This is a genomic window from Streptomyces sp. NPDC002499 (genome assembly GCF_053595415.1).
Genome location: NZ_JBSFXO010000009.1, coordinates 228,478 through 284,767 on the forward strand (window position 1 = coordinate 228,478; position 56,290 = coordinate 284,767).

Annotated in this window: 52 protein-coding genes and 1 pseudogene (2 of these 53 running past the window's edge); 24 read left to right on the top strand and 29 right to left on the bottom strand. The window is 71.4% G+C overall.

Annotation, left to right across the window (positions count from 1 at the left end; all coding sequences use genetic code 11):
- A protein-coding gene (locus tag ACWD5F_RS26305; protein WP_451257887.1) for a sensor histidine kinase crosses the window boundary here: on the bottom strand, positions 1-620 show its 5' portion. It extends 616 nt beyond the left edge of the window; 620 of the gene's 1,236 nt are visible here — the first part of the coding sequence; its start codon is at positions 618-620; its stop codon lies off the left edge, out of view.
- A 165-nt stretch (positions 621-785) separates the two neighbouring features.
- On the opposite strand from ACWD5F_RS26305, the gene ACWD5F_RS26310 reads away from it, so the two are divergent.
- Complete coding sequence (locus ACWD5F_RS26310) at positions 786-1,589, top strand: class I SAM-dependent methyltransferase (protein ID WP_451257889.1); 804 nt, start codon at positions 786-788, stop codon at positions 1,587-1,589.
- Here the strand turns inward: ACWD5F_RS26310 and ACWD5F_RS26315 are convergent.
- Positions 1,559-2,509 (bottom strand): endonuclease/exonuclease/phosphatase family protein, encoded by a 951-nt coding sequence (locus ACWD5F_RS26315; RefSeq protein ID WP_451257891.1) that lies wholly within the window; start codon positions 2,507-2,509, stop codon positions 1,559-1,561. The genes ACWD5F_RS26310 and ACWD5F_RS26315 overlap by 31 nt on opposite strands.
- 136 nt (positions 2,510-2,645) lie before the next feature.
- Between ACWD5F_RS26315 and ACWD5F_RS26320 the strand changes: the two genes are divergently transcribed.
- The 4 genes from ACWD5F_RS26320 (at position 2,646) to ACWD5F_RS26335 (ending at position 6,427) form a co-directional block, all read left to right on the top strand.
- Positions 2,646-3,998: an amidohydrolase gene (locus tag ACWD5F_RS26320; protein WP_451257893.1), complete on the top strand. Its 1,353-nt coding sequence runs from the start codon at positions 2,646-2,648 to the stop codon at positions 3,996-3,998.
- A 76-nt stretch (positions 3,999-4,074) separates the two neighbouring features.
- Positions 4,075-5,274 carry a cytochrome P450 family protein gene (locus ACWD5F_RS26325; RefSeq protein ID WP_451257895.1) on the top strand — a complete coding sequence of 400 codons (1,200 nt, stop codon included), beginning with the start codon at positions 4,075-4,077 and terminating at the stop codon, positions 5,272-5,274.
- Between the two features lie 99 nt (positions 5,275-5,373).
- Positions 5,374-6,063, top strand: coding sequence for a DUF899 domain-containing protein (locus ACWD5F_RS26330; protein ID WP_451257897.1), 690 nt, complete (start codon positions 5,374-5,376; stop codon positions 6,061-6,063).
- 175 nt (positions 6,064-6,238) lie between these two features.
- Positions 6,239-6,427, top strand: a complete 189-nt coding sequence (locus ACWD5F_RS26335) for a hypothetical protein (protein WP_124004402.1) — start codon at positions 6,239-6,241, stop codon at positions 6,425-6,427.
- Positions 6,428-6,429: 2 nt separating this feature from the next.
- On the opposite strand, the gene ACWD5F_RS26340 is transcribed toward ACWD5F_RS26335, so the two are convergent.
- The 3 genes and pseudogenes from ACWD5F_RS26340 to ACWD5F_RS26350 all read right to left on the bottom strand — a co-directional run.
- Positions 6,430-8,409 carry an ABC transporter ATP-binding protein gene (locus tag ACWD5F_RS26340; protein WP_451257899.1) on the bottom strand — a complete coding sequence of 660 codons (1,980 nt, stop codon included), beginning with the start codon at positions 8,407-8,409 and terminating at the stop codon, positions 6,430-6,432.
- A 227-nt stretch (positions 8,410-8,636) separates the two neighbouring features.
- On the bottom strand, positions 8,637-9,074 hold the full coding sequence (locus tag ACWD5F_RS26345; RefSeq protein ID WP_401727236.1) for a hypothetical protein: 438 nt from the start codon (positions 9,072-9,074) through the stop codon (positions 8,637-8,639).
- Positions 9,075-9,655: 581 nt separating this feature from the next.
- A pseudogene (locus tag ACWD5F_RS26350) lies at positions 9,656-10,279 on the bottom strand (ATP-binding protein); the annotation flags it as partial.
- A gap of 227 nt (positions 10,280-10,506) precedes the next feature.
- Here ACWD5F_RS26350 and ACWD5F_RS26355 point away from each other — a divergent pair.
- Positions 10,507-11,367, top strand: a complete 861-nt coding sequence (locus tag ACWD5F_RS26355; RefSeq protein ID WP_450354737.1) for a helix-turn-helix domain-containing protein — start codon at positions 10,507-10,509, stop codon at positions 11,365-11,367.
- Positions 11,368-11,622 carry a DUF397 domain-containing protein gene (locus ACWD5F_RS26360; protein WP_124004405.1) on the top strand — a complete coding sequence of 85 codons (255 nt, stop codon included), beginning with the start codon at positions 11,368-11,370 and terminating at the stop codon, positions 11,620-11,622.
- A 129-nt stretch (positions 11,623-11,751) separates the two neighbouring features.
- Here ACWD5F_RS26360 and ACWD5F_RS26365 read toward each other — a convergent pair whose 3' ends face one another.
- The 4 genes from ACWD5F_RS26365 to pdxR all read right to left on the bottom strand — a co-directional run bounded on the left by ACWD5F_RS26365 (position 11,752) and on the right by pdxR (position 17,696).
- On the bottom strand, positions 11,752-12,456 hold the full coding sequence (locus ACWD5F_RS26365) for a protein-tyrosine phosphatase family protein (RefSeq protein WP_451257902.1): 705 nt from the start codon (positions 12,454-12,456) through the stop codon (positions 11,752-11,754).
- 131 nt (positions 12,457-12,587) lie between these two features.
- The gene (locus tag ACWD5F_RS26370; RefSeq protein ID WP_451257904.1) at positions 12,588-13,505 is read right to left on the bottom strand and encodes a hypothetical protein; all 918 of its coding nucleotides are present in this window, start codon (positions 13,503-13,505) and stop codon (positions 12,588-12,590) included.
- Positions 13,502-15,832, bottom strand: coding sequence for a PEP/pyruvate-binding domain-containing protein (locus tag ACWD5F_RS26375; RefSeq protein WP_451257906.1), 2,331 nt, complete (start codon positions 15,830-15,832; stop codon positions 13,502-13,504). The genes ACWD5F_RS26370 and ACWD5F_RS26375 overlap by 4 nt, the downstream gene beginning before the upstream one ends.
- A gap of 388 nt (positions 15,833-16,220) precedes the next feature.
- A complete protein-coding gene (gene pdxR, locus ACWD5F_RS26380; protein ID WP_451257908.1) occupies positions 16,221-17,696 on the bottom strand; it encodes a MocR-like pyridoxine biosynthesis transcription factor PdxR in 1,476 nt (491 codons plus the stop codon).
- A gap of 46 nt (positions 17,697-17,742) precedes the next feature.
- On the opposite strand from pdxR, the gene ACWD5F_RS26385 reads away from it, so the two are divergent.
- The gene (locus ACWD5F_RS26385; protein ID WP_451257910.1) at positions 17,743-18,234 is read left to right on the top strand and encodes a carboxymuconolactone decarboxylase family protein; all 492 of its coding nucleotides are present in this window, start codon (positions 17,743-17,745) and stop codon (positions 18,232-18,234) included.
- A 105-nt stretch (positions 18,235-18,339) separates the two neighbouring features.
- Here ACWD5F_RS26385 and ACWD5F_RS26390 read toward each other — a convergent pair whose 3' ends face one another.
- The 3 genes from ACWD5F_RS26390 to ACWD5F_RS26400 form a co-directional block, all read right to left on the bottom strand.
- The gene (locus tag ACWD5F_RS26390; protein WP_451257912.1) at positions 18,340-19,827 is read right to left on the bottom strand and encodes a glutamate synthase subunit beta; all 1,488 of its coding nucleotides are present in this window, start codon (positions 19,825-19,827) and stop codon (positions 18,340-18,342) included.
- 167 nt (positions 19,828-19,994) lie between these two features.
- Positions 19,995-20,474, bottom strand: a complete 480-nt coding sequence (locus ACWD5F_RS26395) for an anthrone oxygenase family protein (RefSeq protein WP_451257914.1) — start codon at positions 20,472-20,474, stop codon at positions 19,995-19,997.
- 264 nt (positions 20,475-20,738) lie between these two features.
- A complete protein-coding gene (locus ACWD5F_RS26400; protein ID WP_451257916.1) occupies positions 20,739-21,431 on the bottom strand; it encodes a DUF2293 domain-containing protein in 693 nt (230 codons plus the stop codon).
- Positions 21,432-21,533: 102 nt separating this feature from the next.
- Here ACWD5F_RS26400 and ACWD5F_RS26405 point away from each other — a divergent pair, with 102 nt between their 5' ends.
- The 3 genes from ACWD5F_RS26405 to ACWD5F_RS26415 all read left to right on the top strand — a co-directional run bounded on the left by ACWD5F_RS26405 (position 21,534) and on the right by ACWD5F_RS26415 (position 23,258).
- On the top strand, positions 21,534-22,175 hold the full coding sequence (locus tag ACWD5F_RS26405) for a nucleoside/nucleotide kinase family protein (RefSeq protein WP_401727435.1): 642 nt from the start codon (positions 21,534-21,536) through the stop codon (positions 22,173-22,175).
- An 88-nt stretch (positions 22,176-22,263) separates the two neighbouring features.
- Positions 22,264-22,659 carry a PPOX class F420-dependent oxidoreductase gene (locus tag ACWD5F_RS26410; RefSeq protein ID WP_451257918.1) on the top strand — a complete coding sequence of 132 codons (396 nt, stop codon included), beginning with the start codon at positions 22,264-22,266 and terminating at the stop codon, positions 22,657-22,659.
- A 170-nt stretch (positions 22,660-22,829) separates the two neighbouring features.
- A complete protein-coding gene (locus ACWD5F_RS26415; RefSeq protein WP_124004415.1) occupies positions 22,830-23,258 on the top strand; it encodes a CBS domain-containing protein in 429 nt (142 codons plus the stop codon).
- 113 nt (positions 23,259-23,371) lie between these two features.
- On the opposite strand, the gene ACWD5F_RS26420 is transcribed toward ACWD5F_RS26415, so the two are convergent.
- Positions 23,372-24,499 (bottom strand): magnesium and cobalt transport protein CorA, encoded by a 1,128-nt coding sequence (locus ACWD5F_RS26420; RefSeq protein ID WP_401727224.1) that lies wholly within the window; start codon positions 24,497-24,499, stop codon positions 23,372-23,374.
- 212 nt (positions 24,500-24,711) lie between these two features.
- Between ACWD5F_RS26420 and ACWD5F_RS26425 the strand changes: the two genes are divergently transcribed.
- Positions 24,712-25,506, top strand: a complete 795-nt coding sequence (locus tag ACWD5F_RS26425; protein WP_451257920.1) for a methyltransferase domain-containing protein — start codon at positions 24,712-24,714, stop codon at positions 25,504-25,506.
- A gap of 231 nt (positions 25,507-25,737) precedes the next feature.
- On the opposite strand, the gene ACWD5F_RS26430 is transcribed toward ACWD5F_RS26425, so the two are convergent.
- The gene (locus ACWD5F_RS26430; RefSeq protein ID WP_451257922.1) at positions 25,738-26,664 is read right to left on the bottom strand and encodes a carbohydrate kinase family protein; all 927 of its coding nucleotides are present in this window, start codon (positions 26,662-26,664) and stop codon (positions 25,738-25,740) included.
- Positions 26,661-27,569: a pseudouridine-5'-phosphate glycosidase gene (locus ACWD5F_RS26435; protein WP_451258282.1), complete on the bottom strand. Its 909-nt coding sequence runs from the start codon at positions 27,567-27,569 to the stop codon at positions 26,661-26,663. The genes ACWD5F_RS26430 and ACWD5F_RS26435 overlap by 4 nt, the downstream gene beginning before the upstream one ends.
- Positions 27,570-27,668: 99 nt before the next feature.
- On the opposite strand from ACWD5F_RS26435, the gene ACWD5F_RS26440 reads away from it, so the two are divergent.
- Entirely contained in the window at positions 27,669-28,097 is a 429-nt protein-coding gene (locus tag ACWD5F_RS26440) for a VOC family protein (RefSeq protein ID WP_451257924.1), read from the top strand.
- Positions 28,098-28,202: 105 nt separating this feature from the next.
- On the opposite strand, the gene fdhA is transcribed toward ACWD5F_RS26440, so the two are convergent.
- The 3 genes from fdhA to ACWD5F_RS26455 all read right to left on the bottom strand — a co-directional run bounded on the left by fdhA (position 28,203) and on the right by ACWD5F_RS26455 (position 31,128).
- Positions 28,203-29,429: a formaldehyde dehydrogenase, glutathione-independent gene (gene fdhA, locus ACWD5F_RS26445; RefSeq protein WP_401727219.1), complete on the bottom strand. Its 1,227-nt coding sequence runs from the start codon at positions 29,427-29,429 to the stop codon at positions 28,203-28,205.
- Between the two features lie 187 nt (positions 29,430-29,616).
- Positions 29,617-30,171, bottom strand: a complete 555-nt coding sequence (locus ACWD5F_RS26450; protein WP_451257926.1) for a methylated-DNA--[protein]-cysteine S-methyltransferase — start codon at positions 30,169-30,171, stop codon at positions 29,617-29,619.
- An 81-nt stretch (positions 30,172-30,252) separates the two neighbouring features.
- Positions 30,253-31,128, bottom strand: coding sequence for a glycerophosphodiester phosphodiesterase (locus ACWD5F_RS26455; RefSeq protein ID WP_451257928.1), 876 nt, complete (start codon positions 31,126-31,128; stop codon positions 30,253-30,255).
- A gap of 279 nt (positions 31,129-31,407) precedes the next feature.
- On the opposite strand from ACWD5F_RS26455, the gene ACWD5F_RS26460 reads away from it, so the two are divergent.
- From ACWD5F_RS26460 to ACWD5F_RS26490, 7 genes are all read left to right on the top strand, one after another.
- Positions 31,408-32,277 carry an MHYT domain-containing protein gene (locus tag ACWD5F_RS26460; RefSeq protein ID WP_451257930.1) on the top strand — a complete coding sequence of 290 codons (870 nt, stop codon included), beginning with the start codon at positions 31,408-31,410 and terminating at the stop codon, positions 32,275-32,277.
- Between the two features lie 40 nt (positions 32,278-32,317).
- Positions 32,318-34,453 (top strand): excinuclease ABC subunit UvrB, encoded by a 2,136-nt coding sequence (gene uvrB / locus ACWD5F_RS26465; protein ID WP_451257932.1) that lies wholly within the window; start codon positions 32,318-32,320, stop codon positions 34,451-34,453.
- A 149-nt stretch (positions 34,454-34,602) separates the two neighbouring features.
- A complete protein-coding gene (locus ACWD5F_RS26470) occupies positions 34,603-35,181 on the top strand; it encodes a TerD family protein (protein WP_124004425.1) in 579 nt (192 codons plus the stop codon).
- 67 nt (positions 35,182-35,248) lie between these two features.
- Entirely contained in the window at positions 35,249-37,276 is a 2,028-nt protein-coding gene (locus ACWD5F_RS26475; RefSeq protein ID WP_451257934.1) for a TerD family protein, read from the top strand.
- A gap of 223 nt (positions 37,277-37,499) precedes the next feature.
- On the top strand, positions 37,500-38,501 hold the full coding sequence (locus tag ACWD5F_RS26480; protein ID WP_451257936.1) for a TerC/Alx family metal homeostasis membrane protein: 1,002 nt from the start codon (positions 37,500-37,502) through the stop codon (positions 38,499-38,501).
- A 125-nt stretch (positions 38,502-38,626) separates the two neighbouring features.
- Positions 38,627-38,941, top strand: coding sequence for a hypothetical protein (locus tag ACWD5F_RS26485; RefSeq protein ID WP_401727212.1), 315 nt, complete (start codon positions 38,627-38,629; stop codon positions 38,939-38,941).
- Between the two features lie 81 nt (positions 38,942-39,022).
- Entirely contained in the window at positions 39,023-40,123 is a 1,101-nt protein-coding gene (locus ACWD5F_RS26490) for a calcium:proton antiporter (RefSeq protein ID WP_401727211.1), read from the top strand.
- Here ACWD5F_RS26490 and ACWD5F_RS26495 read toward each other — a convergent pair.
- Together ACWD5F_RS26495 and ACWD5F_RS26500 are read right to left on the bottom strand one after the other, a co-directional pair.
- Positions 40,113-41,417, bottom strand: coding sequence for an MFS transporter (locus ACWD5F_RS26495; RefSeq protein ID WP_401727210.1), 1,305 nt, complete (start codon positions 41,415-41,417; stop codon positions 40,113-40,115). The two genes, ACWD5F_RS26490 and ACWD5F_RS26495, sit on opposite strands and share 11 nt — an antisense overlap.
- 62 nt (positions 41,418-41,479) lie before the next feature.
- Positions 41,480-42,526 (bottom strand): S66 family peptidase, encoded by a 1,047-nt coding sequence (locus ACWD5F_RS26500; protein WP_451257939.1) that lies wholly within the window; start codon positions 42,524-42,526, stop codon positions 41,480-41,482.
- An 84-nt stretch (positions 42,527-42,610) separates the two neighbouring features.
- Between ACWD5F_RS26500 and aroQ the strand changes: the two genes are divergently transcribed.
- A complete protein-coding gene (gene aroQ / locus ACWD5F_RS26505; protein ID WP_401727208.1) occupies positions 42,611-43,084 on the top strand; it encodes a type II 3-dehydroquinate dehydratase in 474 nt (157 codons plus the stop codon).
- Positions 43,085-43,181: 97 nt separating this feature from the next.
- Here the strand turns inward: aroQ and ACWD5F_RS26510 are convergent, their stop codons facing one another.
- The 5 genes from ACWD5F_RS26510 to ACWD5F_RS26530 form a co-directional block, all read right to left on the bottom strand.
- The gene (locus ACWD5F_RS26510; protein WP_451257941.1) at positions 43,182-43,946 is read right to left on the bottom strand and encodes an amino acid ABC transporter ATP-binding protein; all 765 of its coding nucleotides are present in this window, start codon (positions 43,944-43,946) and stop codon (positions 43,182-43,184) included.
- Entirely contained in the window at positions 43,943-44,860 is a 918-nt protein-coding gene (locus tag ACWD5F_RS26515; protein WP_451257943.1) for an amino acid ABC transporter permease, read from the bottom strand. The genes ACWD5F_RS26510 and ACWD5F_RS26515 overlap by 4 nt, the downstream gene beginning before the upstream one ends.
- Positions 44,857-45,741, bottom strand: a complete 885-nt coding sequence (locus ACWD5F_RS26520) for an ABC transporter substrate-binding protein (protein WP_451257945.1) — start codon at positions 45,739-45,741, stop codon at positions 44,857-44,859. The genes ACWD5F_RS26515 and ACWD5F_RS26520 overlap by 4 nt, the downstream gene beginning before the upstream one ends.
- A 372-nt stretch (positions 45,742-46,113) precedes the next feature.
- The gene (locus ACWD5F_RS26525) at positions 46,114-46,770 is read right to left on the bottom strand and encodes an MBL fold metallo-hydrolase (RefSeq protein WP_451257947.1); all 657 of its coding nucleotides are present in this window, start codon (positions 46,768-46,770) and stop codon (positions 46,114-46,116) included.
- A gap of 67 nt (positions 46,771-46,837) precedes the next feature.
- Positions 46,838-47,524 carry a maleylpyruvate isomerase family mycothiol-dependent enzyme gene (locus ACWD5F_RS26530; RefSeq protein WP_451257949.1) on the bottom strand — a complete coding sequence of 229 codons (687 nt, stop codon included), beginning with the start codon at positions 47,522-47,524 and terminating at the stop codon, positions 46,838-46,840.
- Positions 47,525-47,747: 223 nt separating this feature from the next.
- Here ACWD5F_RS26530 and uvrA point away from each other — a divergent pair, with 223 nt between their 5' ends.
- A complete protein-coding gene (uvrA, locus tag ACWD5F_RS26535) occupies positions 47,748-50,780 on the top strand; it encodes an excinuclease ABC subunit UvrA (RefSeq protein WP_451257951.1) in 3,033 nt (1,010 codons plus the stop codon).
- Between the two features lie 129 nt (positions 50,781-50,909).
- On the opposite strand, the gene ACWD5F_RS26540 is transcribed toward uvrA, so the two are convergent.
- The 4 genes from ACWD5F_RS26540 to ACWD5F_RS26555 all read right to left on the bottom strand — a co-directional run bounded on the left by ACWD5F_RS26540 (position 50,910) and on the right by ACWD5F_RS26555 (position 54,607).
- The gene (locus ACWD5F_RS26540; protein WP_451257952.1) at positions 50,910-51,821 is read right to left on the bottom strand and encodes a carbohydrate kinase family protein; all 912 of its coding nucleotides are present in this window, start codon (positions 51,819-51,821) and stop codon (positions 50,910-50,912) included.
- Complete coding sequence (locus ACWD5F_RS26545; protein ID WP_451257954.1) at positions 51,818-52,912, bottom strand: LacI family DNA-binding transcriptional regulator; 1,095 nt, start codon at positions 52,910-52,912, stop codon at positions 51,818-51,820. The genes ACWD5F_RS26540 and ACWD5F_RS26545 overlap by 4 nt, the downstream gene beginning before the upstream one ends.
- 149 nt (positions 52,913-53,061) lie before the next feature.
- The gene (locus tag ACWD5F_RS26550) at positions 53,062-54,018 is read right to left on the bottom strand and encodes a hypothetical protein (protein ID WP_401729581.1); all 957 of its coding nucleotides are present in this window, start codon (positions 54,016-54,018) and stop codon (positions 53,062-53,064) included.
- Between the two features lie 214 nt (positions 54,019-54,232).
- Positions 54,233-54,607, bottom strand: a complete 375-nt coding sequence (locus tag ACWD5F_RS26555) for a response regulator (protein WP_451257957.1) — start codon at positions 54,605-54,607, stop codon at positions 54,233-54,235.
- A 205-nt stretch (positions 54,608-54,812) separates the two neighbouring features.
- Here ACWD5F_RS26555 and ACWD5F_RS26560 point away from each other — a divergent pair, with 205 nt between their 5' ends.
- Both ACWD5F_RS26560 and ACWD5F_RS26565 read left to right on the top strand, forming a co-directional pair.
- Positions 54,813-56,192: an ABC transporter substrate-binding protein gene (locus ACWD5F_RS26560; RefSeq protein WP_451257959.1), complete on the top strand. Its 1,380-nt coding sequence runs from the start codon at positions 54,813-54,815 to the stop codon at positions 56,190-56,192.
- A protein-coding gene (locus ACWD5F_RS26565; RefSeq protein WP_451257961.1) for an ABC transporter substrate-binding protein crosses the window boundary here: on the top strand, positions 56,189-56,290 show its 5' portion. Its footprint extends 1,284 nt past the window's final position; the window shows 102 of its 1,386 coding nt (coding positions 1-102); it begins with the start codon at positions 56,189-56,191; the stop codon falls past the right edge of the window. Before ACWD5F_RS26560 ends, ACWD5F_RS26565 begins: the two co-directional genes overlap by 4 nt.

Genomic DNA, 56,290 nt, shown 5'->3' on the forward strand with positions numbered 1-56,290 from the left:
TGGGCGAGCGTGTCGTGGATCTCGGTGGACAGCCGCTGCCGTTCGGCCAGCACGCCGGCCCGCCGCTCGGTGGCGGCGAGGTCGCGACGGGTGCGGACCAGGTCGTCGATCAGGACTCGTTGGCGTACCGACTGCCGTTGCAGATGGACCAGTACGGCGGTGGCGACCGCGGCGACGGCCGGCGGGGCCACGACCATGTTCGGGTTGAGCGTGCCGTGCGCGACACGGATCTCGGAGGCGACGACCAACGCGGTGAGCACGGCGGCCAGCGGCACCGCGATCCGTGGCGGCAGCGTGTGCACCCCGACGAACAGCAACGGCATCGCGCACCACGTGGCGCTCGGCGCCACGACCACGAGGACGGCCCACACCGCCGACACCGTGCCCAGCCAGACCAGATGACGGGCGGTCGGTGCCGCGCCGGGGCGGGGCGCCGGGGTGAGGACGCGACCGAGGACATAGAGGAGGAAGAAGGCGGCGAAGAGGGTCACGACCCAACCGGTGTGCGCTCCGCCTCCGTCGCGCATCAGGAAGCGGACGAACGAGGAGCCGAGCAGCAGGAAGAACGCCGCGTGCACGGTCGCGACCAGCCAGCGCTCGTCCGGATCGGTGTGTTCCATCCTCCGTGTCTAACGCGCGCGGCGAGGCGGCGCATCAACCGATCGGCTGACATCGGGTTCGTCCGAAGGGGCCGCGGACCAGCGACTGTCGGCCGAGCCAGGTGCCGTGTCCGCGCCCCGAGGCTGGCAACAGCACGCACCGCCACCTCGAAAGGCACCCGCCCCATGGCCGCCAAGAACCTCACCGCCAACCGCGCCGCCCTCGGCCACCGCATCGCCTACGCCCTGCGCCACCCCGACCGGGTGCCCCGCCATCTGGCCCGCGCCGCCCGGGACGTGTGGCTCGGCCACCGCCACCCCGACCACGTCTCCTACTACCGCGCCGTGATGCGCTCCGACACCCGTACCGACCCCGACAACGCGGTCGGCAGCCGTAACCGCGAACGCTGGCTGGCGCTCGGCGCGATGCAGTTCGACTACCTCGTCGGCCACGGTCTGCGCCCCGACCATCGCATGCTGGAGATCGGCTGCGGCAATCTGCGCGGCGGCTGGCGTTTCATCCGGCATCTGGAGCCCGGCCACTACTACGGCATCGACATCTCGCCGGACATCCTCGTCGCCGCGCAGGACACGGTCGTGGAGATGGGTCTCCAGCAGCGGCTCCCCACCCTGACGCCCGTCCACGACCTCACCTTGGGCTTCCTGCCCGACGCCCACTTCGACGTCGTCCACGCGCACAGCGTCTTCTCGCACTCCCCGCTGCCCGTCATCGAGGAGTGCCTGGCCAACGTGGGGCGGGTGTTGGCGCCGGGGGGCTGGTTCGACTTCACCTTCGACCGTACGGAGGGGGAGGAACACCAGGTCCTGCGGGAGGACTTCTACTACCGCACCGAGACGCTCCTCGCCCTCGCGGCCCGACACGGCCTGAGCGCACGCTTCATGACGGACTGGGAGGAACTCCCGCACGGTCAGTCGAAGATCCGCGTCACCGTACCGAGTCAGCCCACCCGCATCCACACCGGCGCGTGATCCGACCCCGGCGCACCCCGCCGCTCCGCTGGATCCGGCCCCACCGACGGCAGCCGCAGCGTGCCCTCGCCCGGTATGCCCGTGCCCGCCGCCGTCACCCGGTGGACCAGGCGGTGGCTGACCAGGATGTGGTCGATCAGTTCGCGGCGGCCGGAGTTGACACGGGAGTAGCGCTGGTCGGCGGGGATCAACGGGGCCACGTCCCACAGTCGGAGCGCGTCGCCCTGGTCCGGGCGGTCGTAGCCCGCCGTGCCGATCTCCGAGCCGGGCGGGCCGAGCAGGATCTGGGTGGTCGCCGCCTGTACCTCGTCGTTCAGGTCGCCCAGTACGGCGACGTCCCGCTCGCGGCCGTCGCCGGACAGGAGTGTGTCGGCGAGGGCGCGCAGGGTGGTGGCCTCGGCCGCGCGGCGGTAGAGGGCGTAGGCGCCGTAGCGGGCGCGTTCGCCCTCGTCGTGGGGGAAGAAACGGTTGCCCGGGTAGGACAGCAGCTTCGACTTGAGGTGGGCGACGGCCACCCGCAGCGGGCCGGCCTCGGTGACCGTCTCCACCGCGAGGAAGCCCCGGCCGGCCGCTCCGACCTGCGCGCCCGAGTCGTCCTCCTGCACGGGACGCAGTTTCGCCGGGAAGACGTTCGTGTCGGCGAGTTCCTCCAGCGGGGTGCGGCTGAGGAAGCCGACCCGGATGCCGCGCCCGTCCGGATGCTCCGAGAGCGCGGTGTGCCAGGTGCCGCCCAGCAGGCCGGTCAGGTCCTCCAGCGCCTCGGGATCGCCGACCTCCTGCACGCCGAGCAGCCCCGGGTCCAGGGCGGTGAGCACGGCGGCGAGGGCGGCGAGCTTCGTGTCGTAGGCGGCCTTGTCCTTGGGTCCTGAGGGGCCGCCGGGGCGGTAGAGGTTCTCCAGGTTCCACGTGCCGAGAAGCATGCCGGGCCTCTTTCCGGAGCCGTCGGGCGGGCTGTGGTGAGGCCAGGGTCCCCGCCCGGGCGAATCCTGGACAGGGCCGTGACGGGATGCGCGGTTCGGCTCACACGCGCCGACGACCTCGTCGTACGTTGGCGGGATGACCGAGTCTCCCGCTGATCTCATCATCACCGGATGCACCGTCCTCACGCACGACGATCAAGAACGGATCGGGTTCGAGGAGGACGCGGCCCTCGTCGTACGGGACGGGCTCGTCGAGTCCGTCACCACCGCCGCCGCGGTCGAAGGGACGCCGGCCGTCGAGCGCATCGACGCCCGTGGGCAGGTGGCCATGCCCGGGCTGACCAACTGCCACACCCACGCGCCGATGGTCGCGCTGCGCGGGGTCGCGGAGGACTTGCCGACCGAGGAGTGGTTCAACGACGTCGTCTGGCCGATCGAGTCCAACCTCACCGAGAAAGACGTCGAGTTGGGGGCACGGCTCGCCTGTGCCGAGATGATCCGGGCCGGTGTCACCTGCTTCGCGGACCACTACTTCGCCATGGACGCGGTGGCCGCCGTGGTCGAGGAGTGCGGGCTGCGGGCCCACCTGGGGGAGGCGTACTTCTCCTCCCAGGGACCTCAAGGCCGGGAGAAATCACTGGAGTTCGCGCTACGACACCGGGGCGGCGCCGGCGGTCGCATCACCACCGCCCTCGCCCCGCACGCCCCCTACACCGTCGACGACGCCGACCTCGCCGCCACCGCCGAACTCGCCCGCGCACACGGCCTGCCCGTCCACCTCCACGCCGCCGAGAACCGCGACCAGACCGAGGCCAGTCTCGCCCGCCACGGCGTCACCCCCATCGAGATCCTGGCCCGCACCGGCATCCTCGACGTGGACGTCCTCATCGCCCACGGCACCGGCATCCTCGACCGCGACCTGCCGGTACTGGAACGGGCGGGCGGCCGTACGGCGGTGGCCACCGCACCCCGCGGCTACCTCAAGTTCGGCTGGCCCACGACCACTCCGGTCCGCGCCCTGCACGACCTCGGCATCCCCGTCGGACTCGCCACGGACGGCGCCGCCTCCAACAACTCTCTGGACGTATGGGAGTCGATGGCGCTCACCGCCCTCATCCAGAAGTCCACCACCGGCGACCCCCGCTGGCTGACCGCCCGTCAGGCCCTGCACCACGCGACGCTCCAGAGCGCCCGCGCGGTCGGCCTCGGCGACACCGTCGGCACCCTCGCCCCGGGCCGCCGCGCCGATCTCGTCCTCGTCGACCTCACCGGACCGCACACCCAGCCCGTCCACGACCTCGCCGCCACCCTCGTGCACAGCGCCCGCTCCTCCGACGTCCGCACCACGATCGTCGACGGCCGGATCCTGATGCGCGACCGGCAGCTCCTCACTCTCGATGTCCCGTCGGTGGTACGGGAGTTGGGGGAGCGGCTGCCCGCCCTGCTGGACCGCGGACACGGCCGGCGCATCCAGGACTACGACACCTGACACGTCCTGACACGGCACCTGAGGCATCGCCGATCCGATGGCCGAGGCGCCCGTGCGGTCCGCATAGGCTGGCCCCATGGACGACCTCGCCGAAGGCCTTCTCGACCAGCCCCACGACGCGTACCGGCTGCTGCGCGACACCTCGCCCGTGCACCGCATCGCGGGTCCGGACGGCACGCCCGCCTGGCTGGTCACACGGTACGAGGACGTGCGGGCGGCGCTGGCCGATCCGCGCCTCTCGCTGGACAAGAGGCATGCCACGGCGGGCACTTACAAGGGACTGTCACTGCCACCGGCGCTCGACGCCAACCTGCTGAACATGGACCCGCCCGACCACACCCGGGTCCGCCGGCTGGTCAGTCGGGCCTTCACGCCCCGCCGGATCGAGCAACTGCGCACGCCCATCAGGGAAACCGCCGACCGCCTCCTCGACGCCCTGGGCCCGCACGGCACCGCCGACCTGGTCGCCGCCTACTGCGCGCCGCTGCCCATCACCGTCATCTGCGACCTGCTCGGCGTCCCGGACACCCACCGCCTCGACTTCCGTATCTGGACCGACGCCCTGATCGCACCGGACCCGGCCCGGCCCGAGGCGGCCAAGCAGGCGGTGGTGGCGCTGCTCGGCTACCTCACCCAACTCCTCGCGGACAAGCGCCGGGAGCCCGCCGACGACCTGCTCTCCGACCTGATCGCGGTGCGCGAGGAGGGCGACCGGCTCAGCGAGGACGAGCTGATGTCCCTCGCCTTCCTCATCCTCTTCGCCGGGTACGAGAACACCGTGCAGCTCATCGGCAACGCGGTGCTCGCGCTGCTCCAACACCCCGACCAGCTCGCCGAGTTGCGCAAGGACCCGGCCCTGCTGCCGGGCGCGGTCGAGGAGTTCGCCCGCTACGAGGGTCCCGCCCTGTTCGGCATCCGGCGCTTCCCGGTCGAGGACGTGACCATCGGGGACGTCACCATCCCGGCGGGTGAGACCGTCTGGGTCTCCCTGGCCGCCGCCGACCGCGATCCCGACCGCTTCCCGGACCCCGACCGCCTCGACCTCGGCCGTGACGCCTCCGGCCATCTCGCCCTCGGCCACGGCATCCACTACTGCCTGGGCGCGCCCCTGGCCCGCGCCGAGACCGAGATCGCCCTGGCCGCCCTCCTGGAACGCTTCCCCGAACTCGCCCTCGCGGAAGGGCAACCGACCTGGCGCCGCTCGCTGCGCGCCCGCGGGCTCACGGCGCTGCCGGTGACGTACTCCCGAACTCCCGGATCGCCGGGGCTTTCCTGACCCGGCGAGACCTGGCGAGAAAATCTTCTGCTGCACCGATGAGTTCCGTCCCTCCCCTCGGTCACCTCTGCGGAACGGACCGTTGCAACTGGAGGGGCCATGTCGCTTCCCGAGATCGTCTCGCGTGAACAGTGGCGCGCGGCGCGCGAGGAACTGCTGGTCAAGGAGAAGGCGGCCACCCGCGCGCGGGACGCGCTGAACGCCGAGCGGCGCGGGCTGCCGATGGTCGAGATCGACAAGGAGTACGTCTTCGAGGGCGGCGACGGGAAGGCCGCGCTGGCCGATCTGTTCGAGGGACGGCCCCAACTCGCCGTATACCACTTCATGTTCGCGCCCGAGTGGGACGCCGGCTGCCGCAGTTGCTCGGGGTTCCTCGACCAGGTCGGGCACTTGGCGCATCTGAAGGCGCGGGGCACGACGTTCGCGGCGGTCTCCCGGGCGCCGTACACGAAGATCCTGCCGTTCAAGGCGCGGATGGGGTGGGCGCTGCCCTGGTACTCGGCGTGCGGCGGCGACTTCAACCACGACTTCGAGGCGACCCTGGAGGAGAACGGGGAGCTCGTCGACCGGCCCGGGATCAGCTGCTTCCTGCGGGACGGCGGGCGCGTCTTCCACACGTACTCGACGTACGCGCGCGGACTCGACGGCCTCGGCTCGACCACGAGCTTCCTGGACCTGACCGCGCTGGGCCGGCAGGAGGAGTGGGAACGGCCCGCGGGGCGGGCCTCGGCGCTCGGGGCGCCGGCCGGCAGTGAACGCGTCCGGTTTCACGACGAGTACGAGGACTGACACATTCCGTATGGCCGATGATCGATTGATGATCGGTTCGTGACGGGACCCTCACACTCCGCAGTGCCCGTGTGTCGACTACGTCTCAGAACCGCAACTTGGCGAGGCGTTCACCCCTGGTTCGGCGTTAACTCCTACAGGAACTCCCGCAAGACGACGTTTCTGGAGGTGCAGGATGGTGAACGGGCGCACAGTGCTCGAGCGCTTTCCCGCGGGCGGGCCGCGGGGTTCGTGGCCGGCCGAGGAGTTCGCGCAGGCGCGACGCATGGAAGGGCTGCAGGCGGAGGTCGTGATGGACCTCGCGACGGACACGTTCCTGGTGGTCGTGCGCGGCGGCGAGAGTGCCGTGGACGCGCTGGCCTGACGTCAGCCTCCTTTCCGGACGGACGAGACGGACTGAACAGACTGGACAGACTGGACAGGGACGGGCGCGGTGAACTGCTCCGCCTGGAGCCGGTACAGCTCGGCGTAGATGCCACCGCCCGCCAGTAACTCCTCGGGAGTGCCGGACTCCGCGAGCCGGCCCTGGTCCAGGACGTGCACCAGGTCCGCGTGGCGCACGGACGCCAGCCGGTGGGTGATGAGGACGACGGTCTGGCCGGTCGAGGCGAGGGCGCGGATCTTCTCGAAGACCTCCAGCTCGGCCCGTGCGTCCAGGGCCGCCGTCGGCTCGTCCACGATCAGGATGCGGCCGCGCCGGTAGGCCGCCCGCGCGATGCCGAGCCGCTGCCACTGGCCGCCGGACAGTTCGTGGCCGCCGCTGAAGTTGCGGGCCAGCAGGGTGTCCAGGCCGCGCGGCAGGTCCGCGACCACGTCCTCGGCGCCCGCCTCGGTGAGCGAGGTGGCCAGGTGCTCCTCGGTGAGGGGCGCGGCGGAGCGGCCGATGGCGACGTTGACGCGGGCCGTGAACGGCCAGCGCTTGAAGTCCTGGGCCAGCATCGCGACCCGGTCGGCGAGCGCGTGCCGGTCCGCGGTCGCCGCGTCCACGCCGTCCCACAGGATCCGGCCCCGGTCCGGGGTGTACAGGCCCGCGAGCAGCTTGACCAGGGTGGTCTTGCCGGAGCCGTTCTCGCCGACCAGCGCGACGATCCGGCCCAGCGGCAGGGTGAGGGTGACGTCGTCGAGGGCGGGGCGGGTGGACTCGCCCGGGTAGTTGAAGGTGACGTTCTCGAAGCGGATCTCCGCCGGGTCCTCGGGCAGCGGATCGCCGCCGATCGGGATCGCCCGTTCGGCGGCCTCGACGTAGAGCTTCTGCAGATCGCCGACGAACAGGGCTTCCTCGTGGAGCGCGTTGACCTCCAGGACGAGACTGTCCAGGCTCGACGAACCGGTCCGGATCGCGATCACCGCCGTACCCGCCACCGACAGCGCCATCGTCCCGGACAGCAGCAGCCCGCCGAGTGTCGTGTACGTCGCCATGGTCGCCAGGCCCGTCCAGACCGCGGCGATCAGCCCGGTGCGCGCCGCCAGCCGGGCCAGTCGCGCCTGTTCGGCCTCGGCCGTCTCCGACATGGCGCGGAAGTGGCGCAGCAGGAAGGGGCCGACGCCGTGCACGCGGATCTCGGGCGCGGCCTCCGGTTCGGTGAGCAACCCGCTGATCAGATGTCCTGCACGGGCGTGCTGGACCCAGGTGTGGAAGGACTCGTAGCGCCGTCGGGCATTCGTCAGCGCGCTCCACGCGCTCGGCAGGGTCATCGTCGCGAGCAGCGGGAGCAGGGCGGGGTGCAGCACGGTCAGGACGCTCGCCGCGGCGATGAGCGAGATGCCCGCGTTCACGACCCGGGTGGCGTACGAGATCATCCGGCGGGCCGAGCCGGCGCCGTACTGGGCGGTGTCCAGCAGTTTGTGGAAGGCGTGGTCCTCGATCGCGGCCAGCTCCACGGCCGCCGCGCGCTCCAGATACAGCTCGGTCGCCACTCGCTCCACCTTGGGTTCCAGGCGCCCGGTGGCGTAGGTCGACGCGGCGCGCAGCAGAGCGCCGAAGAGGGTGACGGCGGCCATCGCGATCAGGGCGGGGGCCGCGTCGCGCAGCCGGTCGGCGATCGGGCCGCCGGCGATGAGCCGGCCCAGCACGCTGTTGACGGCGAGCAGGCCCACCGCCTGGGCCACGCCCCGGCTCACCTCCGCGCCCATCACGATCCGGGCGGCGCGCCGGTCGGCCTGCCAGGCCAGCCGGAAGCTCGACCCCATCAGGGCCGGCAGCCGTGTCACCATCGCCCGGAAGTTCAGCTCCAGGAACGCCTCGCGGTACTGGTTCCAGCCCATGTCGTACCGCAGTGGTCCGCCGAAGAGCAGCCGCTCCGACTCGGAGACCTCGGGATCACCCTTGTCCTGCTTCTTGGCCAACGCCCTGTTCCCCCGATCCGCCGAGCCCCGCCGATGAAGGGCAACTATCGCGGGACGGGGATGGGCAGGGGAGGGCGCGGGACAAGAGGGGACCGGTGCGCGGGCGTACGCCCTGCGAGGTGCCCGGGGTTCCTTCGGCTTCCCCGAGCGAAGCCGAAGGAACCACCGGCGAGACCTTCCGGCGGAGCGGCCCCCTGTGCCACCCGCCCGGCCTCCTCAGCGGTACGTCAGGCGCTGACCGGCCGTGACCAGGTCGGCGTGGTCCCCGTGACCCGGCACAGGGCCAGGTACAGGGGGATCGGCGGGGTGTACGGGAGTGTGCCGTCCGGCTTGTGGATCAGGCCGGGGACCGCCGGGGCGTCCGGAACTACCGCCCCGGCGGTGTATTGCGCGGGCGCCGGCCACTCCAGGGCGTAATCGGAGTCGGACGGCACGAGCCACCACCAGTGCGCCTCGTCGGCGTAGACGCACCCCACTCGTGGCAGCCGTGGCAGCACCAGCGGACCGAACTCGGCCGGCGCCGCCACCGCGTCGCAGCCGAGGGGAGCCGTCATGCCGACGGGCAGCGGCAGTCGCCGCGATCCGGCCGGCACGCTCAGCCCCCGCTGGACACGGACCAGCGTGTCCAGGCTCAGTACCCGGCCGCCGCCGGGTGTCCCGCTCACTGCCGCCCTCGATCCCGGCCGGAACCGTCGGTCGGAGGAACCCCCACGTCACTCGTCCCTCCGACCCGCGGGGCCCCCACGCCCCAGGTTCCCTGAGTCGGACCGCCGACCCGAGGAGCCCCCACACCCCACGACTCCGGAGCCTGACCTCCGAGCCGAGGAGTTCCCACATCCCACGGTTCCGAGGTCTGACCCCCGGGCCGCGGAGTTCCCACACTCCACGACTCCGGAGCCTGACCTCCGGGCCGAGGAGTTCCCACGCCCCACGATTCCGGAGACTGGCCCCCGGGCCGAGGAGTTCCCACACCCCACGACTCCGGAGCCTGACCTCCGGGTCGTGGGGTCCCCATGCCCCACGACTGGCGAGCCTCTCCGCCGAGTGGCGGGACCCCCCTGGATCCCGCCTCCCGACCGTGCTCATGGAGCTGTGTCTGCGGGGTGTCGGTGCCGCTCCCGGGCTCACCGGCGCGCTCGCCGTCGGGTCGAAGGGCCCCCACGCCCCCCGGTCCGTCGGCCCGCTCGTCGGAGGACGGGGCCCGGACGTCCGCCGAGCCCCCCGTTCCGCCGAGCGGCAGCGTGTGGTGGCCTTCCGGCTCGCCCTCCTCGTCCGGACCGTCCGCGGGACCGGGCTTGGGGCGGGCGCCCCAGCCGAGGTCGTTGCAGGGGCCGCAGTCGTGGCGGGGGGAGTCGGCCTTGCGGGGGAGCTCGGCCCAGACCAGCAGGCCGGGGCCGTGTTCCTGGGCGCCCCAGGCGTGACAGAGGCCGTCTATGAGAAGCAATCCCCTCCCGTGCTCCTCCTCGGGCCGGACCGGAGACGGGTGTGGCTCACCCGGCGCGCAGCCCTCGTCACGCACGGCTATACGCACCAGGTCGGCACCGTCGTGCAGCTCGCAGACTATGAGGCTGCTCGCGGTGTGCACGATGGCGTTGGTGACCAGTTCGGAGATCACCAGGACCGCCGTGTCGCAGATGTCCTCGCACACCGACCAGCCGGTCAACCGGGCCCTGGCCAGGCGTCTCGCCTGGGCGGGGGAACCCGGATGGGCGGCCAGCTCGAAACGGAACCGGCGCTCGGCAGCGGCGGCCCCGTGGGGCGCTGCTCCCGCGGCGGCACCGAGGCCGAGGGGGCCTGCGGCGGCGTCTGTTCCTAAGGGCGCGGACGGAATCACGCTTGCCACTATCGCCCCGCCGTGAACACTTGGCAAGTGTCACTCTGAAAAATGCAGAGTGCGGTGTGACGGTGTGGACGGTCGTGGCACACTGCTCAACAGCACGTTGAGCGGCGCCAGTTGGGATCACCGGAGATCCGTACATATCCGTACAGATCTTCGAATAGGTCTTCGAATGGCGCCGCAGGGCTGTCAGCATGCTTCTGGCGTCGGCCGGACCCGTCCGCGCCCGGCCGATCAAGGGACTCAGTGGAGGTGGAGCCGTGAGCGAACCGCGGTCCGCGCCGACGGTCGGCCAGGTCGTCCTCGGTCGCCGCCTGCTGGACCTGCGGGAACGTGCCGGACTCAAGCGCGAGGAGGCCGCCCGCGTCCTGCGCGTCGCCCCCGCCACCGTCCGCCGCATGGAGATGGCCGAGGTCTCGCTCAAGATCCCGTACCTCCAGCTGCTCCTGAAGTCCTACGGCGTCTCCGACGAGGAGGCCCAGACCTTCGTCCTGCTGGCCGAGGAGGCCAACAAACCCGGCTGGTGGCAGCGGTTCCACGACATCATGCCGGGCTGGTTCTCGATGTACGTCAGCCTGGAGGGCGCGGCCGGCCTGATCCGCTCCTACGACCCGCACTTCCTGCCCGGACTCCTCCAGACCGAGGACTACGCACGCGGAGTGCTCACGTCGGGCGCCATAGGCCAGACCCAGCCCGAGGACATAGAGCGCCACGTCGCCCTGCGCATACAACGCCAGGATCTGCTCACCCGTCCCGACGCGCCCCGATTCTGGGCCGTCTTCGACGAGACCGCGCTGCGCCGCCACGTCGGCGGCCCGGAGGTGATGCGTGCACAGATCGACAAGCTGCTCGACGCCACGAAGCTGCCCAATGTGACGCTGCAGGTCGCGCCCTTCTCCAACGGGCCGCACCCCGGCACGTTCGGGCCCTTCGTGCTGTTCCGATTTGCCATGTCAGAACTGCCGGACATGGTCTACAGCGAGTACCTGACCGGCGCCGTCTACCTGGACGCGCGCGCAGAGGTGGCGACCCATCTCGAGGTCATGGACCGCATGGCGGCGCAGGCCGCTACGGCACATCGCACGAAGGAGATCCTCCGGGATTTCCGCAAGGAGCTGTGAATGGATCGCATCAAGCCGCGCAAGCAGGTCTACAACGGCATGCCCGCGCGGGAGCTGGGAAGCGAGGGCTGGCACAAGCCGTGGAGCGGCGGGAACGGCGGCAACTGCCTGGAGGCGATGAAGCTCGCCGACGGCCGGATCGCCGTCCGCCAGTCCACCGACCCGGACGGACCGGCGCTGATCTACACCACCGACGAGATGACCGCCTTCATCGAGGGCGCCAAGGCGGGTGAGGCCGACTTCCTGCTGTCCTGAGACCGGTTTCCCGGCTCATTGATTTTCGCCGCTGTCCCACCGACAACCCCCCACCAACCCCCCGCAGGTACCGCAAGTCCCTTGGTTCGACACTGAGTTGATCACTAATCGCTGCATCATGTTATGGAGTCAGAACCACGACAGCATCCGTCGTGGCGCGTCCACCAGCCGGCTGACGGCGACCACCGGGAACGGCGGTTGTTCCAGCCGGCCCGTCCCTAGGCTGAGCGCGTAGTAGATCTGCTCGATCGACGGCGGTCCGACCGCGAGATTGCGCCGGACCGCCTCCTCGGGCGACCGCTCCCCGGTCCGTACGAGATAGGCGGCCGCCATCGTCCCCGTACGGCCGACCCCCGCACCGCAGTGCACGAACACCCGCCCGGGCGCCTGCGCGACCACGTCCAGCAACCGCCGCACCTGCTCGGGCCTCGGCGTCTGACCGTCACGAACCGGCAGCCGTACGACATCCAGCCCGGCCTTGCCCGGTTCGGCGAGCTGGGCCGCGCTCAGGTCCTCCGCGCGCAGATCGACGACCGTGGTGAATCCCGTCCCCGCGAGCTCCCGGTACCCGGCGGGCGACGGCGCCGCGCCCCGCCACAACTTCCCCTCGGTGTCCACGGGTTGGAAGTGGTGGATGCCCTGCACCGTACGGGTCCCGGGCGGCGGCGGAGTCTCCGACCGCACCCAGTACGACAGCGCCAGCACGCCGAGCGCACCGGCCGCCCACAGGACGACGTAACCGAGCACCACCGCGAGCAGGATCCGCAGCGCGCGACGCAGCGGACGGGCCCGGGGCAGGGCGGGTCGGGGCGGGGGAGCGAGGGCGACAGCCATGGGCGACCCGGGGGGCTAGGGGACGGGGGCGCTTTGGCATCGTAACCCGAGTGGGTGATGGGTGAGTTGTCCGTGTACGTACGGGTGTGCGGGGTGGGGTGAGGGAGGTGAGGTGAGGGAGGTGGGGCGACTCAGTCGTCGTCCGCGTCCGCGTCTCCGATGCCGACCACCGTGAGGTGGGCGCGGTCGAGGGTCGTGTCCTCAAGGCAGCCGCGCAGCCGCATCCGGTCGTGCTCGGTGAGCGCGGGCCGCACCACCCCGGCGTACACGCCGTCCCCCAGGTCGCCCAGGGTCGCGTGGTTCAGCGGCACGGAGGTGGCGTCCCGGCAGCGCTCCCACACCTGCTGCGCGGCGAGCGTCCGGCGCTCCGCCGTCATGCCGCTGCCGCGCATGTCGACCTGGAGCAGTACGGAGGTCGCCTCGTTGTCGTTCTCGTGCTGCTCCCGGGTCTGGGTGAGGTCGGCGAGCCCGACGACGAGCCCGGCGAGCAGGGCCGCCCCGACCACGGCGACGGCGGCCACGCGCGCGGTGTAGCCCTTGGAGCGCCGGCCGCCCAGCGCGGGCCGGTCCTCCAGCTCGCCCGCCGTGGCCGGATCCGGTGCGGTCAGGACGGTGAGCCGGCCCGCGAGCCGCCGTTCCGCCGGACGGCCGGTCGCGGACGCGATCCGCTGCACCACCCAGGCGAGCCCGGACAGGAGCACGCCGGTGACCATGAGGACGGGCACGAAGACGTACGTCCGGTCGGCGGTGTCCTCCAGCCAGCGGAACCGGGCGCTCTCCCGCTCGACCGGCCCCTGCCGCAGCCGTACCAGCACGTCCTCTTGACGGTTCGTCAACTCCCGTTGCTGTTCGGCACTTTCCTTGACCCGCTCCTCGATCCGGGCCAACCGCCCCAGCAGCACGATGCCGAGCAGCATCACCTCGACGACCAGCAGCAGGATCCCGCACAGGATGGCCCGCTGCCACTGCCAGCGGTACAGGTACACGACGAGATAGGTCCCGGCCCCGGCGGCGGCGAGGCTCCCGAAGAGGTACGCGATCCGTCTCATCGTCCGTCTCCCGTCCGCACGCCCTCAGTCGGTCCGTCCTCGGTCCGTCCGTCCCCGGTCCGTACGTCACCGGTGGTGCCGTCCACGGAGACCCGCGACCCCGGCGGGAAGCGCCGTACCGCGTCGGCCGCGCCCACGACGGCGGGCAGCCTGAACTCCCGTGCCAGTACCGCGAGATGGGAGAGCGGGCTGCCGGTCTGCGCGACCAGACCGGCGAGTTGGGGCAGCAGCGGGGCCAGGGCGGGATCGAGGGTGCGGACGACGAGCACGGCGTCCGGCGGGCGCGGTCCGGTCCCGTCCCAGACCGTCCCGACGACCCGCCCGCCGGACACGCCCCTGCCGTCGCCGGCGCCGGCGGTGCGCTCGGCGACCACCGCACCCTCCGCCAGCCGGAAGGCATCCGGCAACGGCGGCGACTCGGCCTGCGGCACGCGCGCGTGGAGATCGCCGGGCAGCGGGTCGCCGTCGAGCAGGGCGGCCAGTTCCGGCCAGCGCAGCAGCCCTACGCGCTCCGGGGTCAGCCCCGACCGCCGGGCGACCTCCCGGACCAGCCGTACCTGCAACTCCTGAACCCACCGGACGCGGAGGCGGAGGGCTTCGCGGGGCGGGAGGGAGGGCGTGGGGGAGAGAGGGGAGACAGGGGAGAGGGCGACCAGAGCGGGGCCGGGGCTGGGAGCAGGGTCGGGGACAGGGGCGAGAGAGGGCGTGGGCAGCGAGGCCAACGGGGTCGGCGTGGCCGCCGGCGGCACCTGACTCGGACGCGGGTCGAGGCCGGCGGCCGTGTTCGAGGCATCCCCCTGGGGCAGGCGCCCGCCTCCCCGGAGGGTCGGCGCGGTGAGGGCGAGGATCGTCGGGGACGCCGTGGACGCCTGGTCGTCCGGGATGCCTCTGGCGCGGGTCTCCGCGAGGGCGGTCAGCGCGGCGCCCGCCGCGGTACGGGTCGTCGGTGCTTCGTGGTCGTGAAGGAGGGCGCCCGCGAGGGCCTCCTGGGCGTGCAGGGAGACCAGTACCGCGCGGGTCCAGCGGAGTTCGGCGGCCAGGTCGGGGGCGGGGAGTCCGGTGGGCGCCGGGATCTGGGCGAGGTGGCGGTCGACGTCGGCGACGAGGTCCGCGGCGAGACCGGGGAGCGCGGCCGTGAGGCGGCCCACCCGCCAGGCCGCGCCGAGCCGCCGCGCTCCCGGCGCGGGGTTGAGCAGCGCGAGCCACCGGTGCCTGGGCGCGGTCGCCCCGAGCAGCCGCAGGTCGGCCGCGGCCCACCCGCCGACGGTGGTGACCACCGGCACCGTCCGCAGCAGCCGGCGCGACGCGCTGCCCGTGATGTCGAGCGCGGCGGTCAGCCCACGGGTCATGGGCGTGACCCACAAGTCCTGCTCCAACGGCTGGAGTTGCTCCGGCAGCGTCTCCGCCACGGGCCCGGGCCCGAGCAACCGGGCGCCACGCGGCGGCCGTACCGCCATCGCGGTGATGGGCCGGCTCTGGAACAGCCACAGCCGGTCGGCCCGTTCGCCGTCCGCGCCCCTGCTCCTGCGCCCGTCCCCGCCCTCGCTCCCGCCCCCGGCGAACCCGAACTCGATGTCCTGCGGACCCCCGAAGACCTGCCGGGCGCGGCGCGCGAGCCGCGCCAACTGCCGTAGCTCGGCGGCCGTCAGCAGTGCGTCGGCGGTCGGCGGCTCGGTACGCAGCAGCCGCCCTCGCCGGCTCAACCAGTAGTTGGTTCCCGCCTGTTCACCGCTGACCAGGGTGTCCGGCCCACCGCGCACCGCACTCACCAGCATCCGGTCCGCGCGCCCCTCCACGGGATCGGCGCCGAACATCACCCCGCCCACACGAGCCGCCAGCATCGGCTGCACGAGCACCGCCATGGGCGCGGTGGACCCGTCGGGCCGATGCGCCGAATCGAGTACGGTCCGCACGGCCGTACGGAAGGCAGACCAGTCGCGTACGTCGAGCACGGAGTCGAACTGGCCCGCCAGGGACGACTCCTGGGTGTCCTCCTGCGGCGACGAGGACCGTACGACCAGGGGCAGCGCACCGGAGTCGGAGATGTCCTGCCAGGCCCGACGCAGGGCGACCGTGTCGCCGTCCGCGCCCTCGGGGATCACGAACCCGGGGAGCACGGGCAGTCCGGCCCGCGCCGCACGCGCGAGGTTCGCCGCCTTGGAACCGGCGAGTCGGGGCAAGGCGGCGACGGGGTGATCGAGCGGGACGGCGGCCGGGCGGAACGCCCCGTCCGCAGCACGCGTGTCGATCCGCTCCAGGGCCACCTCGCCCCGGGGTCCGTCCCCGTCGCGCGCGCCCTCGCCATGACGTTCGTCGAGCGTCGTCATCAACACCCTCCAGGACCGACCGCCAACAGGGGGGACGCGCGGGGGTGGCCCTGCGCCTGACGACGGAACGAAGGATGGGGGCGGGCCGGCGGCCGGACCGTTCCGGGCCCGACGACAACTCGCCTCCTACGCCGATGCTCCCACCGCCGTTGCGATTCCAGTCGCCCGCAGGCCACCTTCCGGCCGCCCGACGGCGGATTTCGTGACCCGGGAGGAGAGCGGGCCCGGGCGGCTCGTCCGCAGGTAGTACACGCGGTCTCCTCCGGAGGTGCGAGCGGCAGGCGTACGGCTTCTCATCCGGCCGTACGGGAATATCCCGGGGTACCTCGTCCCGCCAGGTGGAGGCGCCGGCAACGCGCCGACGGCCGGGCCGTCGGCTCGCTTCGGTTCATCCGCCGGCCGGGGCCTCCGTCGCCTCCCCCGGTGGCAGCACCCCGCACAGCGCCTCCAACGCCGCCCCGTACGCGTGCTCCGACGGTGTCGCGTACCCCACGACCAGGCCGTCCCGGGCCGGCATGTCCGTGTCCGGGTGGCGGAAGCCGGCGAGGCCGTCGAGGGCGACGCCCTGCCAGGTGGCGGCCTTGAGGGCGGAGCGTTCCGTGCCGGGAGGCAGGCGCAGCACCGCGTGCAGGCCCGCCGCGACCCCGGTGACCTCGATGTGCGGGGCGTGCGCGGCGAGCGCCGCGACGAGGCGGTCGCGTCGGCTCCGGTACCGCTGCCGCATCCGCCGCACATGACGGTCGTACGACCCCGACGACACGAAGTCGGCCAGGCTCAGCTGGTCGAGGACGCTCGCCCACGCCTCGCGCTCGCCCTTGGCCGCGAGCACGCTCTCGACGTACCGCTTCGGCAGCACCATCCACCCCAGGCGCAGCGCCGGCGACAGACTCTTGCTGACCGAGCCGAGCAGGATCACCCGCTCCGGGTCGAGCCCCTGGAGCGCCCCGACGGGCTTGCGGTCGTAGCGGAACTCCCCGTCGTAGTCGTCCTCCAGAACCACCCCACCACGCGCGCGTGCCCAGTCGATCACCGCGGCCCGCCGCTCCGCGTGCAGCGGACCGCCGGTCGGGAACTGGTGCGCGGGCGTCAGCAGCACCGCCCGCTCCCGCCCCAACCCCTCGACGCACGCGCCGTGTTCATCGATCGGCAGCGGTACGGTCCGCACCCCCGCCGCCCCGAGCAGCGCCCGGTGGAAGCCGAGCCCGTACGCCTCCACGGCCAGCGGCCCGCGCAGCACCCCGCCGCCACCCTGGCCGAACAGCAGCCGCAGCCCGTGCGCGAAGCCGGAACAGATCACGATCCGCTCGGGTGCGGTCCGCACGCCACGCACGCGTGCCAGGTACTCCGTGAGCGCCTCCCGCAGTTCGATCCGCCCGGCCGGATCACCGGGCCCGAACACCTCGTTCGGCGCCTGCTGGACGGCCCGCCGGTACGACGCGAGCCAGGCCGCACGCGGGAACGCCGACGCGTCGGGCGTTCCCTGCCGCAGGTCGTGTCGGGGCGCACGCGCGCGTGGAGGTGCCGTGACAGGGCCGTTCCCGGCGTGTCGCGACGGCCGCGCCCGCTGATCGCTCCGCAAGGGCCGGGCCCGCTCGGCGACCCGGGTGCCCGAGCCCTGCCGCGCGGTCAGCCACCCCTCCGCCACGAGCTCCGCGTACGCGTCCGCCACCGTGTTGCGGGCGACCCCGAGATCCGCGGCGAGCGAGCGGTACGGCGGCAGCCGGGTGCCGGGGGCGAGCCGACCGTCGCGCACGGCCGCGCGCAGCGCGTCGATGAGGGCGGCCCGTCGACCGCCGCTTCCGGACAGCTCCAGATGCAGATCGGCCCCGATCCGCTCCGCGGAATTGACCCACGATCTCGCCATGGAAATGCACCCTACAGGGGGTCTTTACGGCTCGTAGATTTGTCACATGACGACGAACACGAACACGAACGCCCAGGTCACCGACACCGCACCTCGCATCGACCTCGCGAAGTCGGCCCCGAAGGTCTTCCGCGCCCTCATCGGCTTCGACGCCGCCGCCCGCGAGGGCCTCGACCCGGCCCTGGTCGAGCTGATCCAGATCCGCGCCTCGCACCTCAACCACTGCGCGTACTGCCTCCACATGCACACCAACGACGCCCGCAAGGCCGGCGAGAGCGAGGACCGGCTGCACATGGTCCCCGTCTGGCGCGAGGCCCGGCACTTCTTCACCGAGCGCGAGCAGGCCGCCCTCGCCCTCACGGAGGCGGTGACCCTGGTGGCCGACGCCGGCGTCCCGGACCGCGTCTACGCGCAGGCCGCCGCCCACTTCGACGAGCAGGAACTGGCCCACGTGCTCTCCCTGATCCTCACGATCAACACGTGGAACCGGGTGGCGCTGTCGACGGCGAAGGTGGCGGGCACGGATACGCGCCGCTGAGGGCGGCTTGGCGTGTGAGGGCGGCCTGGTGTGTGAGGTCGAGGCCCGGTGTGAGAGTGCGGCCCGGTGCGAGGGTGCGGCCCGGTGGGAGGTTGAGGCTCCGCCTCACACCGTCATCGGCCGGTCGTACGGCCCGATCGGCGCCGGCAGCCGCGAACTGCCCGTCAGATGGCGGTCGACGGCCGCCGCCACCGCCCGCCCCTCCGCGATCGCCCACACGATCAGCGACTGCCCGCGCGCCGCGTCCCCGGCGGCGAACACCCCGGGGACGTTCGTGGCGAAGCCGGCGTCCCGCGTGATCGTCCCGCGCGGATCCATCGCAAGCCCCAACTGGTCGACGAGCCCGTCCGCCCGGTCGGGCCCGGAGAAACCGAGCGCGAGCAGCACGAGGTCGGCGGGCAGGGTCCGCCCGCTGTCCGCCACCGGCCGCCGCTGCGCGTCCACCTCGACGAGGTGCAGCGACCGCACATGCCCGCTCCCGTCGCCGGTGAAGCGGAGCGTGGACGCCGCGAACAGCCGCGCGTCCGCGTCCGCCGCCGGTGCCGTCCCCAGATCCCCGGCCTCCTCGTGCGCGGCCGACAGCCGGTAGATCCTCGGGTACGTAGGCCAGGGCTCGGCGTCCTCGTCGCGCTCGGCGTCCGGCTGGGCGTAGATGTCCAACTGGCTGACGGACGCGGCCCCTTCACGCACCGCGGTACCCAGACAGTCGGCCCCCGTGTCACCGCCCCCGACGATGACGACGTGCTTCCCGGCGGCCGACATCGGGGACTCGGCCAAGTCCCCCTGGCACACCCGGTTGGCCAGCGGCAGATACTCCATCGCCTGCTGGATCCCGGCCAACTCCCGCCCCGGCACCGGCAGTTCCCGCCACGCGGTCGCTCCCGTCGCGATCACCACGGCGTCGTACCGCGCCCGCAGCTCCGCCGCCCCCACATCCCGCCCGACCGCCGTCGACGTACGGAACTTCGTCCCCTCGGCCCGCATCTGCTCGATCCGCCGTTCCAGATGCCGTTTCTCCATCTTGAACTCCGGGATGCCGTACCGCATCAGCCCGCCGAGCCGGTCGTCCTTCTCGTACACCGCGACCGTGTGCCCCGCCCGGGTCAACTGCTGCGCCGCGGCCAGACCGGTCGGCCCCGACCCGATCACCGCGACCGTCCGCCCGGACAACCGGTCCGGCGGCCGGGGCGGCGTGAGGCCCAGCTCCCAGGCCTGGTCGGCGATGGCGACCTCGACGTTCTTGATGGTGACCGCGGGCTGGTTGATGGCGAGCACGCACCCCGCCTCGCACGGCGCCGGGCACAACCGCCCGGTGAACTCGGGGAAGTTGTTCGTCGCGTGCAGCCGGTCCGCCGCCGCCCGCCAGTCGTCCCGGCTCACCAGGTCGTTCCACTCGGGGATCAGATTGCCGAGCGGACAGGCGTCGTGGCAGAACGGGATCCCGCAGTCCATGCAGCGGTCCGCCTGCTTGTCGATGATGGGCAGCAGCGCCCCCGGGACGTACACCTCGTCCCAGTCCCGGACCCGCTCCTCGACCGGCCGCCGGGGCCAGTCTCTGCGAGGCGTGGTCATGAATCCCTTGGGATCGGCCATGGCCGTCTTCCTTGCGTCCGCATGCGACAGGCCGTGCGTCATCGGGCGGCACTCTTTCGGCCACGATACGGCCCATCGGCCACCTGCGCAGAGTGGACGGACCGCGCTTTCCGCCCCCTCCGCACAGCCTTCTCCCAGGCCCCCGCCCAAAAGCTCTCAGCGCCCTCTCAGGTGAGCGCCAGCACGTACGCCACCGCCGCGCCGGACGAGGCGATCGTGCGCACGGTGTTCCACATCGTCCACTCGCGCACGTACGTCGGCCAGTACGCCGCCGCCTCCGGGGTGCCCGGCTCCAGCTTGAGCAGGGCGTCGTTGCGGGGCACGTTCGCCACCATGGTCACCCCGAACGTGCCGAACAGATACAGCGCGCTGCCGACCAGCAGCTCCACCGTCCCCTCGTCCGGCCACAGCACGAACGTCACCACCGCGATCACCGCGCACAGCACCGCCGACCCGAGGAACACGAGCATGAACGGCGGCTGCACCGCGCACACGTTGATCGAGTTCATAGCGGCCACGCCCTGCGCCTTCGGCAAGGCGGCCAGCGCCCTCATCACAAACGTGGAGAAGCCACAGAAGACCCCGGCGACCAGCCCGGTCCCGAGCACCCCCAGCACCACCAGCACGAAGTACGGTCCATCGATCATCCGAACATCAACTCCCCGTATCGGCCGAGCCCCCGCCCGGCACCTCCCACCACCCCTACAAGTGAAGCCCCACACCTCCCCATCGACCATGCCCGAAGACCTCGCGAACATAAGCGAGCGTCCACTCGGCTTTGCCTGTCCGGTGCCCACCTCATCCGACCCCCCCGGGGGGGGCCTCCCCCTCCCCCCCACCCCACCCCACCCCGCCCCGCCTCTCCGCCGCCAGTTCGCGGCCGCCCCCCGCCCGGAGGCACGTCGGCATCGTCAGCCGACCGCCTCCTCCGCCCGCCACCCCCGCAGCACCCCGTCCACCGCCGCCCCGATCCGCCGGCGCGCCTCGTGTCGTGGCACCCCGCTCATCAGCAACTGGTCGTACGGCGTGTCCACGTGTCGTACGGACGCCACGACCGCCGACATCACCGCTCCCTCGGACAATGCCCGCCCCGCCGCGCTGCGGCCCACGCGCCCGCTGCCCCGCGCCGACGCGTGGCCGGCGATCTCCCGCGCCCGCTCCGCCGGGCACCCGGGAAACAGCCGCCGTATCTCCGCCGCGAACGCCTCGGCGAACCGTTCGTCCTCGGCCGACCGCCGCCGCGCGTCCCGTGTCCGGCGCCGCCGTCTTGCCTCCGCGTCCGCCAGGCACCGTTCCTCGGCCCGGGCGAGCCCCGCCTCCTCGACCAGGACGCCCTGCCGTTCGTACCGGCTCCTGCGCCGGTTGAACCGCACCACGACCGCCGAAAGACCGCTCTCCTCCCGCGACCGGCGCGTCAGCGCGGTGTCGCCGCGCGGCAGGAACACCAGATGCCCGAGGTCGGCACAGTCCAGACACCTCGGCGTCCCCTCTTCCAGCATCAGCAGCGCCAACGGCCCCGCCTGACACTCCGCGCAGTGCCGTCTCCTGAGCGGCTGGATGACGAGAAGTCCGGTGCGGTGCGGGGGAGTTGCGAGACGCGCCATACGTATGTCATTCCCACGGACCGGCCGGCGACCCCGCCCCGCGGGCCCGTGCCCCGGACTCCGGCCGTGGGGCAGCGCACCCCACCCGGCGACTGGCGCATCATGGGCCGTGTGCGACTCGAAGCGATCACCTGGGACCGGCTCGGCGACCTCCTCGCCGAGCGCCTGCTCGACCTGAAGCCGGCCGACGGCAGCCCCTGGCCGCGTATCGCCTTCGACGGCGCCCCGGCGGCCCGGCCGGGAGAACTCGCCGCACGCGTGGGACAGGCGCTGCGCATCCACGGCCGCCCCTCGCTGACCGTCGGCACGGAGGGCTTCCTGCGTCCGGCCTCGCTGCGCCTGGAGTACGGCCGTCACGACGTGGACGCCTACTACGACGGCTGGTTCGACACCGGCGCCCTGTGGCGCGAGGTCTTCGGCCCCCTCGAACCCGGCGGTGACGGACGCGTCCTGCCCGACCTCTGGGACCCGGTCACCGACCGCGCCACCCGCAGCCCCCACGTCCAACTCCCGCCCGGCGGCTTCCTGTTGCTCCACGGCCCCCTCCTGCTGCGCCACTGGTTCCCCTTCGACCTGACCGTCCACGTCCTCCTCACCCCCGGCGCCCTGCGCCGCCGCACCCCCGAAGCCGACCACTGGACCCTCCCCGCCTACGACCGCTACACCGACGAGACCGACCCCGCCACCACCGCCGACGTCCTGGTCCGCGCCGACGACCCACGCCATCCGGCATGGAGTGGGTGAGTCGATGAGTCGGCGAATTGTTGAGTCTTTGAGCGGATGATCGCTCTAATCGCTTTTCAATGCACGTGCATGTAATTACCCTGACGCCATGACGATCTCCTTCAACGAACCGGTCCGCGCCCTCCTCGACGGCAAGAACTTCGCCGGTGTCGCCACCCTCGGCCCCGACGGCGCCCCGCAGAACTCCGTGGTCTGGATCAAGCGCGAGGGCGACACCGTCCTCTTCTCCTCCACCGACGGGCGTCAGAAGGTGCGCAACCTCCGCCGCGACCCCCGTGTCAGCCTCTCGGTCTTCGACCTCGCCGACCCCTACACCTCGGTCGAGATCCGCGGCACCGCCGAGATCCTCCCGGACCCGGACAAGCGCCTCCCCTACGAGCTCTCGCACAAGTACCTCGGTATCGACCCGCCCGGCGAGAAGGACGACGAGGTCCGCGTGATCATCCGCATCGTCCCGCGGAAGATCGTGGGCTTCTCGGCCTGAGCGCCACCGTGCGCCCGCCCGCGCGCCTGACCGCACGCCCGCCCGGTTCGGCCCCGCCGTTACCGCCCGGTTCCGGGTGCGTCCGTCCCGCCGCGCGGCGAGAATGTAGGGCGCCGGGACCAGCGGTGCTCCCCGCGCCGCGCCGGCCGCCCGGCATCAGGAGGTACTCCATGACCACCGCCGGAGACATCATGCACCGGGGCGCCCAGTGGATCCCCGCCCACGAGACGCTGGACCGCGCGGCCCAGCTGATGCGTGAGCTGAACGTCGGAGCCCTGCCCATCAGCGACGCGAACGAACGGCTCTGCGGCATCCTCACCGACCGGGACATCGTCGTCGGCTGTGTGGCCATGGGCCACGACCCGGCCAAGATCACCGCCGGTGAGATGGCCCAGGGCACCCCCCGCTGGATCGACTCGGGCGCCGACGTGGGCGACGTGCTCGAGGAGATGCAGAGCCACCAGATCCGCCGGCTCCCCGTCATCGAGAACAAGCGTCTGGTCGGCATGATCAGCGAGGCCGACCTCGCCCAGCATCTGACGGAGGAGCAGATCGCCTCCTGGGCGGAGAGCGTCTACGCCAGGACCGGTCCCCGCTGACCGGACCGTGGCCGCCGGCGGGTACCGCTGACGGTGCCCGCCGACCCTCTCCGTCGACCGTCCCCGCTGTCCCTCGCTGTCCGTCCCCGCTGTTCCCGCGGTGACCGCGCGCCTCAGAGCCAGCCGTTGCGCCGGAAGCCGCGGTACAGCACCAGGCACGACACGGATATCACGCCTATGACCAGGGGGTATCCGAACCTCCAGTGCAGCTCCGGCATGTGGTCGAAGTTCATGCCGTACACCCCGCAGACCATCGTCGGGACCGCGATCACCGCGGCCCAGGCGGTGATCTTGCGCATGTCCTCGTTCTGCGCGACCGTGACCTGCGCGAGGTGGGCCTGGAGGATCGAGTTGAGCAGCTCGTCGAAGGAGGCGATCTGCTCCTTCGCCCGCATGAGGTGGTCGAAGACGTCCCTGAAGTAGGCCTGTATCTCCGGGTCGACCACCCGGATCGGCCGGGTGGCGAGATCCTCGATCGGACGGGCGAGCGGCACCACCGCCCGCTTCAGCTCCAGCAGTTCACGCTTCATCTGGTAGATCCGCCCGGGGTCGGCCCGTGCGCCGTTCTCCGCGAACACGTCCGTCTCGACCTGGTCGATGTCCGCCTGGACCGAGTCCGTGACGCTCAGATAGTCGTCGACCACGTGGTCCGCGATCGCGTGCAGCACCGCCGCCGGGCCCTTGGCGAGCTGCTGCGGGCTGGACTCCAGCTCCTCGCGCAGCGGGCCCAGCGAGCCGTGCCGGCCGTGCCGCACGGTGATCACGAAGTCCTCGCCGACGAAGACCATGATCTCGCCGGTGTCCACCACCTCGCTCGTCGCCGTCAGCTTCTCGTGCTCGACGTAACAGACCGTCTTGAACACCGCGAACAGCGTCTCGCCGTAGCGCTCCAGCTTCGGGCGCTGATGGGCCTCGACCGCGTCCTCGACGGCCAGCGGGTGCAGGTCGAAGAGCTCGGCGATACCGGCGAACTCCCGGTCCGTCGGCTCGTGCAGCCCGAGCCACACGAATCCGTCGCGGTGCTTGCGCACCTGCTGCACCGTGTCGACCAGATCGCTGCCGCCGGGCACCCGCTCGCCGTCCCGGTAGGTCACGCAGTTCACCACGGAGGAGCCCAGCGGAGACCGGGCATGGTGGCTCAGGTCGACGCGGGGGCGCCGCCTGGCCAGCCGTGCCACCTTGCGGAGACCACCGACCCTGCCGAGGCTCGTGACCTTCCGCAGATTCCCTGCCATGGACATTTGGATCTCCTTGCGTGGATCTCCCCGGAACTGACGCACGGAACAACGGCCCGCGCCGTGTTCCTCCGCCTTGGTCGGCCAGTTTGCCAGGTCGGCGTGAGCGGCGGGTAAGCCTGTGGAAACAGAATGTTCCGCTTTGTTCCCGCCTGTGGACGAAGGGTTTGCACGCGTCGTCCGCTTCCGGCGAGCCGGGCAACTGGGATGATCGCGGCATGACGCGAACCGAGGGGTATCTCCTCACCAACCGGCAGTCCGAGGCCCAGGAGCGCTTCGACGCCTTCGCCACCCTCTTCGACCCCACGACCTTCCGCCACCTCGAGCGGTTCGGCATCGGACCCGGCTGGCGCTGCTGGGAGGTCGGTGCCGGCGGCACCTCCGTGGTGTCCTGGCTGGCGAAGAAGGTCGGCCCCACCGGCAAGGTCGTCGCGACCGACATCGACACCTCCCGGCTGACCCCGGCCGCCCGTCCGCCGGTGGCGGTCCGCGTCCACGACGTCGGCGCCGAGGAACCCCCGGGGGAGGGCTTCGACCTGGTGCACGCCAGGCTCGTCCTGGTCCATGTGCCGGACCGGGAACGGGCGTTGCACTCGATGATCAAGGCCCTGCGCCCCGGCGGACACCTCCTGATCGAGGACGCCGACCCCGCCCTCCAGCCCCTGACCAGCCCCGACGAGCACGGTCCCGAGGAACAGCTCGCCAATCGGCTGCGGCAGGGCTTCCGCGAACTCCTCGCCGAGCGGGGCGCCGACCTCTCCTACGGCCGCACACTCCCGCGGCTGCTCCGCGAGGCCGGACTGCGCCGCGTCGAGGCCGACGCCTACTTCCCGCTCACCTCACCGGCCTGTACGGCCCTGGAATCCGCGACGGTCCGCCAGATCCGCGAGCAACTCGTCACCGCCGGCATCGCCACCGACGAGGACATCGACCGCCACCTCGCCAATGTCGCGGTCGGCGACATGGACCTGGCCACGGCCCCGATGATCTCGGCGTGGGGGCGCAAGGCGTAGGAAGGGGAGGGGAGTTGGGCGGTCGGGGGATCCGCCCGCACCCTCACCGCCTGGGCTCCGCCGGTCCTGGCCGCACTGCCTGGGCCTCGTCAGTCCCGGCTGCCCTGCCTTGGCTTCGCCTGTCTTGACCGCGCTGCCTCGGCTCCGCCAGTCTCGACCGCGCCGCCTCAGCTCCGCCAGCCCTGGCCTCGCCGGCCCCCGCCCGGCTCCTCAGCTCCGCCGGCCCCCACCTCACCCGCTTGCCCTCTCCCGCCCCGGCGGTCGCCCGCCCACGCGCTCGACCGCCAGCGCCCCCGCCCGGCACCCCTCGCGCGCCGCGTCCTCGGGCTCGGCGCCCGTGAGCAGCGTGGCGAGGAAGGCGCCGGTGAAGGCGTCTCCCGCCCCCGTGGTGTCCCGGGGTGTGGCCGGCGTCGCGGGGACCTGGGCGCGCACCGCTCCGGAGCGGGCGACCAACGCGCCCTCCGCGCCCTGCTTGGCGATCACCAGCGGGGCGTACCGGCTCAGTTTCGCCGCCGCGTCGGCCGGATCGGGCAACCCCGTGAGCAGGCAGGCCTCGTCACGGCTGGGCAGCAGGACGTCCACCCCAGCGACGAGTTCGAGGAAACGGTCGACGCCCAGCTCCACGAGGAAACCCGCCGATGCGGGATCCAGGCTCACCGGCACACCACGCGCGCGTGCCGACTCCAGGGCCGTCACGACCAGGGCGCGGCTCGGCTCGGAGAACAACAGGTAGCCCGACAAGTGCAGTCGGGCCACGCCGTCGAGGAGCGCGTCCGACCAGTCGCCGGGATCGAAGCGCAGGGCGGCGCCGCTGTCGGTGAGGAACGTCCGCTCGGCCGAGGCATCCGTGTCGACCAGGCAGATCACCGTCCCGGTCGGCGCCTCCTCGTCGACGACGAGCAGGGGCCGTACCCCGCACGCGGTCAGTTCCCGCTCGTGCCAGGACGCCGCGTCCGTGCCCACCCGCCCGAGCAGCCGCACCTCGGGGCAGCCCCAATGCGCCGCCCAGCAGGCCACGTTGGCGCCCGCGCCGCCCGGCACCGTCCGGATCGCGGCCGCCGTGTCCGTTCCCGCGGCGAGCGGCCCCCGGTGCCGGGCGACGACGTCCGTGATGACGTCCCCGACCACCAGCAGCGCCCCGCCGGGTGCCGTGGTCACGCCGCGGCCCGGGCCGCCGCGATCCGCGCCGCCAGCCGTACGTTTCCGCGCACCGCCGCCAGGTTCGCGGTCAGCGAGGCCCCGTCCGTGTGCTCGACCAGGTAGCCGAGCAGGAACGGAGTGACGGCCTGGCCGGTGACGCCCTCCGCCTCGCACGCGTGCAGCGCGTCGGCGAGCACACGCGCGTGCAGTTCGGGATCGAGCTGCTCCTCCTCGGGCACGGGGTTGGCGACGATCAGTGCCGACTCGGGTCCGTCGAGCGCGTCCTGCGCCCGCATGACCGCCGCGACCTCCTCGGGGCTGTCCAGCGTCCAGTCCACGGGATGCCCCGAGTCCGACAGGTAGAAGCCGGGGAAGCGATCCGTGCCGTACCCGGCCACCGCGACGCCCAGCGTCTCCAGCCGTTGCAGGGTCGCCGGCACGTCCAGGATCGACTTCACGCCGGCGCACACCACCGTGATCCGCGTCCGCGCCAGCAGCCCCAGGTCGGCGGACTCGTCCTGCGTCACCGTCCACTCCCGGTGCACACCGCCGAGACCGCCCGTCGCGAACACCCGCACGCCCGCGAGGGACGCCAGCAGCGCCGTCGCCGACACGGTGGTCGCGCCGCTCGCCCCGGACGCCACCGCGAGCGGCAGGTCCCGATGGCCCAGCTTGCGGATCCCGTCCTCGTTGGCGACCCGCTCCAACTGCTCCTTGTCGAGCCCGACCCGGGGCTGTCCGTCGAGCACGGCGATCGTCGCGGGAACGGCGCCCTCCCGCCGTACGACGTCCTCCAGTTCCAGCGCCACCTGCAGATTGCGCGGGCGCGGCAGCCCGTGCGCGATGATCGTGGACTCCAGGGCCACCACGGGTCGACGCGCGTCGATCGCCTCCCGCACTTCTTCGGACACCACCAGCACCACGCGCCTCACTCCTGTCATCGGTTCTTCCCTCATCTCTGGCAGGCGACGGAGCCGGTCAAACACTTGCGGCCTGTGGGGGACGACACCAGCCTGAGGGGCATGACGGACAACACGACACGTCTCGACCACGTGGTCCTGTGGGTGACCGACCCGGTCGCCTCGGCCGACTTCTACGACAAGGCGGTCGGCCTGCACCCCGTGCGGCTCACCGAGTTCACCGAGGGCAGCATCCCGTTCCCCTCCGTACGGCTCAACGACGAGACCATCATCGACCTCATGCCCCACTCCATGGCGGAGCGCATGAAGATGCTCCCCGGCGCCGCCGACAGCTCGGGCCACCCCGTGAACCACGTCTGCCTGGCCCTGCCCGCCGAGCACTTCGACACCCTCCGCGGCCGCCTGGAGGAACGCGCCGTCCCTGTCTCGAAGATCTCCTACGACTCCTTCGGCGCCCGCGGGAACGCCACCCACAGCTTCTACTTCCGCGACCCGGACGGGAACGTCTTCGAAGCCCGGCACTACGACTAGCGGCGGCAACGGACAACAGCCTCAGGCAGCGGCACTGAAAAGGGTGCCCACGCGCGCGTGGCGCATGGGCACCCTCAGTGTTCACGGACTCACGGGTTCACGGACTCAGACGGGCCGTACGCCCCTCAGTGCCCCGTGCGGATCGAGCACGTACTTGCGGCTGGCGCCCTGGTCGAACTCGGCGTAGCCGCGCGGCGCGTCGTCCAGACCGACGACGGTCGCGTTGACCGCCTTGGCGATGTGCACGCGCCCGTGCCGGATCGCCTGCATCAGACCCCGGTGGTACTTCATCACCGGGCACTGACCGGTGGTGAACTGGTGGCTCTTGGCCCAGCCGAGGCCGAGCCGCACCTTCAGCGTCCCGGACTTGGCGTCCTCGTCGACCCCGCCGGGGTCGTCGGTGACGTAGAGCCCGGGGATGCCCAGCGCACCGCCCGCGCGCGTGATGCCCATCAGCGAGTTCAGCACCGTCGCCGGCGCCTCCGGGGCGTCCGGACCGTGGGCCCGGGCCTCGAAGCCGACCGCGTCGACCGCGGCGTCCACCTCGGGCTCTCCGAGGATCTGCGCGATCTGTTCCTCGATGGAGCCCTGCGCGACATCGACGGTCTCACAGCCGAAACTCCGCGCCTGGGCGAGGCGTTCGGCGTTGAGGTCGCCCACGATGACGACGGCGGCGCCGAGCAGCTGCGCCGACGCGGCCGCCGCCAGACCCACAGGGCCGGCCCCGGCGACGTACACCGTCGAGCCCACGCCGGCGCCCGAGGACACCACACCGTGGAAGCCGGTCGGGAAGATGTCCGACAGCATGGTGAGGTCGAGCAGCTTCTCGCGCGCCTCGTCCCGGTCCGGGAACCTCAGCAGGTTGAAGTCCGCGTACGGGATCATGGCGTACTCGGCCTGGCCGCCGACCCAGCCGCCCATGTCGACGTACCCGTAAGCCGCCCCGGGGCGGGCCGGGTTGACGTTCAGGCAGATGCCGGTCTTGCCCTCCTTGCAGTTGCGGCAGCGGCCGCAGGCGATGTTGAACGGTACGGAGACGATGTCGCCGACGTCGATGAACTCGACGTCCGGACCCCGTTCGACGACCTCTCCGGTGATCTCGTGTCCGAGGACCAGCCCTTCGGGTGCGGTCGTCCGCCCGCGCACCATGTGCTGGTCGCTTCCGCAGATGTTGCTGGCGAGCACCTTGAGGATCACACCGTGCCGGCACTTGCGGCCGACGTTGTCGGGTGCGACCCCGGGCCCGTCCTGGAGTTCAAGCGTCGGGTAGTCGATGGTCCTGACTTCCACCGCGCCCGGCTTGAGATATGCGACTGCCCTGTTTCCGCTCATGCGTGATCGCCGTCCCTTCGGCTCCGATTTGCGGATGCCTGTGGCTGTACGCACGGCGGAGTCTGCTACCGCCTCCGGCTTCCGGCCACCCTTCGCGGGGCCCGTCTCGCCGTCGTCTCGAAGCAGTGCTTCGAGAGCAGAGATCCCGGAGGAGAGATCTCGGAGCGCCGATCTCGGAGCACCGGTCTCAGAACAGCGGCTGGGGCAGGACGCCCTCCAGCGCGAGCAGTTGGCGCTTGGTCTCCAGGCCGCCCCCGAAGCCCCCGATGCCGCCGTCGCTCTCCACGACCCGGTGGCAGGCCACGACGATCGGCAGCGGGTTGGAGCCCATCGCCGTCCCCACCGCCTGGGCCGCGCCCGGCTGCCCCACCCGCCGGGCCAGGTCCCCGTAGCCGACGACGTGCCCGTACTTGACGCCGGACGCCAGCTCGCGCAGCACCTGGCGGTTGAAGCCGGAGATCAGCGACCAGTCCAGCGGCAGCTCGAAGTCCTGCCGCTCGCCCGCGAAGTACGCGTCGAACTGCGTTATCGCCTCGGCCAGCAGCGGTGATTCGGGGTCCTCGACGGGCTCGCTGCCGAGCCGTGACGCGAGTCGGCCGAGCGCCTGGTCCCGCACCGCGTCCGTGGCGTGGAAGACCACGTTGACCAGGCCCTCCCGGGTCGCGGCCAGCAGCAGCGGACCGATCCCGCTGCCGACCACCGCCCACACGACCCGCTGCTCGTACTGCCCATGGCTGTCCATGCGCCCACCGTACGACCCGCCACTGACAACGCCTCGGGAGCGGACACCCGGCCGGCGCCGGCTCCCCGGTGCGGGCCGGATTCACCGCTCGCGCAGTGCCTCGCGGACCACGTCGGGCTTGTTGCTGATGACGCCGTCGACGCCGTAGTGGGTCACTTTCAGGGCGGTCGCCGCGTCGTCGACGGTCCAGGCGAAGACCGTGAGCGGTCTGCCGTGCGGCCCGGTGAAGGCGTGGGCGACGGAGACGTAATCGGCCGAGATCGAGGCGTACGAGGGGTTGATCCCGTCGGTGAAGGCCGCGTACCCGGGAAGGTCCGCCACCGGCGGCGTCCCGAGGAAGGCCGTTCTGACGCCGGGTGCGAGGTCGTGGACGGTCCGGATGCTGTCCGCGCCGAAGCTCTGCACGATCAGCCGGCCCGCCAAATGGGGCTGATCGAGCCAGCCCTCGTTCCCGAGCAGTTTCAGGGTCTGCTGCTCGATCCCCGGGTACAGCTCCGGATTCTTGATCTCCAGGAGCAGATTCCGGTCCTTGTCCTCCACCCGGCGCATGTACTGCTCCAGGGTGGGCACGCGCACCCCTGCGAAACGGGGGGCGAACCAGCTCCCCGCGTCCAGGCGGGCGATCTCCGCCGCGGTGAAGTCCTTCACCTTCCACGGAGCGCGGCCGGGGAAGACCTCCTCCACGTCGGTCGTGCGCCGCAGGCTGTCGTCGTGGATCACGACGAGCTCGCCGTCCTTCGTGCGCTGGACGTCGTTCTCGACCCAGTCGACGCGCAGCCCGGCCGCCGCGTCGACGGCGGCCAGGGTGTTCTCCGGAGCGAGGGCGGAGGCACCTCGGTGGGCGACGACGGAGGGCGGCTCGCGCACGGCGCCCGCACGGGCGTCGGAGGTGGGCAGCAGCAGGGCGGCGGCCCCCAGGAACGCGGCGGTGAGGGCGGCGACCACGCGCGCGTACATGCGTACTCCTCGCGTCGAGAGATCACGGACAGGTCAACTGTGACAGCAGAGGGTGATGATCGGCGCGGTGCACAATGACCACACATTGAATGGAGTTGTCCAAGCTCGCTCACCAGGGCCGCACAACTGGGGCAACGACGTGTTTCTTTGCCGGAAAGTCGTTCGACCATTCCGGTGGGGGTCATACTCTCTGCGTCAACCCTGGCCGCTCGGGCGGTCCTGGGAGGGGGCGCATTTCGGGGATTCAGCGACACAAGAGGGCGGGAAGGACAGCCGCGCATGCAAGGCACGGTCGACGGATTCAGGTACGGACTCGTCACACCGCTGGTGGCCTATCTCATGGCCTGCCTGGGCGGGGCGCTGGGCCTTCGCTGCACCACCAGATCCATGATCGCCCCGGGTTCCTGGCGCCCCGGCTGGCTCGCCCTCGGCTCGGCGGCCATCGGCTCCGGCATATGGACCATGCACTTCGTCGCCATGATGGGCTTCACGGTCGAACAGGCGCCGATCCACTACGACAAGCCGATGACGTTCGCCAGCCTCGCCGTCGCCGTCGTCATGGTGGGCGTCGGGATCTTCATAGTCGGCTACAAGGGCGCGTCCGGAGCGGCCCTGTTCACCGGAGGCACCATCACCGGTCTGGGCATCGCCTCCATGCACTACCTGGGCATGGCCGGTATGCACCTGGACGGAACCCTCCAGTACAACACCCTCACCGTCGCCGCCTCCGTCGTCGTCGCGATGGCCGCCGCCACCGCCGCGCTCTGGGCGGCCGGACAGGTCAAGGGCATCCTGTGGAGCGTGGGCGCCAGTCTCGTCATGGGGCTCGCCGTCACCGGCATGCACTACCTGGGCATGGCCGCCCTCAGCGTCCACCTGCACACCACGAGCGACCCCACCGCCGGCGACTCGACCACGGGCCTGCTCGCGCTCATGCTGGTCGGTCCGCTGGCCTTCCTGCTGCTCGCTGGCGTGGTCGTGCTCTTCGACCCGCTGATGGTCGCGAAACCCGCCTGGATCCCCGTCGAGCACAAGCCGGGCGTCCCGGCCCACCCCCACCCCGACATCCACCACTCGGGTCACCACTCGTCGCCGCGGGTCCGCCGCCACACGAGCGAACGCGGCTCACGCACCCCGCAGAACCGCTGATCCGACCGCGTTGTCAGTGGCGGGTCGTACGGTTGGTGTCATGCGGCCCGTTTCCCACATCGAACGCACGGTGGCGCCCTTCGAGGTCGTCAGCTCCTACCAGCCCAGCGGTGACCAGCCGGCGGCCATCGCCGAGCTGGCCAAGCGCGTCGAGGCCGGCGAGCGGGACGTAGTCCTGCTCGGCGCGACCGGCACCGGCAAGTCCGCCACCACCGCGTGGATGATCGAGCAGCTCCAGCGTCCCACCCTCGTCATGGCGCCGAACAAGACCCTGGCCGCCCAGCTGGCCAACGAGTTCCGCGAGCTGCTGCCGAACAACGCGGTCGAGTACTTCGTCTCGTACTACGACTACTACCAGCCCGAGGCCTACGTCCCCCAGTCGGACACCTACATCGAGAAGGACTCCTCGATCAACGAGGAGGTCGAGCGCCTGCGCCACTCCGCGACCAACTCGCTGCTCACCCGCCGCGACGTCGTCGTGGTCGCCTCGGTCTCCTGCATCTACGGCCTCGGTACTCCGCAGGAGTACGTGGACCGCATGGTCCCCCTCAAGGTCGGCGACGAGATCGACCGCGACCAGCTGCTGCGCCGCTTCGTGGACATCCAGTACACGCGCAACGACCTGGCCTTCACCCGGGGCACCTTCCGCGTCCGCGGCGACACCATCGAGATCTTCCCGGTCTACGAGGAACTGGCCGTCCGCATCGAGATGTTCGGCGACGAGATCGAGGCCCTGTCCACGCTCCACCCGCTCACCGGCGAGATCATCAGCGACGACGAGCACCTCTACATCTTCCCGGCCTCCCACTACATCGCCGGACCCGAGCGCCTGGAGCGGGCCGCCAACGACATCGAGAAGGAGCTCGGCGAGCGGCTGGCCGAGCTGGAGAAGCAGGGCAAGCTCCTGGAGGCCCAGCGCCTGCGCATGCGCACGACGTACGACCTGGAGATGCTCCGCCAGATCGGCTCCTGCTCCGGCGTCGAGAACTACTCGATGCACTTCGACGGCCGCGAGCCCGGCTCCCCGCCGAACACCCTGATCGACTACTTCCCGGACGACTTCCTGCTCGTCATCGACGAGTCCCACAACACCGTCCCGCAGATCGGTGCCATGTACGAGGGCGACGCCTCCCGCAAGCGCACCCTCGTCGACCACGGCTTCCGCCTGCCCTCCGCCCTGGACAACCGCCCGCTGAAGTGGGAGGAGTTCCAGAAGCGCATCGGGCAGACGGTCTACCTGTCCGCGACCCCGGGCAAGTACGAGCTCTCGCGCGCGGACGGCGTCGTCGAGCAGATCATCCGCCCCACCGGCCTCATCGACCCCCAGGTCGTCGTCAAGCCCACCGAGGGCCAGATCGACGACCTGGTGCACGAGATCCGTGGCCGCGTCGAGAAGGACGAGCGCGTCCTGGTCACCACCCTCACCAAGAAGATGGCCGAGGACCTCACGGACTACTTCCTGGAGCTCGGCATCCAGGTCCGCTACCTGCACAGCGACGTCGACACCCTGCGCCGCGTGGAGCTGCTGCGCGAGCTGCGCTCCGGCGAGTTCGACGTGCTGGTCGGCATCAACCTCCTGCGTGAGGGTCTCGACCTGCCCGAGGTGTCCCTGGTGGCGATCCTCGACGCGGACAAGGAGGGCTTCCTGCGCTCCGGCACCTCCCTGATCCAGACCATCGGCCGCGCGGCACGCAACGTGTCGGGCGAGGTCCACATGTACGCCGACAAGATCACCCCGGCGATGGAGAAGGCCATCGAGGAGACCAACCGCCGCCGGGAGAAGCAGGTCGCGTACAACGAGGAGCGGGGCCTGGACCCCCAGCCGCTGCGCAAGAAGATCAACGACATCGTGGCGCAGATCGCCCGCGAGGACGTCGACACCGAGCAGCTGCTCGGCTCGGGCTACCGCAAGGGGAAGGACGGCAAGGGCGCCAAGGCACCCGTGCCCTCCCTCGGCGGCAAGGCGGCCGGCGGAAAGACCGCCAAGGGCAAGGGCAAGGAGACGGTTCCCACCGACCGTCCCGCGGCCGAACTCGCCGACCAGATCGAGGAGATGACGGCACGGATGCGCGCAGCCGCCGCGGACCTCCAGTTCGAGATCGCGGCCCGGCTGCGCGACGAGGTGTCCGAGATGAAGAAGGAACTCCGGCAGATGCGGGAGGCGGGCCTGGCCTGACCATGCCGTATCCCGGATGCGAACGCGCTGTGTTGCAAGACCGACACAAAGTGCGGACCGGGGTACGGCACTGTCAGTGGCCGTGCGTAGGGTTCTGACAACCGCGGACTCCGCGGCAACAGGGGACAGTTCGAGAGGGGAATCGGCACGTGACCGTCAACATGACCAAGGGTCAGGCCATCAGTCTGCAGAAGAACGACGGCGGCAGCCTGACCGCGGTCCGCATGGGTCTCGGCTGGCAGGCGGCTCCCCGGCGCGGCCTGTTCGGCTCCCGCACCCGGGAGATCGACCTCGACGCCTCCGCCGTGCTGTTCGCGGACAAGCAGCCCGTCGACGTCGTCTTCTTCCGGCACCTGGTGAGCGACGACGGCTCGGTGCGTCACACCGGCGACAACCTGGTCGGCGGGGTCGGCCAGGGCGGCGACGACGAGGCGATCCTCGTCGATCTCTCGCGCGTCCCGGTCCACATCGACCAGATCGTCTTCACCGTGAACTCCTTCACGGGCCAGACGTTCCAGGAGGTGCAGAACGCGTTCTGCCGCCTGGTCGACGAGACCAACGGCCAGGAGTTGGCCCGCTACACGCTGGCCGGCGGCGGCCAGTACACGGCCCAGATCATGGCGAAGGTGCACCGTTCCGGCCCCGGCTGGACGCTGACGGCCATCGGCACCCCGGCCAACGGCCGTACCTTCCAGGACCTGATGCCGTCGATCCTGCCGCACCTGTAGGCAGGTCGGCGACCGAGCGGCACACGCACACCAGCGACAACACCAGCGACACAGGGGGACGAAGGCGATGACGGCCGAGCTGGTGCGGGGGCAGAACCACCCGCTCTCCCAGGCCCGACTCGAGATCCGGGTCTCGGCCGGCGCGCCCATCGTGGCCTCGGCCACTCTCGGCGACGAGAACGGCAAGGTGCACGGCGTGGAATGGGTGGCCCACCCGGGTGCACCCACCCTGCCGGGCCTGGAGGTCTCCAAGCAGGCCGCGGCCGGGCATCGCCTCGCCGTGGACCTGGCCGCCGTGCCGGAGGCGGTGCACCGCGTCTGTGTGCTGCTCGCCCTGCCCGTCGGGGTCGGCGGCCCGGTCCGGTTCGGCGCCGTCGCCGCCCCCTTCATCGCCGTCACCGGCCTCGACGGCACCGAGGTCGCCAGCTACACCATCACCGGTCTGGACGCCGAGTCGGCCGTCGTCGCCCTGGAGCTCTACCGCCGGCAGGGCGCCTGGAAGGTGCGCGCCGTCGGCCAGGGCTACGCCGGCGGACTCGCCGAACTCCTCACCGACCAGGGCCTGCCCGAGGCCCACCGGCTCGCGAGCGGTATCAACGACGCGGTGGCGCAGGGCCTGGCCCGCTCGGTACAGGCACCCCCGCAGCGCATGGCGGACGGCGACCGTACGCGCCAGACGGCCGCCCCGGCACCCGGCCCGGACCAGGCCGGGCCCACACCCCAGGCCGGCGCCACGCCCCAGGGCGCCCCCGGGCCCGTACCCCCGCACGCCACCTCGCCGTACGCGGCTTCGGGTGCGCAGCCCGGGTACCCCGCGGGACCCGCGCCCGCGGATCCCTCGACCGTCACCCAGCCCGCCACTCCGACGGCCGGCGGGCCGGTCGACTACAGCCACCCGCGACGGCAGACCGGCGCCCCGCCCACGCCTCCGCCGACCGCACCGCCGGCCCGGCCCGGACAGCCCGCGCAACCCGTCGCGGGCGACGCGAACGGCTGGTCGATGGACGAGCGGCTCTACAACCAGATCTGGGGCATGTTCGAGGACCTGGCCCGCAGCACGGCCGCGTACCGCAGCGCCGTCGACTTCGCCGAGTCCCGCATGGAGAAGGAGCTCGACCAGACCCTCTCCGACTCGCGCAGCCGGATCGGCGGACAGGGCGACGCGGCGCGCGAGGCGGCCCGCGCCAAGCACGCGCAGCTGGTGGACCAGGCCAGGGCCTCCCTGGACCGGGACCTCGGCCAGCTCGCGGCCGAGGCCGACGTCGTGGAGCCCGCGCTGCCCCCGGCCTTCGCCCGCTGGGACAACCCGGTGTGGCACGGCTACCGGGTGCCGATGGAGATCCCCATGGCCCTGCGCCTGGGCGATCTCCACCTGCCCGAGAGCGAGTTGCTGCGCATCCCGATGCTGGTCCGGCTGCCGCTGGAGCGCGGTCTGTGGATCGACAGCGGCCAGGCCGGACTGTCGGACGACTCCTTCGCCGACTCCCACGAACTGCGCCGTCTCGCGCTGGACACGGCGGTGGCGCTGGCGGCCCGGCTGCTCGCGGTCTACCCGGCGGGCGAGTTCGGCGTGCACGTCATCGATCCGGCCGGTTCCGGCGTGCAGGCGTTGGCGCCGCTGGTGCAGTCGGGCGTGCTCGCGGCCCCGCCCGCCTTGGGCGCGGCCGGCGTGGCGGACGTCCTGGCCCGACTCACCCAGCGCGTCGACCTGGTGCAGATGGCGGTGCGCGGCGGCATGGCCGACGCCCTGCCGCCCGGCCTGGACACGGCCGAGCAGCTGCTGATCGTCCACGACTTCCCGCACGGCTTCGACGACCGGGCCGTGACCCAGCTGCGCTACCTCGCCGACGAGGGCCCGGCCGTGGGCGTCCATCTGATGATGGTCGCGGACCGGGAGGAGGCCGCCGCGTACGGGCCTTTGCTCGACCCGCTGTGGCGTTCGCTGCTGCGACTCACCCCGGTGCCCGACGACCATCTCGCCGACCCCTGGGTCGGACACGCCTGGACGTACGAGCCGGCGCTGGTCCCGCCCGGCAGCCAGATCCTCCAGCAGGTGCTGGCCCGGGTCGCCGAAGCCCGGACCAAGGGACGGTAAAAGCCTCTGACCAGCACTCTTGTCCTTTCTTTGCCAATCGCTTTACCTTTTCTTGGTGATTGGGGTACTGTTCTTCCTACGGAGGGGAGTACTCCCTGACACTTGCGGCGTTCCCGTCAATACGGATCAGGCCAGATCCCGGGGCGTCGGCCCACACTTGGGTGGAAGAGACCTCCGGCAGCGACGACGCTGACATTTGCCGTTACGTACTGCCGGAGGCGCAGTGGATGTTTCCCCGACCCTTTGGGTCCTGACCATCGTGGGCCTAGCCGCCCTCATCGCCATCGACTTCTTCATCGGCCGCAAGCCGCACGACGTCTCTATCAAGGAAGCGGGCATCTGGACGGTCGTCTGGATCGCCCTCGCCGGACTCTTCGGCCTCGGCCTGCTGGTCTTCGGCGGCGGCCAGCCCTCCGGCGAGTTCTTCGCCGGCTTCATCACCGAGAAGTCGCTGAGCGTCGACAACCTCTTCGTCTTCGTCCTGATCATGGCGAAGTTCTCGGTGCCCTCGCAGTACCAGCAGCGCGTGCTGCTCGTCGGCGTCCTCATAGCCCTGGTCCTGCGGGCCATCTTCATCGCGGCCGGCGCGGCCATCCTCGCCAGCTTCGCGTGGGTCTTCTACCTCTTCGGCGCCTTCCTCATCTGGACCGCCTGGAAGCTCATCCAGGAGGCACGGGCCGACGAGGAGGACGAGGAGTTCGAGGAGAACAAGCTGCTCAAGGCCGCCGAGCGCCGCTTCGGTGTCGCCGACCGGTACCACGGCACCAAGCTGTGGATCCAGGAGAACGGCAAGCGGGTCATGACCCCGATGCTGGTCGTGATGCTCGCGATCGGCACCACGGACGTCCTGTTCGCGCTCGACTCGATCCCCGCGATCTTCGGCCTGACCCAGGACCCGTACATCGTGTTCACGGCGAACGCGTTCGCCCTGATGGGTCTGCGGCAGCTGTACTTCCTCATCGGCGGCCTGCTCAGGAAGCTGGTCCACCTCAGCTACGGCCTGTCGGTCATCCTCGGCTTCATCGGCGTCAAGCTGGTGCTGCACGCACTGCACGAGTCCGGCGTGCACGTCCCGGAGATCTCCATCCCGGTCTCCCTCGGCGTGATCTGCGGAGTCCTGGTCGTCACCACGATCACCAGCCTCATGGCCTCCAAGAAGCAGGCGGCGGCCGAGGCGACGCAGGAGGCGAGCGAAAGCGCTCCGAAGGATCGCATCCAGACCTGACCACGACGGACGTAGGAACAACCACCATCGGGAGTGCCCCTCGGCGAATTGCCGAGGGGCACTCCCGATGCTTCGTTGAGTGATGAGCGTTCCCGCCCGGGGACGCACCACCGGGTGGAGGCATCGTGGACGCACCGACGAAGTTCGTGCAGATCGTCGACTTCGAGACCGACCGCATCGAGGAGATGCGCGCGCTGGCCGAGGAGACCGACCAGCGACTCGCGGACCGCACCGGCGGTCCCACCCACCGTCTCGTGCTCAAGGACCGCAACCAGCCCGGCCACTACCTCGTGGTGATCGAGTTCAACTCCTACGAGGAAGCCATGGCCAACAGCGACGACCCCGAGACGACCAGGTTCGCGCAGCAGATGGCCGCGCTGTGTACCAGGCCGCCGTCCTTCATCGACTGCGACGTCGAGGAGATGAGCGAATTCAAGTGACGCGCTCCGGGTCCGGGTGAGGTGTTTCGGGCCCCGCACCGCCGGAGTGCGGGGCCCGAAAGCCTCTGCGACGATCGCTGCATGATCACTCGGCTCAGGTCGCTCACCACCCGGTGGACCGTCCTCGTGCCGGTGCTCGCGGTCGTCCTGCTGGCCTTCACCTGGGGACGGGACCTGCCCGGAGCGGTCGTCGCGCTGGTGACGCTGGTCCTCGCCGGGGCCGTACTCGCCGCCGTGCACCACGCCGAGGTCGTCGCCCACCGGGTCGGCGAACCCTTCGGCTCCCTCGTGCTGGCCGTCGCCGTCACGATCATCGAGGTCGCCCTCATCGTCACCCTGATGGCGGACGGCGGCGGCAAGAGCTCGACCCTGGCCCGGGACACGGTCTTCGCGGCCGTCATGATCACCTGCAACGGCATCGTCGGGGTCTGTCTCCTCGTCGCCTCCCTCCGCCACGGCCTCGCGGTCTTCAACCCCGAGGGCACCGGCGCCGCGCTCGCGACCGTCGCCACCCTGGCCACCCTCAGCCTGGTGCTGCCGACCTTCACCACCAGCAAGCCCGGCCCGGAGTTCTCGGGCGTACAGCTCACCTTCGCCGCGGTCTCCTCGCTGATCCTGTACGGCCTGTTCGTGGCGACCCAGACCGTGCGGCACCGCGACTACTTCCTCCCCATCACCCGCCAGGGCGAGGTCATCACCGGCGACGACCACGCCGACGCCCCCTCGGCCCGCACCGCCCGGATCAGCCTGGGTCTGCTCGGGCTCGCCCTGATCGGGGTGGTCGGCCTGGCCAAGGGCGTGTCGCCGACCATCGAGTCGGGCGTGGAGAAGGCCGGACTGCACCACGCCGTCGTCGGCGTGATCATCGCCCTGCTGGTGCTGCTCCCCGAGACCATCGCCGCGCTGCGCTCCGCCCGCCGCGACCGGGTGCAGACCAGCCTGAACCTCGCGCTCGGCTCGGCCATGGCCAGCATCGGCCTGACCATCCCCGCCGTCGCCCTGGCGTCGATCTGGCTGTCGGGCCCGCTCGTCCTCGGCCTCGGCTCCACGCACATGGTGCTGCTCGCCCTGACCGTGGTGGTGAGCTCGCTGACCGTGGTGCCGGGCCGGGCCACACCACTCCAGGGCGGGGTCCATCTCGTGCTGTTCGCCGCCTACTTGGAGCTGGCGATCAATCCATGACCGGTTCGGCCACGAGTTTCGGCACCGGCCGCGTCTCCGGCAGCAGCGCGAAGCACCCCAGGCTCAGCAGCGCGATCCCCGTCAGATAAGCGCCCACCCCCCACGGCACCCGCCCGCCCTGCTCGGCCAGCGCCGTCGCCGCGATCGGCGTGAGCGCGCCCCCGAGCACACCGCCCAGGTTGTAGCCGACGGCGGCTCCCGTGCAGCGCACCCGAGGCTCGTACAGCTCGGGCAGATACGCGGCGATCACCCCGAACATCGTCACGAACGCGAGCAGCGCGCCCAGGAAGCCGGCGAACATCAGCAGCGGCTGCCCCGTCGCGAGGAGCGCGACCATCGGGAACATCCACAGCGCGGCGGCCGCGCACCCGGCCAGGCACAGCGGCCGACGCCCGTAGCGGTCGCCCAGCAGCGCGGCCACCGGGGTGAGCGAGCCCTTCACCACCACCGCGGCCATGATGCAGGTCAGCATGACGGTGCGGCTCACCCCGAGCCGCTCCGTCCCGTACGCCAGGGACCAGGTCGTGACGGCGTAGAAGATCGCGTAGCCGACGGCGAGCGCCCCGGCCGTCAGCAGGACCAGGCGCCAGTGGTCGCGCGCGACCTCCACGAGCGGCACGCGCGCGTGGTCGTCGATCTCCAGGAAACCGGGGCTCTCGACGAGCGAGGACCGCAGCCACAGCCCGACCGCGGCCAGCACCCCGGCCGCCCAGAACGGCACCCGCCAGCCCCACTGCGCGAACTGCGCGTCGGACAGCGTCGTCGACAGGGCCAGCACGACACCGTTGGCGAGCAGGAACCCCAGGGCGGGCCCGATCTGCGGGAAGCTCGACCACAGCCCCCGGCGTTCGGCCGGCGCGTGCTCGGCCGTCAGCAGCACGGCCCCGCCCCACTCCCCGCCGAGCCCAAGGCCCTGCACGAACCGCAGCACCAGGAGCAGCACCGGCGCGGCCACCCCGATCGTGTCGTACGTCGGTACGCAGCCGACCGCGACCGTGGCGCCGCCGGTCAGCAACAGCGAGGCGACCAGGACCGGTCGGCGCCCGCGCCGGTCCCCGATGTGCCCGAACAGCACCGAACCGAGCGGCCGTGCGACGAAGCCGACGCCGAACGTCCCGAAGGCGGCCAGCGTTCCCGCCAGCGGCGAGAACGTCGGGAAGAACAGGGGGCCCAGGACCAGCGCCGCGGCGGTCCCGTAGACGAAGAAGTCGTAGAACTCGATGGCGGTCCCGGCGAGCGAGGCGGCCGCCAGCCGCAGCATGGAGGGAGCCCTTACGGTGCGTACATCGTGCATGCCGCGTCAACTACCCACGGTGATCGCGGGTTACGGGGGCGCGAGGGCGCGCGGGGTGGGCGTCAGTAGGTGACCGTGATGCGCCGGGCGGGGCCGTCGACGCGGACGAGACCGCCGTAGGGGATGACGAGTTGGGGGTCGGTGTGGCCGAGGTCCACGTCGAGGACGATCGTGGTGTCGGGGGCGTACGTACGCATGGCCCGCAGGACCGCCTCGCGCTGGCCGGCGGCGTAACGGGCGCCTTCCTCCGGGCTGTTGGGGTGCTCGAAGGACCAGGTCTTGGGGCGGCCCATCAGGAGCGCCGAGAACCGTTGCAGCAGTCCGCGCTCGCCCATGTTGCGCAGGGTGCGGAACACCTCGTCGGCGCCGGGCAGTTCCTCCGAGGTCTCCAGGAACAGCACGTCACCGTCGTACTCGCTCAGGTCGTGCGCGATCTCGCGGTCGGCCATCAGCAGCCAGCCGACGATCTCCAGACAGCCGCCCCAACTGCGGCCCTCGACCACCCGGTCGGCGTTCTCCCAGGTCCAGCCGGTGCCGGGGCGGGTCTGCGGTTCCGCGTCGAAGGTGGCCGGGTCGGCCCAGTCGCGGTTGACGTCGTTCCAGCGCTCGGCGGGCCGCAGTTCGTACGCGCCCGAGGTGAACAGCGCGGCGCGCAGCGAGTCGGCGGTCTGCGGGTGCAGGGCGCCCGGCCGGCCCAGTTCGGTCATCACCGCCGCCCCGTGGAAGCCGACGATCCCGGTGGCGCGCAGGAACGCGAGCAGGTTGGTGTTGTCGCTGAACCCGAAGAACGGCTTCGGGTTCGCCCGGATCAACTCCCGGTCCAGCAGCGGCAGTACGGTGATCTGGTCGTCGCCGCCGATCGACGCCATGACCGCCTTGACGGTCGGATCGGCGAACGCGGCATGGAGGTCGTCGGCGCGCTCCCGGGGCGTCGAGCCCATCTTCCGGGTCGTCGGATACTCGACCGGCTCGAGCCCGAACTCCTCGCGCAGCCGCTCCAGGCCCAGTTCGTGGGGGAGCGGCAGGATCCCGGGCAGGCCCGAGGAGGGCGAGACGACGGCGATGCGATCGCCGGGGGAGGGCTTGGGCGGGTAGGAGATCGGCGTCATGCCGGGAGGGTACGGGCCGACCCGCGCGCGTCGCATCGTGATAAACCGGGTCCCAGCAGCCGACTTCACCGGACCGGAGGAACCGTGCCCCGCACCCTGGCCAACGCCCCGATCATGATCCTCAACGGGCCCAACCTCAACCTCCTCGGCCAGCGCCAGCCGGAGATCTACGGCCACGACACCCTGGCCGACGTCGAGGCCCTGTGCGTCAAGGCGGCGGCCGCGCACGGCGGCACGGTGGACTTCCGGCAGTCCAACCACGAGGGCGAGCTGGTCGACTGGATCCACGAGGCACGGCTGAACCACTGCGGCATCGTGATCAACCCCGGCGCCTACTCGCACACGTCCGTCGCGATCCTCGACGCGCTCAACACCTGCGACGGCCTGCCCGTGCTGGAGGTGCACATCTCCAACATCCACCAGCGCGAGTCCTTCCGGCACCACTCCTACGTGTCGCTGCGCGCCGACGGGGTCATCGCGGGGTGCGGGGTGCAGGGGTACGTGTTCGGAGTGGAGCGGGTCGCGGCGCTGGCGGGACCGGCGCGGGCGGAGGCATAGACGCCGGAGGCATACGGTCCTGCAAGCACCGGACGCCTACGGCCTGGTAAGCCCCGGCGTCCATGGCGCGCGCCCCTTACAACCGCCGCGCTCCCGCTTACAGCCGGCCCGCCTCCACGATCCGCCGCAGGAACTGCCGCGTGCGCTCCTCCTGCGGGTCGCCGAAGATCTGCTCGGCGGTGCCGCGCTCCAGGACGACCCCTCCGTCCAGAAAGCAGACCTGGTCGGCGACGTCCCGCGCGAAGCCCATCTCGTGCGTGGCCAGCACCATGGTCATGCCGTCGGCCTTGAGGTCGCGGACGACCGCGAGGACCTCGCCGACCAACTCCGGGTCGAGGGCGGCGGTGATCTCGTCGAGCAGCAGCAACCGGGGCCGTACGGCAAGAGCCCGCACGATCGCCACGCGCTGCTGCTGGCCCCCGCTGAGCCGGTCCGGGTACTCGCCCGCCCTGCCGCCGAGCCCGAGCCGCTCCAGCAGTTCCCTGGCCCGCTCCTCGGCCTCCGCGCGCGGCACCCCGTGGACGCGTCGCGGGGCGAGGGTGATGTTCTCCAGCACCGTCATGTGCGGGAAGAGGTTGTACGCCTGGAAGACCACGCCGATACGGCGCCGCACCGCGTCCTGGTCCGCGCGTGGGTCGGTGATCTCCTCGCCGTCCAGCCAGATCGCGCCGTCGTCGATGTCCTCCAGGAGGTTCGCGCACCGCAGCAGGGTCGACTTGCCGGAACCGGAGGCTCCGATCAGCGCGGTCACCGTGTGCGGGGCGACCTCCAGGTCGACGTCCCGCAGTACGACCGTACCGCCGAAGGTCTTGCGCACGGACTCCATGCGCAGCACGGGCGCGTGCGCGGTCGCGTCGCTCATATCGATCCTCCCTGGGCCCGCCGGCGGTCCATCCGGGCCGTCACCCAGTCCGTGAAGCGCGTCATCGGGATGGTCAGCGCCACGAAGACCAGGCCTGCGACGATGTACGGCGTGTAGTTGAGGCTGCGGCCCACGATGATGTCCGCGGCCCGTACGGCGTCGATCGCGCCGCCGATCGAGACGAGCCCGGTGTCCTTCTGAAGTGACACCAGGTCGTTCAGCAGCGGCGGCACCTGACGGCGCACGGCCTGCGGCAGCACGACGTGGCGCAGCGCCTGCCGGTTGGTGAGACCCAGCGAGCGGGCCGCCGCGCGCTGCGAGGGGTGCACGGACTCGATGCCGGCGCGGAACACCTCGGCCACGTACGCCGAGTACGTCAGCGTGAGCGCCGTACCGCCGAGCCACACCGGGTCGACGGTCACGCCCTGGAGGCGCAGCGCCGGGACGCCCAGGACGACGATCATCAGGTTGATGATCAGCGGGAGTCCGCGGAAGAAGTCGGTGTACGCGGCGGCCAGGACGCGCAGCGGAAAGAACACCGGGCCGCGCAGCGTGCGCGCGATGGCGATCAGCATGCCGAGGATCAGCACCGCCACACCGCAGATCAGCAGCAGGCGGACGTTGAGCCACAGTCCTTCGAGGACCTTGGGGAACGCCTCGCGCGCGTACTGCCCGTTGAAGAACGTCTCCTTGGTACGCGGCCAGCCGGGCGCGTTGACGACGACCAGGTAGAGGACGACGCCCGTGACGAGGGTCGAGAGCGCGGCGATCGCCGTCGCGCGGCGGGTCCGCGTGCGCTTGTGGCGCTCGCGCTCGATCCGCCGCTGCGAGGGGACGTAACCGTCGCCCCCGCCGGGCATGTGTCCGTCGCCGTCCGCGCCCTCCCGGCCGGACTCGTCCTTGGTGACCGTCACTTGAGGACCGGGGCGTCGACGGCGTCGGAGAGCCACTGCTTCTCGATCTTCGCCAGCGTGCCGTCCGTGCGCAGGGCGTCCACGGCGTCCGTGACGCACGAGGTGAGCGCGCTGCCCTTGTCGAGCACCAGCCCGAACTGCTCCGGCGTACCGCCCTGGTTCTCGAACTGCCCGACGATCTTGGCGTTCGTCACCTCGGCCGCGGTGATGTAGAAGGCGGTCGGCAGGTCGACGACGATGGCGTCCACCTGGCCGTTCTTCAGCGCGGACTTGGCCTGGTCGTTCTTGGCGTAGACGGCCTCCTGCTGCGTCGGCTTCACCACGTCGGTGATGTAGTCGAGGCTGGTGGTGCCGACCTGGGCGCCCAGCTTGAGGCCCTTCAGGTCCGCGATGCTGGTCGCCTTCGCCGCCTTGCTGCCCTTGAGCGCGATGACGGCCTGGCGCACGTCGTAGTAGCCAGACGAGAAGTCCACCGCCTTCTTGCGCTCGGCGCTGATGGACACCTGGTTGATGTCGAAGTCGAAGGTCTTCTCGCCGGGCGCGAACGCCTTGTTGAAGGGGACGCTCTGCCAGACGACGGCGCTCTTGTCGTAGCCGAGCTGCTTCGCCACGGCGTACGCGACCGCCGACTCGAAGCCCTCGCCGTTGGCGGGCTTGTCGTCCTTGAACCACGGCTCGTACGCGGGCTCGTCGGTGGCGATCGTCAGCTTGCCGGACGTCTGGGTGGCCAGCTTGCCCTTGGCGCAGGTCGTGCCGGTCGTCGTCGAGGCGTTGTCGCTCGCCTTGTCCTCCGGTTGCGGCGCACAGCCGACGGCGGTGGCGAGCAGGGCGATGGTGGTGGCGGCGACGGCACGGTGCAGTGCGCGAGGGGCAAGATGCATGGCGGGAGAGTGACAGCCGGACGTCCCGTTTGTCGAGGTCACGACCGTAAATGTCCGCATAGTGGGAACAGTTGTTGCGGTCGTGTGAACACGCCCGGACCCCGCTGTTCCTGGGCAGCCGCCGGGCCGCCGGCCGAGGGCGGGGATCGATAGACCGGCGGCCCGTACCGCTCAGGAGCCGTCATCCTGTGCGGGGCTGTTACCAGTTGACTACGCAACGAGGTGGGTCGCGAGCGTGCGCATGGGGTCGGCGCGTGTGAAGCGTTCACACGGGGCGCGTTGGGGAGCGGGGGTGGGGCGTGCGGGTGGTGGTTCACGCCGGGCGCGCGCTCATCCGCCTTGCGCCCGGCCCGTGTTGATCACCCGACCGTTTCACCACCCGCGCGCGTGCCACTCCGGCAGATGCGGGCGTTCCGTGCCGAGCGTCGTGTCGTGGCCGTGGCCCGGGTAGACCCAGGTCTCGTCGGGAAGCGTGCCGAAGATCTTGGTCTCGACGTCGTGGATCAGGCTGGCGAACGCCTTCGGGTCCTTGCGGGTGTTGCCGACGCCGCCGGGGAACAGGCAGTCGCCGGTGAACACATGGGGATGCCCGTGCGGGTCGTCGTAGACGAGGGCGATCGAACCCGGGGTGTGCCCGACCAGATGGCGTGCGGTGAGCTCCGCGTTCCCCACCCGGATGGTGTCGCCGTCGTCGACGAGGACGTCGGTCGGTACCGGGATGCCGTCGGCGTCGGCGCGGCCCGCGTAGGTGCGGGCGCCGGTGGCCTCGACGACGCGGGCGAGCGCCTGCCAGTGGTCGCCGTGCTGGTGCGTGGTGACGACGGAGGTGATCCCGTCCTCGCCGATCGTGCCGAGCAGGGTGTCCGCGTCGTTGGCCGCGTCGATCAGCAGCTGCTCGTCCGTGGACCGGCAGCGCAGCAGATAGGCGTTGTTGTTCATCGGGCCGACCGCGATCTTCGTGATCATCAGGTCCGGGAGCTCGTGCACGTCCGCCGGGCCGCCGACCGTCACCTGTCCGCTGTACGTCATGACGGCCAGCCTATAGGGGTGGGCGGCCCGGGAATCGTGCGCCTCTTACAGAGGAGGACGACCTGGCCTACAGAGGCGGAAGCCCCGGCAGTGCCCCGCCCTCGACCGTCAGGCCCGAGCCGTCGCGGCGGCCCGCGAGCCAGCCCAGGAGGTCGGCGGGCGAGCCCGTGACGGTGATCGCGGGGGCGTCCGCCGCGCGGCCCGTGCTCCACGCGTGCGTGCCGTCCGTCAGCCGCGTCGGCGGTACGTCGGGATGCCCGGCGAACCGCTCGGCGAGGAAGTCGGTCTCCCGCTCGGTGAACTCCGCCGGCAGATCCTCCAGCTCGTAGCCGACACCGAGGTCCACGTGGTGCAGCTCCACCTCGATCCAGCGCCGGAACGGCACCCGCGCCGCGGAGTCGGTCACGCCGTTGCGCAGTTCCACCGTGCGCGACCAGTCGGCGGGCGCGGCGCCCGTCTCCTGGAAGCGGACCGCACTGTCGCGCAGGTCGGCGAGCTGCACGTCGAGGGGGCGAGGCGCGTCCCGCTCGATGTCGGCGTCGCGCGCCTCCCCGTCGACGTACATGGGACGGCCCTCGAAGACGTTCACGAGCGCGTCCGCGTTGCGGGCGAGATGGGCGAGGACGTGGCCGCGGGTCCAGCCCGGAAGCCGTGACGGCTCGGCCGTCGAAACGTTGTCCAGTTTGGCGGCTGCGGTGAGCAGCCGGTCGGTCGCGTCACGTACAGACGCCAGGTCATGAGCGTGATCAATCATGCTGCTGACACTAGCGGCGCCACTCCTTTGGGTGAAGGTGGTGAAGCTGTGCCGTAAATCGAATGCACGTGCTATATGGTCGGGTGCGGCGTCGGGCATGCTGGATGGCCCGGGATTGTTGAGCAACTCGGAATCCGACCGGCGTTGTCAGTGGCTCCCCCTACTCTGAAGAAGCACGGGGGCCTCGCCCCTGTCACTTCACTCAAGAAAGGTGCGGACCGGCGTGGCCGACCGTCTCATCGTCCGTGGCGCGCGCGAGCACAACCTGAAGAACGTCTCGCTCGACCTGCCACGCGACTCGCTCATCGTCTTCACGGGCCTGTCCGGGTCGGGCAAGTCCTCCCTGGCCTTCGACACGATCTTCGCCGAGGGCCAGCGGCGCTACGTGGAATCGCTCTCCTCGTACGCCCGTCAGTTCCTCGGCCAGATGGACAAGCCGGACGTCGACTTCATCGAGGGTCTGTCTCCGGCGGTCTCCATCGACCAGAAGTCGACCTCGCGCAACCCGCGCTCCACGGTCGGCACCATCACCGAGGTCTACGACTACCTGCGTCTGCTCTTCGCGCGCATCGGCAAGCCGCACTGTCCCGAGTGCGGCCGCCCGATCTCGCGCCAGTCGCCGCAGGCCATCGTCGACCGGGTCCTGGAGCTGCCCGAGGGCAGCCGCTTCCAGGTGCTGTCCCCGCTGGTGCGCGAGCGCAAGGGCGAGTTCGTCGACCTCTTCGCCGACCTGCAGACCAAGGGCTACAGCCGCGCGCGCGTGGACGGCGAGACCGTTCAGCTCTCCAGCCCGCCCACGCTGAAGAAGCAGGAGAAGCACACCATCGAGGTGGTCATCGACCGCCTCACGGTGAAGGACTCCGCCAAGCGCCGCCTCACCGACTCCGTGGAGACCGCGCTCGGTCTGTCCGGCGGCATGGTCGTGCTCGACTTCGTCGACCTCCCCGAGGACGACCCCGAGCGCGAGCGCATGTTCTCGGAGCACCTGTACTGCTCCTACGACGACCTGTCCTTCGAAGAGCTGGAGCCGCGCTCCTTCTCCTTCAACTCGCCCTTCGGCGCCTGCCCCGACTGCTCCGGCATCGGCACGCGCATGGAGGTCGACCCGGAGCTGATCGTCCCGGACGAGGACAAGTCCCTCGACGAGGGCGCCATCCACCCCTGGTCGCACGGCCACACCAAGGACTACTTCGGCCGACTCGTCGGCGCCCTCGCGGACGCGCTGGGTTTCCGGACCGACATCCCCTTCGCCGGTCTGCCGCAGCGCGCCAGGAAGGCCCTGCTCTACGGCCACAAGACCCAGATCGAGGTGCGGTACCGCAACAGGTACGGCCGCGAGCGCGTGTACACCACGCCGTTCGAGGGCGCCGTGCCGTTCGTGAAGCGCCGGCACAGCGAGTCCGAGAGCGACGCCAGCCGTGAGCGCTTCGAGGGCTACATGCGCGAGGTGCCCTGTCCGACCTGTCAGGGCACGCGCCTGAAGCCGATCGTCCTCGCCGTCACGGTCATGGGGAAGTCGATCGCCGAGGTCTCCGGCATGTCCATCAGCGACTGCGCGGAGTTCCTGGGCGAGCTGAAGCTCAACGAGCGCGACAAGAAGATCGCCGAGCGCGTGCTGAAGGAGGTCAACGAGCGGCTGCGCTTCCTGGTCGACGTCGGCCTGGACTACCTCTCCCTCAACCGCGCGGCCGGCACGCTCTCCGGCGGCGAGGCCCAGCGCATCCGCCTGGCCACCCAGATCGGCTCCGGCCTCGTCGGTGTCCTCTACGTCCTGGACGAGCCGTCGATCGGCCTGCACCAGCGTGACAACCACCGGCTGATCGAGACCCTGGTCCGACTGCGCGACATGGGCAACACGCTCATCGTCGTCGAGCACGACGAGGACACCATCAAGGTCGCCGACTGGATCGTCGACATCGGCCCCGGCGCCGGCGAGCACGGCGGCAAGGTCGTGCACAGCGGCTCCCTGAAGGAACTGCTCGACAACGCCGAGTCGATGACCGGGCAGTACCTGTCCGGCAAGAAGGCCATCCCGCTGCCCGACATCCGCCGCCCGCTGGACCCGTCCCGCCGGCTCACGGTGCACGGTGCCCGGGAGAACAACCTCCAGGACATCGACGTCTCCTTCCCGCTGGGTGTCTTCACGGCCGTCACGGGCGTGTCGGGCTCCGGCAAGTCGACGCTGGTCAACGACATCCTGTACACGCACCTGGCGCGCGAGCTGAACGGCGCGAGGAACGTGCCGGGGCGGCACACGCGCGTGGAGGGCGACGACCTCGTCGACAAGGTCGTGCACGTCGACCAGTCGCCCATCGGCCGCACCCCGCGGTCCAACCCGGCGACGTACACCGGGGTCTTCGACCACGTCCGCAAGCTGTTCGCCGAGACGACCGAGGCGAAGGTGCGGGGCTACATGCCCGGCCGCTTCTCCTTCAACGTCAAGGGCGGCCGCTGCGAGAACTGCGCGGGCGACGGCACGATCAAGATCGAGATGAACTTCCTCCCGGACGTCTACGTCCCGTGCGAGGTCTGCCACGGCGCCCGGTACAACCGGGAGACCCTGGAGGTCCACTACAAGGGCAAGTCCATCGCCGACATCCTGAACATGCCGATCGAGGAGGCCACGGACTTCTTCGAGGCCGTTCCCGCGATCGCCCGGCACCTCAACACCCTCAAGGACGTCGGCCTCGGTTACGTCCGGCTCGGTCAGTCCGCGACCACGCTGTCCGGCGGCGAGGCGCAGCGCGTGAAGCTCGCCAGTGAGCTCCAGCGCCGTTCCACCGGCCGTACGGTCTACGTCCTGGACGAGCCGACCACCGGGCTGCACTTCGAGGACATCAGCAAGCTGCTGACGGTCCTGTCCGGCCTGGTCGACAAGGGCAACACGGTCATCGTCATCGAGCACAACCTCGACGTCATCAAGACCGCCGACTGGGTCGTCGACATGGGCCCCGAGGGTGGCGCCGGCGGCGGTCTCGTGGTCGCCGAAGGCACGCCCGAGGAGGTCGCGGGCGTCCCCGCGAGCCACACCGGCAAGTTCCTGCGGGAGATCCTCGACGCCGACCGCATCAGCGACGCGGCGGCCCCGGTGAAGGCTCCCCGCAAGACGGCCGCCAAGAAGGCGGTCGCGGCGAAGTCACCGGCCAAGAAGACGGCGACGGCCAGGACGACGACCACCGCGGCCGCGAAGAAGGCGACCGCCACCACCAAGAAGGCGGCCCCCGCGAAGAAGACCACGCGGGCCCGCAAGGCCTGAACAGGTACGGCAACACACAGCGACTGCGCCCCGCGGGTAACTCCCCGCGGGGCGCCGCCCGTTGTGCGCCGAGCGGGCAATCACCCGTAGAGCGCCGCCCGTTGGACGTGAGCCCTGAACACCGGCCCCCTAGATCTCGCCCACCTCACGCGCGTACGGCGGCTCCGCCCCCGCCCGTGAGCAGGTGATCGCCGCCGCGCGGGCCGCGAAGTTCAGCAGTCGGGTCCAGCCCTCCGTACCCAGGCCCGACAGCCCCTCCGCGGAAAGCGCGTCCATGACGGTGAGGCCGTGCAGCAGCGCCGCGTTCACGGTGTCGCCGGCGCCGATCGTGTCCACCACGTCGACCTTCGCGCCCGGCACGGAGTACTCCGCGCCCTCCTTGGTGAACGCGGTGAGCCCGGCGCCGCCCCGCGTGATCACGACGGCCGCCGGCCCCGCGGCCAGCCACTCGCGCGGGGTGCCGCCCAGCCACTGGGCGTCCTCCTCGGAGAGCTTCAGCAGCGACACCGAGGGCAGCCAGCCGCGGAACCGGGCCCGGTAGGCGTCCGCGTCCGGGATGAGCCCGGCCCGGATGTTGGGGTCGAGCGCGGTGAAGACACCTTGCGCCGCCGCCGCGCGCATCAGGGACTCGTAGGCGGTCGCGCCCGGTTCCAGGACGAGTGAGCAGGTGCCGAAGGACACGGCTCGGGTCCCGGTGGGGAGCGCCGGGGGAGCGGCGAACAGCCGGTCGGCGGTGCCCTCGACGTAGAAGGAGTAGGCCGCCGAACCGTGCGTGTCGATCGTGGCGACCGCGAGCGTGGTCGGCTCCGTGCCGCGCTGTACGGCCGACACGTCGACGTCGGCCTTGCGGAGCCCGTCGAGCAGGGCCTCACCGAAGGCGTCCCGCGAGGTGCGGGAGCAGAAGGCGGTGGGCGAGCCGAGGCGGCCGAGGGCGACGGCCGTGTTGTACGGGCCGCCGCCGAGCGCCGGCTGAAGGCCCGCGAGGGCACCCGTGCCCTGCGGTACCAGGTCGATCAGGGCCTCACCGGCGACGACGATCACGAGTCGGTTCCTTTCTCGGACGGAGTGGGCCGCTCGGGGCAGCCGCAGGAGGTGCGGTGGACGAAGGCACAGGCGAGCCGAACCGTCCGGGCGGGCCGGTCCGGGGCGGCGAGACGGTCCAGGAGCAGCCGGACCGCCTGCGCGCCGATCTCCTTGCTGGGCTGGGCGATCGCGGTGAGCCGGGGTGTGAACAGGTCCGCCCAGGCGAAGTCGTCGAAGCAGCACAGGGCGATGTCCTCGGGCACGGACAGACCCCGCTCGCGCAGCGCACGCAGCGTGCCGATGGTCATCGCGTTGTTGGCGGTGACCAGCGCCGTCGGCGGGACGGCGAGGGACAGCAGCGCGTCGGTGGCCCGTTCGGCACCGGCCGCCTCGGAGTCGCCGTGCACCAACAGGCGTTCGTCGTACGGGAGTCCCGCGGCGGCGAGTCCGTGCCGGTAACCGGCGATGCGCTCGCGGGTGGTGCTGAGCCCGGGCCGACCGGCTACCAGGGCGATCCTGCGGTGGCCCAGGTCGGCGAGGTGGGTGACCAGACGGGTGGTCGGTTCGGCGCTCTCGGCGCAGATCTGGTCGTGGTGGGGTACGGCGGCCGAGTGTGTGCCGTCCGGCGGGGTGCCGTCCCCTTGCCCGCTTTCCGCCCCGACGCCGATCAACCGGTCCAGGAACACGGCCGGCACCTCGTGGCGTCCGAGATACGCGAGGAGTTCACGCGGATCCGGCGAGGGCGCGACGATCATGCCGTCCACCCGCCGCTCGTGCAGGAGTTGGACCACCTTGCGCTCGTGCACGGGGTCGTCGTGGGGATCGGCGATGAGGAGGCTGTAGCCGTGCTCCAGTGCGGCGGCCTCCACGCCCTGGAGGATCTCCGTGAAGTACGGGTTGCTGATCGCGGACACCGCGAGCCCGATGGAGCGGGTGCGGGAGGTCACCAGGGAACGGGCCAGGGTGTTCGGGGTGTAGCCGAGCCGGTCGATGGCGTCCAGGACGGCCTGGCGGGTGTGGGGGAGTACGGGCCGGGTGTCGTTCAGGACATGGGAGACGGTGGCCACCGACACCCCGGCGTTCTTCGCGACGTCCACCATGGTCGCCAACGTGATCCCCTCCCGGGCCGGTCGGACGGGCCCTCCGGGCGGGAACGTATCTCATCCGGCGGCCGACGTAAACGCTTACGCAAGCGTTTACGCCCGCAGGCGAGGCGCACCCCTCACTCCACGGACCGCTCACTTCACGGCGACCCCGACTACTCCCAGTCCCACCCGATCCCCACGATCCCCGTCCGCACCCGCGGTTCGACGAGGTGGACCGAGTGGTGCAGGCCGCTGAGGTGCAGCTCCTGGCGGCCGCTGCGCGGGGCCGCCGCCGAGTGCTGGGCGAACCGGTGACAGCGGGTCGGCAGGACCTGCTCGTCGAAGCACACCTGGAGCGCGTACTGGCCGCCGGCGGGGCCGAACCCGCGCACGAACTCGCGGCACACACCGCCCGTGCCGTCGTCGACGCCGTAGCGGAAGAGGAAGGTGTCGCCGGCTCTCAGCCGGGTGTCGAAGAGCAGCTCGGCCACGAGCACACCGGTGTCCTGGTGCACGAGCACGCGTCCCGTGCGGCAGTTCTCCAGCGCGTGCACCCGCATCCGTTCCGGCACGCACCCCGGGTCGCCGTGGTGGACGGCCACGAAGCGGTCGACGCCGTTCTTGTGGGCGCGCACGATGTGGTGCGACTCGCGCCCCGCCAGTTCGCGGTGGGCCCCTATGCGGACCCGCTCGTGGTGGCCCAGGGTGTGCAGCCCGCCGTCCGGCGGCAGGTCCAGCTCGGCCAGCAGCCGGTCCAGGACGCCCGACGCCTCCACCAGGGAGCGGTAGGTGCGGGCCGCCGGGCGCTGCTCGCAGGTGGGCTCGTCCGGCTCGGCGAGCAGCCGGATCAGGGACTCCTCGGGCAGCTGGAGTATCTCCTCCAGGGCCCGTACCGCGCGCATCGACTCGGGGCGCTGCGGGCGCCGGGCGCCCTGCTGCCAGTAACTCAGGCTCGTGACGCCGACCTTGACCCCGTAGCGCGACAGATGGTGCTGCACCCGCTGCAGCGGCAGTCCGCGGGCGGCGATCGCCGCGCGCAGCGCGACGTGGAAGGGGCCGCCCCGCAGGGCCGAATCCAGTTCCGCGGTGGCGAGGGCGCCGACGTCCGCGTGCTGTGTGGCGTGCGGCATGCAGAGGGCCTTTCTGTGAATGCTCACTTCGGCTGGTCAGACCGGTTCACGCTGGTGGGTCGGGGCCGTGCCGACGGCGTCGGGGCACGTCTTCACATCCGTACGCCGTCGTTCGAGGCCCCGAGTTCCCCCGCATTGAAGCGTGTTGACCAAGTCCCGACAACACCTGAGGCTCAACCGCGACACACTCCTGGCCGAGACACGATCAGTGGTCTCAAGTCGCTCCGTCGGTCCCGTCGTCGCCCAGCACCTCCCGGATGGCCTGCGCGGACAGGCGGGACTTGGGCAGGAAACCGCGGGCCGAACTGGCCGCCACGAGCTCCTGGAAGTCCTCCAGCGCGTGCGTCGAGATCAGGATGATCACGGAGGAGACGGTGCGGGAGAGGTCCGCCGCGATGTCGAGACCGCTCTCGCCGTCGAGGTCGAGATCCACCAGCACGATGTCGGGAGCCAGTTCAGCCGCCCGCGCGAGAGCCTCGGCACCCGTCGAGGCCATGCCCACGACGGGTATTCCGTCGCGCTCGAGGAGCGTGCGCGCGGCCTCCAGAAACCGGATGCTGTCATCTACGAGGAGACAGCGCATGGACATGCAGACAGCGTGCCAATCGGATGCTGATTGCGCTTTCCGGCTACCCGGAAGAACTTCGCGAGCCGGGTTACCGGTCACCTGGAATGTGCTGAAGTCCTTTGCCGAACAAGCGGGTTCACGCTTACCCAGCGCAGCGTCACGTGACCGCCGGTAGCATGGAGGCGCCCTGGGGAGGCCGCGGTGTCCGGTCGAGTGGGGGTGCGCGATGAAGGCGTCGCCGAGCAGTTCGGGAGTCCGTCGAAGCCGTCGCGCCCTGGTCGCCGGCCTGTCGGCGGTCGCCCTGTTGCTGGCCGGTTGTGGTGGTGGGAGCGACGACTCCAAGTCCGACCGGGCGCACGGGGACACGACATGTGACGGCCGGATCGAGGGGACCGCGCATGTCACCGTGTGGTTCCACTCGGGCCCCTCGGGCGAGGTCGCCACGCTGCAGAAGCAGGTCAAGGAGTTCAACAGGGCGCAGCGGCAGGTCCGGGTCGAACTCGTGAACCTGCCCGAGAACCGGCCCTACACCGACCTGGTCGACTCCGCGGCCGCCAGCGGCGACCTGCCGGACCTGCTCGACTTCGACGGCCCGAACCTCTACAGCTACGCCTGGTCGGGCAAGTTGAAGCCGATCGACTCCTGTGTGCCCGAGAACCTGCGGGAGGATCTGCTGCCCTCGATCCGCCGACAGGGCACGTACGCGGGCCGGTTGTGGGGCATCGGCACCTTCGACTCCGGACTCGGCCTGTACGTGAGGTCGTCGGTGCTGAAGAAGGCCGGTATCCGGATTCCGCAGGGCACCGCGGACGCCTGGACCGCCGACGAACTGACGGGCATCCTCGCCGAACTCCGCGAGCGGGGCTACCGGACGCCGCTCGACGTGGGGCTGCTGTTCGTGAAGCCGGGCGAGGAGTGGAACACGTACGGCTTCGCTCCCGCCGTATGGTCGGCGGGCGGTGATCTGATCGATCCGCACACCTACTCGACGGCCGATGGCTACCTCAACAGCCCTGAATCCGTGCGGGCGTTGACCGTCATGCAGGACTGGGCCGAGGCGGGGTACATCGACCCGAACAAGGACGAGAAGGCGTTCGACAAGGGGCGCAGCGTCATCTCCTGGAGCGGGCACTGGCGTTATCCCGAGTACACCAAGGCGTTCCCGGGTGACGTGGCGATCGTGCCGCTGCCCGACTTCGGTCGGGGGACCGTCACCGGCATGGGGTCCTACCAGTGGGGCGTCACGGCCGGGACCGCCGACGGGGACGCCGTCTGGCGCTTCCTCGCGTACCTGATGCGGCCGGAGCAGATCCGGCGGATGAGCGTGGCCAACGGCGGGATCCCCGCCACGAACAGCGCCGTGCGGCTCGCGCCGAAGTACGACGCGGGCGGCGGCGAGCACCTGTTCATCGAGCAACTGCGGGACGGTGTCGCGCGACCGCGGCCGCAGACGCCCGCCTATCCCGCGATCACCAGGGCGTTCTCCGACGCCTTCGCGAAGATCATGCTCGACCGGGCTCCCGTCAAGGCCGCGCTCGACCAGGCGGCCGCGGCCGTCGACAAGGACCTGGCGGCCCACGACGGCTATCCGCAGAAGGGGTCATGACCGGGGACGCCCCGCCCCGGTGGCCCCGCGCGACGGACGCCCGAACGGCGACGGCGTTCCTGCTGACCGCCGCCCTGGTCCTGGCGGGCTGCACGGGA

Coding starts and splice junctions, on each gene's coding strand:
- ACWD5F_RS26560 (WP_451257959.1), top strand. CDS start 54,813: ATGAAGGCGTCGCCGAGCAGTTCGGGAGTCCGTCGAAGCCGTCGCGCC.
- pdxR (WP_451257908.1), bottom strand. CDS start 17,696: ATGGCGAGATCGTGGGTCAATTCCGCGGAGCGGATCGGGGCCGATCTG.
- ACWD5F_RS26500 (WP_451257939.1), bottom strand. CDS start 42,526: ATGACGCCGATCTCCTACCCGCCCAAGCCCTCCCCCGGCGATCGCATC.
- fdhA (WP_401727219.1), bottom strand. CDS start 29,429: ATGAGCGGAAACAGGGCAGTCGCATATCTCAAGCCGGGCGCGGTGGAA.
- ACWD5F_RS26370 (WP_451257904.1), bottom strand. CDS start 13,505: ATGAGACGGATCGCGTACCTCTTCGGGAGCCTCGCCGCCGCCGGGGCC.
- ACWD5F_RS26335 (WP_124004402.1), top strand. CDS start 6,239: ATGGTGAACGGGCGCACAGTGCTCGAGCGCTTTCCCGCGGGCGGGCCG.
- ACWD5F_RS26315 (WP_451257891.1), bottom strand. CDS start 2,509: ATGCTTCTCGGCACGTGGAACCTGGAGAACCTCTACCGCCCCGGCGGC.
- ACWD5F_RS26450 (WP_451257926.1), bottom strand. CDS start 30,171: ATGGACAGCCATGGGCAGTACGAGCAGCGGGTCGTGTGGGCGGTGGTC.
- ACWD5F_RS26530 (WP_451257949.1), bottom strand. CDS start 47,524: ATGATTGATCACGCTCATGACCTGGCGTCTGTACGTGACGCGACCGAC.
- ACWD5F_RS26390 (WP_451257912.1), bottom strand. CDS start 19,827: ATGGCCGATCCCAAGGGATTCATGACCACGCCTCGCAGAGACTGGCCC.
- ACWD5F_RS26420 (WP_401727224.1), bottom strand. CDS start 24,499: ATGTCCATGGCAGGGAATCTGCGGAAGGTCACGAGCCTCGGCAGGGTC.
- ACWD5F_RS26460 (WP_451257930.1), top strand. CDS start 31,408: ATGCAAGGCACGGTCGACGGATTCAGGTACGGACTCGTCACACCGCTG.
- ACWD5F_RS26550 (WP_401729581.1), bottom strand. CDS start 54,018: ATGCCGCACGCCACACAGCACGCGGACGTCGGCGCCCTCGCCACCGCG.
- ACWD5F_RS26320 (WP_451257893.1), top strand. CDS start 2,646: ATGACCGAGTCTCCCGCTGATCTCATCATCACCGGATGCACCGTCCTC.
- ACWD5F_RS26525 (WP_451257947.1), bottom strand. CDS start 46,770: ATGACGTACAGCGGACAGGTGACGGTCGGCGGCCCGGCGGACGTGCAC.
- ACWD5F_RS26415 (WP_124004415.1), top strand. CDS start 22,830: ATGACCACCGCCGGAGACATCATGCACCGGGGCGCCCAGTGGATCCCC.
- ACWD5F_RS26490 (WP_401727211.1), top strand. CDS start 39,023: ATGATCACTCGGCTCAGGTCGCTCACCACCCGGTGGACCGTCCTCGTG.
- ACWD5F_RS26475 (WP_451257934.1), top strand. CDS start 35,249: ATGACGGCCGAGCTGGTGCGGGGGCAGAACCACCCGCTCTCCCAGGCC.
- ACWD5F_RS26400 (WP_451257916.1), bottom strand. CDS start 21,431: ATGGCGCGTCTCGCAACTCCCCCGCACCGCACCGGACTTCTCGTCATC.
- ACWD5F_RS26375 (WP_451257906.1), bottom strand. CDS start 15,832: ATGACGACGCTCGACGAACGTCATGGCGAGGGCGCGCGCGACGGGGAC.
- ACWD5F_RS26495 (WP_401727210.1), bottom strand. CDS start 41,417: ATGCACGATGTACGCACCGTAAGGGCTCCCTCCATGCTGCGGCTGGCG.
- ACWD5F_RS26520 (WP_451257945.1), bottom strand. CDS start 45,741: ATGCATCTTGCCCCTCGCGCACTGCACCGTGCCGTCGCCGCCACCACC.
- ACWD5F_RS26330 (WP_451257897.1), top strand. CDS start 5,374: ATGTCGCTTCCCGAGATCGTCTCGCGTGAACAGTGGCGCGCGGCGCGC.
- ACWD5F_RS26365 (WP_451257902.1), bottom strand. CDS start 12,456: ATGGCTGTCGCCCTCGCTCCCCCGCCCCGACCCGCCCTGCCCCGGGCC.
- ACWD5F_RS26455 (WP_451257928.1), bottom strand. CDS start 31,128: ATGTACGCGCGCGTGGTCGCCGCCCTCACCGCCGCGTTCCTGGGGGCC.
- ACWD5F_RS26310 (WP_451257889.1), top strand. CDS start 786: ATGGCCGCCAAGAACCTCACCGCCAACCGCGCCGCCCTCGGCCACCGC.
- uvrB (WP_451257932.1), top strand. CDS start 32,318: ATGCGGCCCGTTTCCCACATCGAACGCACGGTGGCGCCCTTCGAGGTC.
- ACWD5F_RS26440 (WP_451257924.1), top strand. CDS start 27,669: ATGACGGACAACACGACACGTCTCGACCACGTGGTCCTGTGGGTGACC.
- ACWD5F_RS26555 (WP_451257957.1), bottom strand. CDS start 54,607: ATGTCCATGCGCTGTCTCCTCGTAGATGACAGCATCCGGTTTCTGGAG.
- ACWD5F_RS26410 (WP_451257918.1), top strand. CDS start 22,264: ATGACGATCTCCTTCAACGAACCGGTCCGCGCCCTCCTCGACGGCAAG.
- ACWD5F_RS26510 (WP_451257941.1), bottom strand. CDS start 43,946: ATGAGCGACGCGACCGCGCACGCGCCCGTGCTGCGCATGGAGTCCGTG.
- ACWD5F_RS26360 (WP_124004405.1), top strand. CDS start 11,368: ATGGATCGCATCAAGCCGCGCAAGCAGGTCTACAACGGCATGCCCGCG.
- ACWD5F_RS26385 (WP_451257910.1), top strand. CDS start 17,743: ATGACGACGAACACGAACACGAACGCCCAGGTCACCGACACCGCACCT.
- ACWD5F_RS26325 (WP_451257895.1), top strand. CDS start 4,075: ATGGACGACCTCGCCGAAGGCCTTCTCGACCAGCCCCACGACGCGTAC.
- ACWD5F_RS26405 (WP_401727435.1), top strand. CDS start 21,534: ATGGGCCGTGTGCGACTCGAAGCGATCACCTGGGACCGGCTCGGCGAC.
- ACWD5F_RS26425 (WP_451257920.1), top strand. CDS start 24,712: ATGACGCGAACCGAGGGGTATCTCCTCACCAACCGGCAGTCCGAGGCC.
- ACWD5F_RS26395 (WP_451257914.1), bottom strand. CDS start 20,474: ATGATCGATGGACCGTACTTCGTGCTGGTGGTGCTGGGGGTGCTCGGG.